This is a genomic window from Pseudomonas sp. HP_01, from assembly GCF_055284355.1.
Genome location: NZ_JBTOPV010000008.1, coordinates 1 through 57,671 on the forward strand (window position 1 = coordinate 1; position 57,671 = coordinate 57,671).

A 57,671-nucleotide genomic window follows, 5' to 3' on the forward strand; every position below is an offset into this window, starting at 1 on the left:
GCTAAAGCCGGTCCTACAAGGGATTGCGTACGCTGCCTGATTGGCGGGATGCACGCGGTCTGTTTTTGTAGGACTGGCTTTAGCCGGGAAGAGGCCAGTGTGAGCACCATCAATTTCGCGGTGTGACGCGTGACGCTTTCCCGGCTGAAGCCGGTCCTACAAGGGATTGCGTACGCTGCCTGATTGGCGGGATGCACGCGGTCTGTTTTTGTAGGACTGGCTTTAGCCGGGAAGAGGCCAGTGTGAGCGCCATCAATTTGCGGTGTGGCGCCTGACGTCTTCCCGGCTAAAGCCGGTCCTACAAGGGATTGCGTACGCTGCCTGATTGGCGGGATGCACGCGGTCTGTTTTTGTAGGACTGGCTTTAGCCGGGAAGAGGCCAGTGTGAGCACCATCGATTTCGCGGCGTGGCGCCTGGCGCTTTCCCTGCTGAAGCCGGTCCTACAAATGGCTGCGGGCCTGGCAACGTTTAGCCAATCGCCTGTGTCACCATTGTGAATTGGACAATGCCATCCAGTGAGTGCGGTGGCTCACCCAGCACCATGCGGGGCGCGCGATCAACGCAGGGCAACCCCATCCCCTCCAGCCAGTCCACCAGCCCGCAATCAGCCAGAATGTCGAAACGGACAAACGCGCCGGGGATCAGGCCCAGCAGGTGCGTGATCATCTGTTTTGCCTGCGCCAGATCCTGCGCAACTACTGGCCCGATAAGATGCCCGCGACCAAAACGACGGAGCAGGGCGCACCCCTTCAGTTGCCCTTGCACCTCGACGCCCACCACACACTCCGCCATCGGCAGCAGATCGTTGAGCACCGCCGTGCGGTCCAGCCCGCTGCCGGCATTGGCCAGTTCGATCACCTGCGGGTACTCGGCCTCGGTCACTTCACGACACAGCGCGTCTCTCGTTGCAGCCAGAACCGGCGGCATGTGAGGCACGCCCTGATGTTGCTGAATCCGCGCGTACTCGACAAAACCCATGCTCACATACAGCGGCGCCCCCGATTCAGTGGCGTTGAGGATCGGCGTGCGCGGCGCGGCGGCATCCAGGCACAGGTTCATTAACTGACGGCCAATGCCTTTGCTCTGGTGCTGATCACTCACGATCACCAGTCCGATGGAGGAATAAGCCCCCTGATGGCAGGCAAACGCCACGCCCACCAATTGCCCTTCATGTTCAGCAACAAAGCCCTCGGACGTGCGCTGCACCATCGCCCAGTCTTCCTCGCGATGGGGCCACTTCAACTGCACGGAGAGGGCGTGGGCGGCGGGCATATCCTCCGCTTTGGCCGTGCGGTAAACGTAGGCGTCGCTCATATGAGTTTTCCTGTGCTGAGAAGGCTGGTCGCCAATTGCGGTACGAGTGATGGCTGAGTAAACCGGCGGATGTCGAAGGGACTGATAGACGTGCTGGTGCTGCCGGTGCTGATCAGTTCGGCCATCACGTCGCCGACGCCAGGGCCGAGCTGAAAGCCATGGCCGCAGAAGCCGAAAGCGTAAAATAGCCCATCGACCATGCCGCTGGGGCCCATCACCGGCAGCGAGTCCGGCGTGTAACTTTCGATGCCGCTCCAGGTGCGGATGATGTTGAGTTTTTCGGCACCGGGGACCAGCCGCTTCATCTGGCGCATCTGATTGATCAGGCTTTCAGGCTTGAAAAACGCCCGACGGTTGACCATGTCCGGCGCGCAGCGAGCGCCGCCACCGATGATGATGTTGCCGCGGGGAATCTGCCGAAAGTAGATCACCTCTTCTTTGATCTTGGTGAACACGCCGATCACCGTCGGCAAGGCGTAAGGCACGGGCTCGGTGACCGACATCTGCGGGCCATTGGGCTCCAGGGGCACGGGTTCATCGAACTGTTGAGACAGCCTGGTCGCCCACGCGCCGGCAGTGATCAACAGCTGCTCGGCGACGAACAATTGCCCGTCGGTGGTGGTGACATGGAACACGCCGCCGACCTTTTGCACGTCGGCGACTTCGGTGCGCTCTTCGATGCGTGCGCCCAGTCGCCGGGCCGCGCGGGCAAAGGCCGGGGCCGCCAAACGCGGGTTGGCGTGACCGTCGTGAGGCGCGTAAGAGCCGCCCTTGACCTCTGCGCCGAGGAAGGGAAACCGCTCGTGCAACTCGGCGCCGCGATAGATTTTCAGGTCCAGTTGCTCGGCCTCTGGCGCAGCGGCGTAGGCCTCCAGCTCGGCGATTTCATCCTCGCGATAACACACGCGCATGTGCCCGCTGGGGATGAATTCCAGGTCATCGTCGATCAACTCCGGCAGGCGTTTCCACAAACCCCACGAGCGGTTCGCCAGTTCGAGCTGACCCAGATAGCGCCCTTGGCGACGGACGTTGCCGAAGTTCACGCCGCTGGCGTACTGACCGATCTGGTCGCGTTCCAGCAGGGTCACCGAGCGGCCGCGCCGTTGCAGAAAAAACGTCGATGAGGCGCCCATGACGCCGCCGCCGATCACCAGCACATCGCTTTTTTGCGGGTTCATGAAGGTTCCTCTTGCAGGTGACGGGGTTGCAGGCCACGGGGCTGCAGATCCCGCGCGATTGCTTCTATTTCGATCAGGTAACCGTGATGCAAAACCGGGACCGGCACCACGGCGCGCGCGGGCCGATGCTCGCCCAAGTACCGCGCATAGAGTCGATCAAACGCCGGCCAGTGTTCAATGCCGACCACATAGACCGTTACTTTCAGCAAGTCGGTTGGGCTTAAACCCGCTTGCCGGAGGATCGCCATGAGGTTGTCGAGGGCAATCGAGGCCTGCACTTCGAACGGTTGATCTGCGCTGTGCTCGCCATTGGCCCGCACCGGCAATTGGCCGGACACGTAGACCACGCCGCCGTAGGCCACTGCCTGGGAATAGTGCCCGCCCGGCGCAGCCGCGTCGGCCGTGTGAATGATGTCGAGATCACCAGCCATGCAGACGACTCCAGGTGTGCACGGCGCCATCGGCGTCGAGGGCCTGATAGTCCGGAAACTGCGCGCCGGTGGCGCAGGCGTGGTTGGGCAGAATGCGCAGGCGGCGGCCGATGGGGAAGCGCGCGGATAGGTCGGTGCTGTCGGTGTTGCCCAACGTGATAATCCCGTGCTCCTGATTGGCGCCGGTGACCAACGCCCCTTCGATCCACTCGCCCGTTTCAGTGCACACCTGGCCGTAACCGAAATCGTGGCGCTGACGCTGGGTGCCGCGATCACGACTCATGGCCATCCAGCCGGCGTCGGTGATGATCCAGCCTTTGTCCTGCTGATGGCCGATCACCGTGGTCAGCACGCTCAGCGCCAACTCGTCGGCCTGGCAGACGCCGATGTTGTGCATGACCAGATCGAAGAACACATAAACGCCGGCGCGCACTTCGGTCACGCCGTCCAGATTCAGGGCTGAGAGGGCGGTGGGCGTGGAACCGATGCTGACCTCCGGGCAGTCCATCCCGGCGTCGCGGATGCGTTGAGCGGCCTGAACGCAGAGGGCGCGCTCCTGTTCAGCGAGGGCTTGCAGGGCTTCGGGGTTGTCGAGTTCGTAGCTGGAACCGGCGTGGGTCATCACGCCGCACAGTTGCACGCCGCCTTCGCTCAGTATGCGCGCGACGTCGATCAGCGCCGGGTCCTCAGCGGCGAGGCCCGAGCGATGGCCGTCGCAGTCAACCTCAATCCAGACGGGGAGTCGTTCATCGTGCTCCTTCGCGAAGGCGACGATGGCATAGGCGCCCTGAACGCTGTCGGTCAGCACGCTCAGGTTGCAGCCAGCGCGCCGCAACGCTAGTGCCTGAACCAATTTGCCGGGGGCGATGGCGACCCCATACAACACGTCGTTGATGCCCTGGTTAAAACAGTGTTCGGCTTCTTTCAGCGTGGACACCGTCACGCCCCTCGCACCGGCCGCGATCTGCGCCTGAATCACCGGCAGGCATTTGCTGGTCTTGACGTGGGGACGCAAACGCACGCCGAGGCTGTCCATGCGTTGCTGCATGCGCTGGATATTGCGCTGCATGCGCGGGACGTCCACCAGCGCGGCGGGCGTGTCGAGAGAGGCAATCGGCATAGACATGATGGAACTCGGGTGGCGAGGGACAGGCTGCACTCTACTCAGCTGTCGTTAAGGTGTGGTTCAATCCAGCCTCATCAATCATTAAGTAAAATTGAATGATTTCCATCGAAGACCTGCGCCTGGCGGTCGCCCTGAGCCGTGCCGAGTCCCTGAGTGCGGCGGCCAGAGCGCTCAATGTCTCGCCGCCAGCGCTGTCCATGCGCCTGCGAAAACTGGAGACGCTGCTGGGCCTGACCCTGGCCAACCGCGACGCGCGCCGCCTGAGCCTGACCGCCGATGGCGAACGCTTCTCCCGGGAAAGCGCGCTGTTGCTGGAACAGCTCGAAGCGCTACCGGAATCCTTCCGGCAGAAGGACGAAAGGCTGGTGGGCACCTTGCGGCTGGCGGCGCCGTTCGGTTTCGGACGACAGCGACTGGCGCCGCTGCTGGCGCGTTTCATCCGGTTGCATCCTCAGCTGTGCCTGCACCTGGACCTGCGCGAAACCCCCTGGCCGGATCGGCACGACAGCGATGCGGTGATCCACATCGGCCACCTCAACGACAGCCTGTGGACCGCGCGGCAGCTCTCGCCCAACGAACGCTGGCTCTGCGCAAGCCCGGCCTATCTGCAGGAACACGGCGAGCCGACGTCGCCAGACCAACTCAGCGCCCACCGCTGCATCTGCATCCGCGAGAACGACGAAGACGTCACTCTTTGGCACCTGCGCAAAGGCCCCGCCCGAAAAACCCTGCGCGTCGAACCGGCCCTGCTCACCAACGACGGCAGCGTCGCCCGCCGCTGGGCCGAACAAGGGCTGGGCCTGGTCCTGCGCTCGCAATGGGACGTCAGCGACGCCATCGCCAGCGGCAACCTCGTGCGCGTCCTCGCCGACTGGAACTTCGACAGCGCCCCCGTCAACCTCCTCGTGCCCTCCCGCAAACTACGGAGTCCGAGGGTGCAGGCGCTGGTGGCGTTTCTGGAAGATGCGCTGAAGGTGTGAATAGTTGCACCGGCATCACGCCGATGATCGTTCCCACGCTCCGCGTGGTGATGCAGCTTGGGACGCTCCGCGTCCTTGACTGCTCTTCCCGGCTGAAGCCGGTCCCACAAAAAAGCACCGCGTGGAGCCAGTGAGACCGGTGACGCGGAGCGTCATGGGATGCATTCCCACGCAGAGCGTGGGAACGATCAAGATCAAAGGCTTCCCGGCTAAAGCCGGTCCCACTAAGCGTAAGCGCGCTTTTGATCTTCATACGCAAAAAGCCCAGACACCGCCAATCGCGACTTGGGTGCAGGCCGAACGCAGACGACGCGCAGTGGGCCGAGCCGCATGGATGCGGCGAGAGCGCCGTCAGGACATGGATGTCCGTTCGGCGCGGGCCCACGGAGCGTCGTCGGAGTGAGGGAATTCCGACGAAGGAGGAACCCAACCAGGAGCAAGCACCCTTGGTTACTTGGGGTGCTTTTCCAAGTAACTCGCCGAAGGCGAAACAGTCTGCCCTTAGGCAGACGCTTTTGATCTTGCAGCTGACGCGTTGAGAACGCCGAACTCACTTCACCGCGTAAACCTTGCGGACGTAAACCGTACTCGTCCACGCACAAAACGCCCCCTTCACCACAAACACCGTATCCCCCGGATTAACCGTCACCTCACCGCCCTCATCATCGGCCAGCGTCACGCTCCCCTCCAACAGATGCATCAACTCATGCAACCGATGCGCACGACCATGGCGCTGATAAGGCGTCGAATCCCAAATCCCCACCTTCAGCTCCGTCAGCTCATCCTCGAACAGACTCAACGCCCGGCATTGCGGCGCAGGCCCGATCAAAATCGGCGGCTCCAGCGTCGCCGACGGATTGAGCCAAAGATTCGCCGGCAACAGCGTCAACCCGGGACGCGCAGGCGCGTTCTCCACATCCACCGCACAAAACGCCCATTCACTGCCACTGCTGGCATGCACCGCCACCCGACTGCCACGGCCAATCACCGCACTGCCGCCGACGCCCAACTCCAGCGTCTGCTCCGCACTGCTCAACACCACATGGCCGGCATGCACCACCAGCGTCTCGCTGTAGGGGAAGTCCTCAATCAACACGTCGCCGGTGAACCGCACCAGTCCGGCCGACACCCCGTCATCGCCGCGCCACGCCACCTGTCGCGCCTCGGCAAAAGGATCGAGCGCGCTCAAAGGCGCAGAGCTGAAAGACGTAGAAACGCCGCTGCCATCAGCGCGCGCCAACAGCAAAATACCGGGAGATGACATGGTGAATGCTCCGTAAGAAAAGTCAGCCGATCGCCTGGGTGATCAGCGCAAAAGGGTGCACGCCCTGGCTGGCCTCGGGCGCAGTGCCCCTCGCCATCTGCACCACGGTGTCGACGTTCTTCAGGCCCGCCGCTTCCAGCCAGTCGCTCAGACCGCAGGTCACAGGAATGTCGATGCGCACAAATGTGTCCGGCACCTGCGCCAGCAAGACGGCGATCAGGTGTTGAGCCTGATGGATGTCTTCTGCCACCACCGGCCCGATGCAGCGCCCGCGGCCAAACGGCCGCAGCAGGGCGAAACCGCGCAGCTGACCGTCACGCTCTATGCCCACGGCGTGCTCCACTTGCAGGTCGCGCAGCACATCGCGACGGTCCAGGCCGCTCGCGGCTTTGGCGAGGGCAAGGAGGGCGGCGTGGTCGTCGGCAGTGAGCGCGCGGCAGGTTTCGCCGTCAGCCAACGCCACCAGCGCCGGCACGATGGCCTGGCCCTGATGCTGCTGCACCCGACCAAACTCAACAAAACCCTGGCTGGCATACAACGGCTTGCCCGCGACGGTGGCGTTGAGAACCGGCGTGCGCGGCTCGCAGGCGGCGAGGGCCGTCTCCATCAAGCGGCGGCCAATGCCCTGGCCCTGGTAATCGTTGCTGACGATCACCAGGCCGATGGTCGCGAAATCACCTTGAGGGCAGACAAACGCGCTACCGATCAGGCGGCTGCCGTCGATGACCACGAAGCCGTCGCTGACCCGATGCAACATCGCCCAGTCGTCCAGGCGGTGGGGCCATTTCAGTTGCACCGACAGGTCATGGGCGGCGGTCAGGTCGGCGACGGTCATTCGGCGGTAGGTATAAGAAGGGTGCGGCAGGGCGGACATGGCGAGGCTCCGTTATGCAGTATTCAAGTAGCACTGGCGCCCTGTATCCCACCTGATTAAAGGGCTGACAAGAGGGCGCGGGATATTCGGCAGATTCGTCGCACGGCGGGGGACGCGACCCTACTTCGTACTTAAATCCGGGGTGAGGGCGGCAGCAAATGCCAGGGACCTATTTTATCGTTTCAGCCCGATGATCGTCCCCGCGCTCTGCGTGGGAACGATCAACATTATCTGCCGCCGCAACCCCCATTCTTAAGCCCTTCCACACCGCAATCCCCGGAAAAGCCCCCTAAAAGCGCACAAACACTGGCCCTGCCCAAGGCTGGCGCGCACCGCAAACTCTGCTGAGGCCAGCCACCAAAACGGTGGTTTGTATTGAGCACGGGTCGTTTTAGACGGCATATGCTGATTTCACAGTGATGTAATGAACCTGTGCTGCAACGAGGCCGACGCGCCGCCAGGGCAGCGAACGCTTGCCACACTCAACTGACTTCAGGACCGCACTCAATGAGCTTTCTTCGTCCCAAATTCATTACGTTCGACTGCTACGGCACGCTCACCAATTTCCATATGGGCACCATGACCCGCGAGCTCTTCGCCGACCGCGTCAAGCCTGAACAGATGGACCAGTTCGTCAAAGACTTTTCGGCCTACCGTCTCGATCAGGTCATGGGCGACTGGCAGCCGTACGACGTCATACTCAAGACCGCCCTGGCCCGAACCTGCAAACGCTGGGGCGTCGAGTACCGCGATGAAGGCCAGCTGTATTACGACGCGGTGCCGACCTGGGGCCCCCATGCGGACGTGCCGGCGGGTCTGTCGAAGATCGCCGACAAGATTCCCCTGGTGATCTTCTCCAACGCCAGCGACAGCCAGATCATGTCCAACGTCGACAAGCTCGGCGCGCCGTTTCACAAGGTCTTCACCGCCGAACAGGCCCAGGCTTATAAGCCACGCCTGGCAGCTTTTGAGTTCATGCTCGACAACCTCGGCTGCGGCCCGGAAGACATCTTGCATGTGTCTTCGAGCTTCCGTTACGACCTGATGTCGGCCCACGACATGAAGATCAAGCACAAGGCCTTCGTGGCCCGTGGTCATGAAGTGCCGGCGAATGCGTACTTCGAGTACCAGCAGATCACCGACATCGGTGGGTTGCCGGCGCTGGTGGGCCTGTAACTCAAACGCCGGCTCCACGCCGTTTCAGCGCCGCCGTTTTAGCAATAAGGGGTTAAAGATGGGCAGTGAATCCTATTGGCTCGACACTTCACCGGCCTTCACCGGTGCTCAACTGGGCGGCTTGCCCGGGCAGGTCGACGTGGCCGTGATCGGCGGTGGATTCACCGGCCTGTCGGCGGCGCGAGCCTTGGCGCTCAAGGGCGCCAGCGTGGTGGTGCTGGACGCCGGTCGCGTGATCGGTGAAGCCTCCGGTCGCAACGGCGGCCAGTGCAACACCGGCGTGGCCCAGGATTACGCCGGGCTGCATGCCAGTCTCGGTGCAGCAAAAGCGCGTGCCTATTACCAGGCCTATGAAAGCGCGGTGCAGACCGTGGTTTCGTTGGTCGAGCAGGAGAGGATCGCCTGCGATCTGCTGCGCAACGGCAAGCTCAAACTGGCCGCCAAACCTTTGCATTACGAGGGCCTGGCCCGCACCTGCGAGCTGATCCGCCAAGAGGTGGACGCCGACGTCGAGCTGCTCAATGCCGAGCAGACCCGAGCCGAAGTCAACTCGGCGCAATTCCATGGTGCGTTGTTGCAGCGCAACGGCGTGCAGATGCACGTTGGCCGCTTCGGTGTCGGTCTGGCGGAAGCGGCTGCCCGACGCGGCGCAATGATTTACGAACACACCCCGGTCAAGGACTGGAAGCCCGAGGCTGGCGGTTATCAGGTCAACACCGCCAAGGGTTCGCTGCACGCCGGACAAGTGCTGCTGGCGACCGGCGCGTGCCAGCACGGCGACCTCGGCTGGTACCGCCGGCGGATCGTGCCGGTGGGCAGTTTTGTCATCGCCACCGAAGTCTTGCCCCAGGCGCTGATCGACGAGTTATTGCCGCAGCACCGGGCCTACGTGACAAGCCGCATGATCGGCAACTACTTTCGCCTGACCCCGGACAACCGCCTGCTGTTTGGCGGGCGTGCGCGGTTTGCCATGTCCGACGGCGTGTCCGACGCCAAGAGCGGCAAGGTGCTGCAGGCGGCGATGCTGAACATGTTCCCGGCGTTGGCCAACGTGAAAATCGATTACTGCTGGGGCGGCCTGGTGGACATGACGTCCGACCGTCTGCCCCGCGCCGGCCAGCACGGCGGCGTGTTCCATTCCATGGGCTACAGCGGCCATGGCGTGCAGATGTCTGTGCACATGGGCCAGGTCATGGCCGAGGTGATGGCCGGCAACGCGGCGGCCAACCCCTGGCGTGAACTGGAGTGGCCGGCGATCCCCGGTCACTTCGGCAAGCCGTGGTTTCTGCCGTTCGTGGGCGCGTATTACCGCTTCCAGGACTATTTGCACTGAGTTCATTAGTCGCCGCTGTAGCGTCACCGTCGTCTGCGTTTCCAGGACGCTCCGGACATCCGTGAGCACTCGAATATTCCGATCATCGACAGGTAGCCTTGATATGACTGACCACAAAGACACCCCCGAGCTTATCTCCGGCCCAGACAGCCTGCGGGTATTCGAAGGCCTCAATCGCGGCATGTCGCGGCGCAACGCCTTGCAGATGCTCGGCCTGGCCGGGGTCGCCGCAGCGGGGGCGGGCAGCCTGTTTGGCAGCGCCGGCAAGCTGTTCGCCGAGGAAGCCACCGCCGGCGGCAAGGGCAAGCCCGGCGGCAAGATTCGTGTGGCCGGCATGTCGAGTTCCACCGCCGACACCCTTGATCCGGCCAAGGGCGCGTTGTCCACCGACTACGCCCGTCACTACATGTTCTACAACGGCCTGACCCGCTTCGATAAGCATCTGGTACCGCAGCTGGAACTGGCCGAGCGCATCGACAACGTTGACGCCACGCTGTGGACCATCACCCTGCGCAAGGACGTGACTTTCCATAACGGCAAGGGCCTCAGCGCCGCCGACGTGGTGTTCTCCCTCAGCCGCCACAAGGACCCGCTCACCGGTTCCAAAGTCATGCCGCTGATGGAGCAGTTCGCCGAGATCAAGGCCACCGGCCCGAATGAAGTGCAGATTCGCCTCAGCGCGCCGAACGCCGAACTGCCGTCGATTCTCGCCGTGTCGCATCTGCTGGTCGTTCCCGAGGGCACCACCGATTTCAACAAAGGCATCGGCACCGGGCCGTTCACCGTCGGCGAGTTCAAGCCGGGTGTGCGTTCGGTGGCGGTGCGCAACAAGAACTACTGGAAGCCGGGCCTGCCGTACCTCGACGAGATCGAATTCATCGCCATCGCCGACGAGCCATCGCGGGTCAACGCGTTGCTGTCCGGCGACGTGCACATGATCAACGAGGTCAACCCGCGCTCCACCACGCGCATCGCCGCCAGCCCGAAACACCGCGTCGTCGATGCACCTTCGGGGAACTACACCGACTTGATCATTCGCCAGGACCAGCTGCCCGGCAAAAGCCCGGAATTCACCCAGGCCATGAAGCTGCTGCTGGACCGCGAACAGGTCAAGTCCGCCGTGTTCCGGGGCTTCGCCGTGGTCGGCAACGATCACCCGATTGCGCCGGGTTCGCGCTACTTCAACACCGACCTGCCGCAGACGGTCTATGACCCGGAAAAAGCCAAATTCCTGCTGAAGAAAGCCGGCATGGAAAGCATCACCATGCCCGTCATGGCGTCGCCTGCCGCGACCGGTTCCGTGGACATCGCCGTGCTGCTGCAGCAATCGGCGAAACAGGCCGGGCTCAAGCTGGACGTTAACCGCCTGCCGAGCGACGGCTACTGGTCCAACCACTGGATGAAGCACCCGTTGAGCTTCGGCAACATCAACCCGCGACCGAACGCCGACGTGATGTTCTCGCAGTTCTTCCAGTCCAAGGCGCCGTGGAACGAGTCCGGCTGGCAGAACGATCAGTTCGACCAGTTGCTGATGCTGGCCCGGGGCGAAACCGACGACGCCAAGCGCGCCAAGATGTACGGCGACATGCAGACCCTGGTCCACGATCACTGCGGCATCGGCGTGCCGGTGTTCATCAGCAACATCGACGGCGTCGACCAGCGCATCAAGGGCTACGACTCCAACCCGTTGGGCGGCTTCATGGGCTACATGTTCGCCGAGCAGGTGTGGCTGGACGCTTGAGGAGGCAGTGCAATGAATAGCCATACGCTGTGGTTGATCTGCCGGCGCTTCGGTGCCGGGGTCGTGACCCTGTTGATCTTGTCCATGGTCGTGTTTGCGATCACGGCCGTGCTGCCGGGCGACGCGGCGCAGCAATCCCTTGGCCAGTTCGCCACCCCGGAACAGGTGGCGGCACTGCGCCTGAAACTGGGGCTGGATCAACCCGGCGTGTTGCGCTATCTGCACTGGTTGATGAATTTGCTGACCGGCGACATGGGGCAGTCGGTGTCCAACGCCATGCCGGTGGGTGAATTGATGGCGGGCCGGGTGCCGAACACGCTGATGCTGGCGGGCGCCACGGCGCTGGTGTCGGTGCCGCTGGCGCTGATCCTCGGCATCGGTTCGGCGATGGGGCGGGGCGGGCGCATCGACAGTTGCCTGAGCTTCATCACCCTGGCGATGGTCGCGGTGCCGGAGTTTCTGGTGGCGACCCTGGCGGTGCTGATTTTCGCGGTCAACCTCGGTTGGCTGTCGGCGCTGTCCTATGCCACCGACATCACCTCGCCGCTGCAGTTTTTGCGCACCTACGCGTTACCGGTGATGACCCTGTGCTGCGTGATCGTGGCGCAGATGGCGCGGATGACCCGCGCCGCCGTCATCGACCAACTCGACAGCCCGTACGTGGAAATGGCCCGCCTCAAAGGTGTCAGCCCGACCCGCATCGTGTTGCGTCACGCCTTGCCCAACGCGATCGGGACGATTGCCAACGCCATTGCCCTGAGCCTGTCGTACCTGCTCGGCGGGGTGGTGATCGTCGAAACCATCTTCAACTACCCCGGCATTGCCAGCCTGATGGTGGATGCCGTGACCAACCGCGACATGGCCCTGGTGCAAGCCTGCACCATGCTGTTCTGCGCGGCCTATCTGGCGTTGGTGTTGCTCGCCGACCTCTGCGCCATCCTCTCCAACCCGAGGCTGAGAAACCAATGAACCCGCTCATTGCGAAATCCAGGCCTGCGTCTTCAGCCCTGGCACTGGCCAAGGTCTCCGGCAACCCGTCCTGGCTGGGACTGGTCGGCGCTGCCGTCTGCGTCATCTGGCTGCTGGTGGCGCTGTTCGGCCCGTGGCTGGCGCCGCACCCGGTCGGCGAAGTGATCTCCGACAACATCTTCGAAGGCTTCAGCCTGGCCCATCCGTTCGGCACCGACTACCTGGGCCGCGACATGCTCAGCCGGGTGCTGGTGGGGGCGCGCTTCACCGTCGGCCTGTCCCTGGTGGCGGCGCTGTTGGCCAGCACCTTTGGCACCGGCTGCGCGCTGCTGTCGGTGGTCTCGCCCAAGTGGCTGGACGAAATCATCAGCCGGATCATGGACGCGTTCATTTCGATCCCCAGCAAAATGCTCGCGCTGATCATGGTCTCGGCCTTTGGCTCGTCGGTCACGCTGCTGATCTGCACAGCGGTCATCAGTTACATCCCCGGCTCGTTCCGGGTGGCCCGCAGCATGGCGGTCAATATCGAAGCCCTGGAATACGTGCAAGTGGCGCGCACCCGGGGCGAAGGCAAACTGTACGTGGCGTGCCGGGAAATCCTGCCGAACATGCTCAACCCGGTGCTGACCGACCTCGGCCTACGTTTTGGTTACATCGTACTGTTGCTCAGCGGCATGAGTTTTCTCGGCCTTGGCGTGCAACCACCCGACGCAGACCTTGGTTCGCTGGTGCGGGAAAACATCGGCGGCCTCAATCAGGGCGCAATGGCGATCATCATTCCGGCGCTGGCCATCGGCACGCTGACCATCGGCGTCAATCTGCTGATCGACTACCTGTCATCGCGACGCGGTCGCCGCTCGGGAGGCCATTGATATGACCCAGTTGATTCGCGTCGAAGACTTGCGCGTGGTGGCCGGTGACGAAGGCCACGAGGTTGAAATCGTCAAAGGGGTGAGCTTTTCCCTGGAGAAAGGCGAAGTGCTGGCGCTGATCGGCGAGTCCGGCTCCGGCAAAACCACCATTGCTCTGGCCTTGCTCGGTTATGCGCGGCGGGGCTGCCGGTTGTCCGGCGGCGTGGTGCAGGTCGGCGAACACGACATGCTCGCCCTGAACGAAAAACAGCTGCAGGGCCTGCGCGGCAACCGTGTTTCGTACATTGCCCAGAGCGCGGCGGCCGCCTTTAATCCGGCGAAAAAACTTCTCGATCAAGTGGTGGAAGGACCGTTGATCCATGGCCTCGGCACCCGCGCAGAGCTGGAAGCCAAGGCCATCGGCCTGTTTCGTGATCTGGCCCTGCCGAATCCCGAACGTATTGGCCGCCGTTACCCGCACCAGGTCTCCGGCGGGCAACTGCAACGGGTAATGGCCGCCATGGCGCTGATCAGCGATCCGCTGCTGGTGGTGCTCGATGAGCCGACCACCGCGCTGGACGTCACCACCCAGATCGACGTGCTGCGGGCGTTCAAACGCGTGGTGCGTGAACGCGGCGCCACGGCGGTTTACGTGTCCCACGACCTGGCCGTGGTCGCGCAGATGGCCGACCAGATCGTCGTGCTCAACGGCGGCCAGATCCTCGAACAAAGCGCCACCGCGCCACTGCTCAAGGCACCGACCCACGAGTACACCCGCAGCCTGCTGGCGGCCGCGCGGCCTGACACGGGCATTCGTCCCCCCTGTGGCATCGCGGAAGAGGGGCCGCTGCTGACCATCACCGGCCTGACCGCCGGCTACGGCAACAAAAACCTGCACGGCATGCCGGCGATCCGCGTGCTGGAAGACATCGACCTGACCGTGCGCCGGGGCCAGGCCATCGGCGTGATCGGCGAGTCCGGCTCGGGCAAATCGACCCTGGCGCGGGTGGTGGCGGGGCTGCTGACCCCGGCCCTCGGTGGCCTGACCTTCGGCGGCCAGCCCTTGGGCGGAAGTCTGTCCGAGCGTACGCCGGAGCAGTTTCGGCGCATTCAGATGGTCTTTCAGAACGCCGACACTGCGCTCAACCCGATGCACAGCGTGGCGAACATCCTCAGCCGTCCGCTGAAAATGTATTTCGGTCTCAAGGGCGCGGCGTTGCAGGCGCGCATCGGCGAGCTGCTAGATCTGGTGCGTCTGCCGCGAGACATGGCCGAGCGCCGCCCCAATGAACTGTCCGGCGGGCAGAAGCAGCGGGTCAACCTGGCCCGGGCGCTGGCGGCCAAGCCCGACCTGATCCTCTGCGATGAAGTCACCTCGGCCCTCGACACCGTGGTTGGTGCGGCGATTCTCGAACTGCTCCGCGACCTGCGTCAGCAACTGGGCGTGTCCTACCTGTTCATCAGCCATGACATTTCCACGGTGCGTGCGCTGTGCGACGACATCGTGGTGATGTACAGCGGCCACAAAGTCCACGCCGGCCGCCGCGAGTCGTTTGCCGAAGCGCCGTACCACCCGTACACCGACCTGCTCATCCATTCAGTGCCGGAACTGCGTCAGGGTTGGCTGGAAACCTGCGGCGCCACCCATGGCGAGCTGCCGCCGATCGGCGAACGGGCCAACCTGCCGGAGCTGTGCACCTTCCTCAATCGCTGCCCGGTGCGCGTCGACGGCCTGTGCAACCGCACTGCGCCGAAGCGCCGAACGCTGGACAACGGCAGCGAAATTCTCTGCCACCGCGACGGCGCCGATCTGCTGGCGACCCAGCGCGGTGTTACCACTACAAGCTTTGGAGCGTATGCATGAAAGGGCGTTTTGTGAGGCTGGCCGAACAGGGCCGGCCGACGGTCAAACTGACTGTTGATGGCGCGCCGATCGAAGCATTACAGGGCGACACGCTGATGGTGGCGTTGCTGACCCAGGGCGGCTCGCTGCGCCAGTCGGAATTCGACAGCGGCCGCCGCGCCGGTTTCTGCCTCATGGGCGCCTGCCAGGATTGCTGGGTCTGGACCCGTGGCGGCGAACGCCTGCGCGCCTGCTCCAATGAAGTCCGCGACGGGTTGGACATCGTCACCACACAGCCGGAGGCGACATGGCCACTGCACAGCTGAGCACTCATCGCGTCGTCATTGTGGGCGCGGGACCGGCCGGCGTGCGTTGCGCCGAAACCTTGCTGGCGGCCGGCATCAAACCGATTCTGGTGGACGAAAACCGGCGTGATGGCGGGCAGATCTACCGCCGCCAGCCGGACGGTTTCACCCGCGATTACTCCACCTTGTATGGCAGCGAAGCCGACAAGGCCAAGCACCTGCACCAGACTTTTGATCGCCTGCGCGGCGCCATCGATTACCGGCCCGACACATTGGTCTGGAACCTCACGCCAGGGCAGTTGTGCTGCGCCAATCAGGGCCGCCACACCACGCTGGACTACGACGCGCTGATCCTTTGCACCGGCGCCACCGACCGCCTGATGCCCATTGAAGGCTGGCAACTGGCAGGCACCTACAGCCTGGGCGGGGCGCAGATCGCGTTGAAGAATCAGGCCGTTTCCATCGGCCATCGCGTAGTGTTCATGGGCAGCGGGCCGTTGCTGTATCTGGTCGCCAGCCAGTACGTCAAAGCCGGCGCCACAGTCGCGGCGGTCCTCGACACCTCGCCCTTCAGCCTGCGCCTCAAAGCGCTGCCTAAATTGCTGGCACGGCCGGGGCTGTTGTGGACCGGGATGAAGTTTCTGGCGCAGTTGTACCAGGCCAAAGTACCCGTGCATCTCGGCGTCAAGCCGTTAGAGGTATTGGGCGATGCCGCCAATGGCGTGGCAGGCGTGCGCTTCACCACCGGCAGCGGCAAGGCCGTGACTGTGCAGGCCGATGCGGTGGCGCTGGGTTATCACTTGCGTCCGGAAACCCAGCTGGGTGATCTGGCCGGTTGCGCCATGGCCTTCGATCAGGCTTCCAGCCAATGGTGGCTGGCGACGGACGAGGCCGGTCGTACCTCGGTAAACGGCGTCTATGCCGCCGGTGACGGTGCAAAGATTCGCGGCGCCGATGCCGCCGAGCACGCCGGACGCCGAGTGGCCTTGGCGCTGCTCGAAGACCTCAAACAACCGTTCAACGCCGGGCTGCGCGACGAAGAACAAAAAGCGCTGGGGGTGATGGACCAGTTTCGTCTGGGCCTTGCCGAAGCGTTTCCCTGGCCCGCTGAACAGGCCAAGGCCTTGCCCGACAGCGCCATCGTCTGCCGCTGCGAGATGATCACCGCCGGTGAGTTGCGCCGCACGGTCAACGAGAAGGGCGCCTGTGAAGTCAACCGCGCCAAGGCTTTCAGTCGGGTCGGCATGGGTCGCTGCCAGGGGCGTTATTGCTCCCAGGCGGGGGCTGAAGTGATCGCCGCCGAAGCCGGTGTGCAGGTGCAGGAAGTCGGTCGCCAGCGCGGGCAGGCGCCGGTCAAACCGTTGTCGATGCTCATCGAGGAGGTGTCGCCATGAGCGTGCAAAAAGCAGATGTGGTGATTGTCGGCGGTGGCTTCATGGGCGCCGCGACGGCGTTTTTCCTGCGTCGGCGCGGGCAGTCGGTGATCCTGCTGGAGCGCGATCAGATCGGCCAGTACGCCAGCGGCGTGAACTTCGGCAACGTCCGCCGGCAAGGGCGTTTCCTCGGGCAGCTGGCACTGGCCAATCGTTCGTGGGCGCTGTGGAAACGCCTGCCGGAACTGATCGACGATGACCTCGAATTCATCCCCAGCGGGCACATGCGCGTGTGTTACCGCGAAGACGAAATCGCCGAACTGGAGGCCTACGCGGCCGCGCCGGAAGCCGAGCAGCTGGACCTGAAAGTCTACCGCGGCGCCGAACTGCATCAGCGTTTTGGCTTTCTCGGTGCGGACGTCAAAGGCGGCTCTTACGCCCCCCATGACGGCCACGCCAACCCGCGTCTCGCCGCGCCGGCCTTTGCCCGGGCCGCCCGGCGTCTGGGTGCGCAGATTGAAGAGCGCACTGAAGTGGCCGAAGTGGAGAAGGTCGGCGGTGATTTTCACGTCACCACCACCGACGGCCGGCAGTTTCACGCCGCGCAGCTGTTAATCACGGCTGGCGCCTGGGGCCAGAAACTCTCGGCGCAGTTTGGCGAACCGGTGCCGCTGGACACCCATGGCCCGCAGATGGCGGTCACCGAGCCGGTGCCCTACGCCTTGCCGACGGTGATCGGCGTGTACACCAAAATTCCCGAAGAGGTGATCTACTTCCGCCAGATCCCTCGGGGCAATATCGTCATCGGCGGCGGCTTTCGCAGCAAACCGGACATGCTCAACCGTCGCGCCGCTGTCGAGCCGCGCAGCATCCTCAATCAGGCCGAACAGATGCGCCGCCTGCTGCCGGGCGTCGGCAATCTGAACATCATCCGCGTGTGGAGCGGCATTGAAGGCTACCTGCCGGATTCGCTGCCGGTGATGGGGCCCAGCGGCACTGTCGACGGCCTGTTCTACGCCTTCGGCTTTTGCGGCCACGGCTTCCAACTCGGCCCTGGCGTCGGTGATGTGATGGCCGAACTGCTCGACACCGGTCGCACCACGACCCCGATCGAGGCATTCTCCATCACACGTTTTGCCCTTCCTGCCGAGCAAAGGAGCCACGCCTCATGAAACCCCGCGTTCTCGAGATTCTGAAACGGCTGATGGCCTTCGAAACGGTGTCGTCGGAGTCCAACATGGCGCTGATCGACTACGTCCGCGACCTGCTGCTGAGCAAGGGCATCGAGTCGCTGATCGTCAAAGACGAGAGTGGCAAGAAGGCCAACCTGTTCGCCAGCACCGGGCCGAAAGACCAGCCCGGCGTGTTGCTCTCCGGCCACACCGACGTGGTGCCGGCGGCGGGGCAGGCGTGGACCTTTCCGGCCTTTGCCGCCACGGTGCAGGACGGGCGCATCTATGGCCGCGGCAGTTGCGACATGAAGGGCTTCATCGCGCTGGCCATCGACGCCATGCTCGACGCAGCAGAGCACTCACTCACACGCCCACTCAACCGCCCCCTGCAACTGGCCCTGTCCCATGACGAGGAGATCGGTTGTGTGGGCGTGCGGCGCTTGCTCGACGTGCTGCACCTGGCGCCGGTGCGGCCGTTCCTCTGCGTGATCGGCGAGCCGACCAACATGCAATTCGTGCTGGGCCACAAGGGCAAGGGCTCCTACCGCACCTATTGCCGGGGCCAGGAGGCGCATTCGTCCCTGGCGCCGCGTTCGGTCAACGCCATTCACGTGGCCTGCGACTTCATCGCCTCCCTGCGGGAGAGCCAGCAGCATTTGCAACACCACGGCGCCCAGGACACCGACTACGACGTGCCCTACAGCACCGTGCATGTCGGCCAGATCAGCGGCGGCAAGGCGCTGAACATTGTGCCGAACCTGTGCACCCTGGATTTCGAGGTGCGCAACCTGCCGGCGGACAATCTGGAGCAGTTCATCGAGCAGATGCGCGAGCGCGCCGAAGTCATCGTTCGCGAGGCGCAGAAGCTCTCCAGTGTCGCGGCCATCGAGATCGAGACCATCAACGTCTACCCCGGCCTCGACACCCACCCGACGGTCGAAGCAGTGAGCTTCCTCAAGCAATTCGCCGCGCCGGACACCGGCATGACCAAGGTCTCCTTCGGCACTGAAGGCGGCCTGTTCAAGCAGCGCCTCGACGTTCCGGTGGTGGTGTGCGGCCCGGGTTCCATTGAGCAGGCGCACAAGCCGGACGAGTTTATCGAGGTCAGCCAGATGGACGCCGGCGAGCGCTTTTTGCAAGGGCTGCTGGGCTCGTTGAAGGCGTAGCAGAGCCTGCCGTCCTGACGTGAATTTCAGCACGGCACGCTGGTTTGAAGACGCTTTCGGCATCCTCGTTCGAGGCAGATCCCTAGACTGGAATCTGTCTCGGATCAGGACTCGACCATGCTCAAGAATCGCTTGCAAGACCCCGGCCTGCTGGCTGAACGCGCCTACGTGAACGGTGAGTGGATCGTCGCCGACAGCGGCGCCACCCTCGACGTCCGCGACCCCGCCACCGGCGAACTGCTTGCGCAGGTCCCGGCTATGGACGCCGTGGACACCCGCCGCGCCATCGAAGCCGCCGAACGTGCCTGGCCTGCCTGGCGTGCGCGCCCGGCGGCAGAACGGGCGGTGCTGCTGGAGCGCTGGTTCCAGGCTATGATTGACCACCTCGACGACCTCGCGCTGATCATGACCTGCGAGCAGGGCAAGCCGCTGAACGAGGCCAAGGGCGAAATCCGCTACGGTGCCGGCTTCGTCAAATGGTTCGCCGAAGAAGCGCGCCGGGTCTACGGCGAAACCATGCCGGCCCCCAGTGGCGACCGACGCCTGCTGACCCTCAAGCAACCCGTGGGCGTCTGCGCCGCGATCACCCCGTGGAATTTCCCCAACGCGATGATCACCCGCAAATGCGCGCCGGCCCTGGCCGCGGGCTGCCCGGTCATCGTCAAGCCATCTGACCTCACGCCGCTGTCGGCCCTCGCCCTGGCGGTGCTGGCCGAGCGCGTCGGTATTCCGGCCGGCGTGTTCAACGTCCTCACCGGAATGCCCGCCGGCATCGGTGAAGAACTCACCGGCAACCCGGCGGTGCGCAAGATCTCCTTCACCGGCTCCACCGCTGTCGGCCGCCTGCTGATGCGCCAGAGCGCCGAACACATCAAGCGCCTGAGTCTGGAACTGGGCGGCAACGCGCCGTTTGTGGTGTTCGACGACGCCGACCTGGAACAGGCCGTGGCCGGGGTGATGATCAGCAAGTTTCGCAACGCCGGGCAGACCTGCGTGTGCGCCAACCGCATCCTCGTGCAGGCGGGCATCTACGACCGATTTGCCGCGCGATTGGTGGAGGAGGTGGCTAAGCTCAAGGTCGGCAACGGCCTGGAAGAGGGCGTGACCATCGGCCCGCTGATCAACCCGGCGGCGGTCGCCAAGGTGGCGCGGCACATCGACGACGCCCTGAGTCAGGGTGCGAAATTGCTCTGCGGGGGGATTCCCACAGGCGACAGCCAGTTCGTGCAACCCACCGTGCTGGCTGACGCCCACGCCGGCATGCTGCTGGCCAACGAAGAAACCTTCGGCCCGGTGGCGCCGTTGATGCGCTTTACTACAGAAGACGAAGCGCTGGCCCTGGCCAATGCCACCCCATTCGGTTTGGGCGCCTACTTTTTCACCCAGAACCTGAAGCGCTCGTGGCGTTTCGGCGAGGCGCTGGAGTTCGGCATGGTCGGCCTCAACACCGGGATCATCTCGATGGAAGTCGCGCCGTTCGGCGGCATCAAACAATCGGGCCTCGGCCGCGAGGGCAGCAAATACGGCCTGGACGAGTACCTTGAAGTCAAAGCCTTTCACATCGGCGGCTTGAACTGATTCATTGCAAGGGGCGCACCATGAGCAAGGCATTCAGAATCGCCGCGATTGCGGGCGACGGCATCGGCAAGGAAGTCCTGCCCGAAGGGTTGCGGGTACTGGAACAGGCGGCAAAAAAATGGGAACTCAACCTGAGCATCGACGTGCTCGACTGGGCCCACTGCGACTACTACCTCGCCCACGGAAAGATGATGCCCGACGACTGGTTCGAGCAGCTCAAGGGCTATGACGCGATCTACTTCGGCGCCGTGGGCTGGCCCGACAAAGTGCCGGACCACATTTCCCTTTGGGGCTCGCTGCTCAAGTTTCGCCGGGACTTCGATCAATACGTGAACATCCGCCCGGTGCGCCTGTTCCCCGGCGTGCCCTGTCCGCTGGCCGGGCGCGAACCGGGCGACATCGACTTTGTGGTGATCCGGGAAAACACCGAGGGCGAATACTCCTCGGTGGGCGGCAAGATGTTCGAAGGCACCGAACACGAGTTCGTGCTGCAAGAATCGGTGTTCACCCGCCGCGGCGTCGACCGCATCCTCAAATTCGCCTTCGAGCTCGCCCAAACCCGCCCGCGCAAACGCCTGACCGCGGCGACCAAATCCAACGGCATCTCCATCAGCATGCCGTACTGGGACGAACGCACCGCATTGATGGCCGCGAATTACCCCGAGGTGACGTGGGACAAGCAGCACATCGACATTCTGTGTGCACGCTTCGTGCTGCAGCCGGACCGGTTTGACGTGGTGGTGGCGTCGAACCTGTTCGGCGACATCCTGTCGGACCTCGGCCCGGCGTGCGCGGGCACCATCGGCATCGCCCCCTCGGCAAACCTCGACCCCGAACGCCGCTTCCCCTCGTTGTTCGAACCGGTGCACGGCTCCGCGCCGGACATCTACGGACAGAACATCGCCAACCCCATCGCGATGATCTGGTCCGGCGCGCTGATGCTCGACTTCCTCGGCAACGGCGACGAACGCTACCGCGCGGCCCATGACGGGATATTGCAGGCTATAGAGGAAGTGATTGCAGAGGGGCCGATTACGCCGGATTTGGGCGGGAAGGGCTCGACGCAAGACGTCGGGACGGCGATTGCCGGAAGATTGGTTTAGGGCCGAGGTTTCTGCAGGACTGGCTTTTGACGTTGGTGGGACCGGCTTTAGCCGGGAAGGCGTCAGTTGCCCAACTGAAAATTGATAGCGATTGCGCGGGCCTCTTCCCGGCTGAAGCCAGTCCCACAGGGACGCGGAGCGTCCGGGGCTGCATTACCACGCAGAGCGTGGGAACGATCTGCATGTGTCTGGCTCACCGATTACAGGTTTTGATCTCAGTGGGACCGGCTTTAGCCGGGAAGGCGTCAGTTGCCCAACTGAAAATTGATAGCGATTGCGCGGGCCTCTTCCCGGCTGAAGCCGGTCCTACCGGGACGCGTAGCGTCCGGGGCTGCATTACCACGCAGAGCGTGGGAACGATCTGCGTGTGTCTGGCTCAACGATTACAGGTTTTGATCTCAGTGGGACCGGCTTTAGCCGGGAAGACGTCGGATGCCACACCGACGGACCGGGGACAGATTAATTTATGGACAAGCGCTGTAAATAAATCCGTCCCCTTTAAACGAGTCCCCTTTAAACGGTCGAGCTTTAAGCGACATTGCATGTAAGTTGGAAGATATGAACCTCATCAAAGAATTTTCTTCCAACCAATGCCTCAATGGCTGAAGCCTGATCGCGGTTCAGGTCGTATCCTTCGTCGCCGCGTTGCGGTTCCGACCACTCCATGATTTCGCTCAATTGAGCGTCGCAACCGTCGGGCAGATTGATTTCAAGCTTGAGCTGTTCGCTCTCTCTGTCGAATACCTCAACGATGTATTTCAAGGTTCAACCTCGCGTGTGCTGTCTGCACTTTTGGTTTGAGTGCCTGTTTCTGCGTCGAACTCTCCCAAGTGTTTTCCTCGCTTGTTGTATTTTTCAATTGCCCCGTGCTGGCTGTCCCATTCGAAAATCTCGCCTGCCTGGGTTTTCCAGCGTTTGCGCAGACCTCCACCGCCCTTGACCGATGTCTTCCGGGGCGCAACCTTTGCGTCGGGAAATGCGGCGAGTTCTTTCGGAGGCTGATGATAGCCATGATCCCCATTAAACGGCCGCGCATACACCACGTACATCGACCTCAGCCCCGAGTCAGCGGGGAAGACCAGAATGCAGTCTTCGGCGGTGATGTCTTCGCCGGGGAGGCCTTCGAGCTGGCTGTCGGTGTTGTCCGGAATCGGGTGGACGAGGAGGGTGCCTAAACGGGCATCGCTGTTTTCAGGGTAGACCAGCGGTTCCAGTGTCCCGTGTCGGCCCCGGCGGGGCGTCATCAGAATGGTAATGCCGTTGAGGTGTGCCTCCATCGCGCTCTTGTCGGCATTCCAGCGGGCTTGCACGGTGCGGACCGAGTCGTCGCCGGAGGCCTTGGAGTGGATGCCGTAAATCTGCAATCCACCTTCGGTATCACGGCGCAGCTGGAAACGCACCCGTGTTGTCGCCTGAGTCAGGTTGCGCAATTCGTCATCGGTGTAGAGCGTGCCGTCGCCCATCTTCGCCGGGAGCATGCCCAGGATGAACAGACTCGCCGGGCCGCCGGCGCCGCGAAGCAGCCAGGTATGGCTGCGCTGCATGATGCCGCCACCGGCCATGCGGCCCAGTCCCATGTCTGCGCCGAGTGCGGCGGCAATGGCGTCGGAGGCAGAGGGCAGCAGCATGGCGCCCGCCATCATGATCGCGCCGAAGTTGGAGGCGGGTTCTACGGTGGTGCCGGCGTCAGTGCTGCACCATTCCCCGGTACAGGATTTGGCGAAGACCTTGTCGGTACGCGCCTTCGGCTCGGGCCAGCGCTCTGGCATCAGTGTGGGCTCCCGCACGGGTTCGGGAGGCGGGTTCCACGGTGTCCATGACGCGCCCCCGTTGGGAAGCCCTTTAAAAATCGAGTTGTCCTCAAAGGGATTTTTTTTGGCGTCCTTGAGCATGACCTTGCTGATGTCCGCCAATTTGAGGCGGCGCAGGATGCGGTCGGGTCGACGAGTGGTCAACGGCGTGGGGGTTACGGGATGTTGCTGGGCGCACAGGCTTTTGATGTCAGTGGGACCGGCTTTAGCCGGGAAGGCGTCAGATGGCACCCCACCTAATTGATGTCGACTGGACTGGCCTCTTCCCGGCTAAAGCCGGTCCCACTAAAAGCATGTGCTGTCTCAGTGGGACCGGCTTTAGCCGGGAAGACGTCAGGTGTCACACTAACGGACCGGGGACAGATTAATTTACGGTGAAGCGTTGTAAATAAATCAGTCCCCTATAAGCGAAAAGCTTCCCGGCTAAAGCCGGTCCCACTAAAAGCATGCGCGGTGTCAGCGGGACCGGCGGCGATCCCCGTAAGACCGGCTTCAGCCGGGAAGCCCTTGATCCGATTTTGATCTGCTTTTGATCTTCATACGCAAATAGCCCAGACAACACCAATCGCGACTTTGGTGCAGGCTGAACGCAGGTTTCGCGGAGTGGGCCGAGCGGCATGGATGCCGCGAGAGCTGCCCCCCGCCATGGATGGCGGATGGCAGCGGGCCCACGGAGCGAGACCGGAGTGAAGGAACCCTGACGAAGGAAGGGCCAAACCGAGAGCAGGCACTTTTGCTTACTTTTGGTGCTTTTCAAAAGTAAGTCGCCGAAGGCGAAACGGTCTGCCCCCAGGCAGACGCCTTTGATCTTGATCTAGATCTCAATAGCCCCGATTACGATCTATCTCACCCACCATCCGCTCCCCCCGCTCAAACCGCCGAATATTCTCCAGCAACACCCCAAACGCACTTGCTGGCTGCGTCATCGCCGCCACATGCGGCGTCAACACCACCTGCGGATGATCCCAAAACGGATGATCAGACCCGGCCGGCTCCACCTGCAACACATCCAGCACAGCGCCCCCCAACTGCCCACTCTCCAGCGCCTCCAGCAAATCCCCCTCCACCAGATGCCCGCCGCGGCCCATATTCACCAGCCCCGCGCCCCGCGGCAGCAACGCAAACAGATTGCGGTCCAGAATCCCCTCCGTCTGCTCCGTCAACGGCAACACACACAGCAAAATGTCGCACTGCGCCAGAAACGCCGCCAACTGCGCCTGACCCGCAAAACACGCCACCCCCTCAATCTCATGAACACTGCGTGCCCAGCCCGACAGCGCAAACCCGAACGGCGCCAGCGTCGCCAGAATCTGCTGCGCCTGGGTACCCAACCCCATCACCCCCACACGCCGATGCTCCGCCGGCTGCAACAGATGCGCCTGCCAACAGCGCGCCGCCTGCTGCTCGCGGTACCGCAGCATGTCCCGATGCAGACTCAACACCGCCCACGTCGCGTACTCGCACATCCCCCGCGTAATGCCCGGATCCAGCAACCGCACCACCGGCAGATCCGCCGGCAAACGCGACAGATCCAGCTGGTCCACTCCGGCGGACAGCGCAAACAGCACCTTCAGATTCGGCAGCAGCTGCGTCAGATCATCCGGGGCCTGCCAGGCGGCCAGGTACTCGACCTCTTCGGGATTACCGATGTCCGGCCAGGCGCGCCATTCGATGTCCGGGGCGTTTTCAGCGAACAGCGTCTGCCAGTGTGGCGCGCGCGCGGGGTCGGCTTTGTAGAGCAAGGCCATGGGCTTCTCCTGCTAAAGGGAGGCTGAAGGGAAGGGGTCGGGAACTCGCCCACATCATCCCCCAAGCCCGGCGCAGGATCTGTTGAAAGGCGGGGCCAAAACAGTCGATCCGAATTTCTCACGGGCCAAGTTCGGCTAAGTGCGTTGCCCGCACGCCGTAACCTGATCAGCATCGCAACCGCCTCCAGGTTGCCGGACTCACGATGGGAAATGCCATGAACAGCAAAGTCGACGAAACCCCTCATTTGCTCCGTCAGCGCGAGCAATTTGTGCCCCGTGGCCTGGTGACCGCGCACCCGCTGGTGATCGACCGCGCCCAAGGCACTGAATTGTGGGACGTGGATGGCAAGCGCTACCTGGATTTCGTTGGTGGCATCGGCGTACTCAACATCGGCCACAACCACCCGAAGGTGGTCGCCGCCGTGCAGGCTCAACTGCAAAAAGTCTCCCACGCCTGCTTTCAGGTGGCGGCCTATACGCCTTATCTCGACCTGGCTCAGCGCCTCTGCGAAATGATCGGGGGGCGGGAAGCCTACAAGGCCGCGTTCTTCACCTCCGGCGCTGAAGCGGTGGAAAACGCCGTGAAGATCGCCCGTGCCCATACCAATCGCTCGGCGGTCATCGCCTTTCGTGGCGGCTTCCATGGACGCACCTTGCTCGGCACCACGCTCACCGGCATGAGCCAACCGTACAAACAGAACTTCGGGCCGTTTGCGCCGGAGGTGTTTCACACGCCTTACCCCAACGCGTATCGCGGTGTCAGCAGCGAGGCGGCACTCAGTGCGCTGATGGAACTGCTGGCGACCCAAGTGGCACCGGACCGCGTGGCCGCGATCCTCATCGAACCCATGCAGGGCGATGGTGGCTTCCTCACCGCGCCGCCTGAGTTTCTCCAGGCCCTGCGCGCGTTGGCCGACAAGCACGGCATCGTGTTGATTCTCGACGAGATCCAGAGCGGTTTCGGTCGCACCGGTACCTGGTTTGGCTACCAGCACTCCGGTATCCAGCCTGATCTGGTGACAGTCGCCAAGAGCCTCGCCGGTGGCTTGCCCTTGTCCGGCGTGGTCGGCAAGGCGCACATCATGGACGCGCCATTGCCCGGCGGCCTGGGCGGGACCTACGGCGGCAACGCCCTGGCCTGCGCGGCGGCACTGGCTGTGATCGACGCGTTCGAGGAAGAACAACTGCTGGCGCGCAGCCAACTTCTGGGGGAACGCCTGCGCCGTGGCCTGATCGGTTTGCAGGCGCGCTACCCACGCATCGGCGACGTGCGCGGCACCGGTTTCATGCTGGCGATCGAGCTGATCAAGGATGACGCCGCGCGGACCCCCGATGCCGACCTCAACCAGCGAGTGATCGACGAAGCCCGCGCCGGTGGTTTGCTGGTGATCAAATGCGGCGTTTACCGCAACGTACTGCGCTTCCTTGCGCCATTGGTCACCACCGAAGCCCAGGTCGACGAAGCGGTACAGATCCTCGACGCGGCCTTGGCACGGGTCTTGAAGTCTTGAACTCTTGAACCGGAGCAGTGCCCGCGCCGGGCTAAATGCATCCAGGAGGTTTGATCCACATGGGGCTGACAGAATTGGGGCTGACCGGAATCGGACTAACAGAGTACCGAGCGTTACTGATCGATTGCGACGAAGTGCTGGTGGATCGCGATTCGGGCGTCTGGGCCGCGCTGCAACCGCTGCTCGACAGCCGCGGCGGGCAACCGGCCAAAGATGAAGTGCTGGCGGAATTCAACGCCGTCGTTGCGACCCTGTATCCGCGCTTCGCCGAGCTGGGCTTCAGCGGCCTGTTGTGCTTCGCCCATCGCCAACTCGCCGAAAAGTGGGGCCTGCACGCCAGTTGGGAGGAGGGCATGAGCTTCGCCCGTTCGGCGGGCAACTGGTCGTTGTTCGAAGACGCACCGGGGGCGATGTTGTACTTGCGCAAATTCTATCGGCTGCTGGTGCGCGGCGACCGCGATGCCGAGGACCGTGGCGTGCTCTGTGAGCGGCTGGGAATTGCACCGGAAGATTTCATTTCCCTGGCCGAAGGTCCGCAATGGCTCACTGATCAGGGCGATCAGGTGCAACCGGTCCTGCACGTCACGGGACCGTCGGTCGATACATTCGCCGGTCTGGACCGCTGCCTGATCGGCCGCCACCGGGCGCGTCAGCCTTCGCCCTGCGCGGCGGAGTACTGCATCAACAGCATGGCTGACTTGGTGGCGCAGCATCAGCTGTCTTTACGGCGCTGATTTTGCTAGAAGATTGTCTTACAACGGCAGTCAAGAGGTACGTGATGGAAGGGCTCGTAAAACTGGATCGGATCGACATCAGTATCCTGGTCGAACTGCAGAAGGACGGCCGGATGACCAATGTCAGCCTCGCCGATGCCGTCGGCCTGTCCGCCAGCCCGTGCCTGCAACGGGTCAAGCGGCTGGAATCGGCCGGTTATATCTCCAGCTACAAAGCGCATCTGAACCTGGCCAAGATCACCGACTCGGTCACCGTCTTCACCGAAATCACCCTCAGCGACCACAAGCGCGAAGACTTCGCCAAGTTCGAATCCAACATCCGTCTGGTCGACGAAGTCCTCGAATGCCACTTGATCAGTGGCGGCTACGACTACCTGGTGCGCTTCATGACCCGCAGCATTCAGCACTATCAGGAAGTGGTGGAAAGCCTGCTGGACAAAAACATCGGGATCTCCAAGTACTTCAGCTACATCGTCATCAAGTCGCCGGTGCTCAAGGATGGAGTGCCGTTGCGCAAGTTGCTGCGTCACTGAATTAAACGCGGTTTAAACCGCAACCTGCGTCCCTCAAGAGATGAGATGTCGGGACGATAAAAGGGCTGTCCGTTTTCGCGGGCGGCCTTTTTTTGTGGCGAGCTTTGGCCAACCGAGGGAGGTCCGCGACCGACGATTCGGGCGAACATGAAACTTCATGCCGGCTTATTGACGTCAGTCTAATGGCTAATTACTATCGCGCCGTTTATTGATATCACTGTGCTATTGCAAGGACGCTCCGTGAATTTCCCCGCACTCAGAGTTGGGCTGTTTTGCCTGCTCGTCGCCATTCCGCTCACCATCCTCGCGGCGCCGAATCCGGGCGATCAGGATTTGTTGCGCGACCGTCAGGAACAGCTGCTCCAGGAGCAGCAGCGCCGCCTCGAAGACCTCAAGAGTCTGCCCGGCAAGCAAGCTGCACCTGTCGCACCGGCTGCCCCAGTCGACACGCGTTGCTTCACCATCACGGGGATCGAGCTCAAAGGTGCTGCGTCGCTGTCCGACGCCGAGCGTCAGCGCCTGACCCAGCCTTATCTGGGCACGTGCATGGGCGTGTCCCAGCTCAACGAATTGCTCAAGACCATCACCAACCTGTACATCGCGAAAGGGCTGGTCACCAGTCGCGCCTACCTGCCACAGCAGGATCTGTCGAAAGGCCAGTTGCAGGTGCTGGTGGTGGAAGGCCAGCTGGAAAAACTGCGCAGCGCTGGCGACAGCGGCTTGAGCGAGCGTGAGCTGGCAATGACATTTCCGGGGCGGGAAGGGCAATTGGTCAATCTGCGCGAGATCGAGCAGATGGTCGACCAGCTCAATCGTCTGCCGTCCAATCAGGCGCAGATGGAGCTGACACCGGGCCAGGAAGTCGGCGGCAGCGACGTGCTGGTCAAGAACGCCCCGCAAAAGCCGTGGCGCGTGAGCCTGTCGCGGAACAACGACGGACAGCGCAGCACTGGCGAGCAACAGTGGACCACCGGGCTTGAGTGGGACAGCCCGCTGGGTCTGGCGGATCAGTTGAGCCTGCGCGGCGGTCACGACGCCATGACCGACCACCTGCACACCTCGCACAACACCGGGCTGGCCTACAACCTGCCGTGGGGCTGGTGGAATTTCAGTTATAGCTACAGCGAAAGTGAATACCGCTCACAGGCCCAGGCCAACGGTTTCGATTTCAAGCAGAACGGCGACAGCCAGACCCATCAGCTGCGCGCCGAGCGAGTCATCTACCGTGACGCCCTGAGCAAAACCTCGCTGAACGTCGGCGTCTCCAACCTGCGCAGCAACAACTACATCGAAGGCAGCCGGCTGGCCGACAGCAGCAACCGCATCAGCGAAGTGCAATATGGCATTAACCACGGCCGGCGCGTGGGCTCGGCGTTTCTCAACCTCGACCTCGGCATGCAGCAAGGCATCAGCGCGTTCGGGGCCCAGGACAACAACCACCCGGGCCCAGGCGAAGCCAATGCGCGCTATCGCAAATACACCGGCACCGTGAGCTACCTGCAGCCGTTCAAGCTGTGGGACGAGAGCTTCACCTTCACCAGCCTCGCCACCGGACAACGCAGCGAAGACGTGCTGTTCAGCCCTCAGCGCATGAGCCTTGGCGGGTCATCGTCGGTGCGCGGCTACAAGGACCAACTGCTGTCCGGCGACAGCGGCGGCTACTGGCGCAACGAGCTGCGCCTGACCCGGCCCGTCACCCTCGACTGGCTGCGCCCGGCCTTCAGCGATTACGGCATTGCGGCGTCTTACGACCAGGGCGTGATTGCCAACGATCGCTACAACGACGAGGCGCACGGGCGCCTGTCCAGCAACGCAGTCGAATGCTTCACCCGCGGTCAGCACGTCGCCGCGACGGTGACCTTTGCCCACTCTCTGGAGCGCCCCGGCGGCCTGATCGAGCGCGAGTCGCCGATCTATTTCCGCATGGACTTTTTTCTCTAACGTTTGACCGAGATACCTGACATGGACGTTCGCCACTTCGATTTTCTCGTGCGCCAGCCTTCTGCTGCGCTGACTGAGCGTCCGCGTTTCTGGGGCATGCCCAAGCGCGGGATCGCCTTGATTCTGGCCAACGCCATGTTCTGGCAACCGCTGCTGGCCCAGGCCGACGGCATCGCGGTGAGCGGCACCACCAACACCACCCTGAGTCAGGCAGGGAACGGCGTGCCCATCGTCAACATCGCGGCGCCCAATGCCAGCGGTCTTTCCCACAACCAGTACCAGCAGTACAACGTCGGCACCCAGGGCGTGATCCTCAACAACGCCACCGCCCGCACCCAGAGCACGCAACTGGGCGGCATCGTGGTCGGCAACCCGAATCTCAACGGTCGGGCCGCGTCGATCATTCTCAACGAAGTCACGGGCGCCAACGCCAGCCAGCTCAACGGCTACACCGAAGTGGCCGGGCAGGCCGCACACGTTATCGTCGCCAACCCCTATGGCATCAGTTGCAACGGCTGCGGCTTCATCAACACACCGCGGGCGACCCTCACCACGGGCACGCCGGTGCTGGACAACGGCCGTCTTGATCATTTCCGCGTCGAAGGCGGCAGTGTGTCCATCGAAGGTGGAGGGCTGGACGCCAGCAACCTCGACCAGTTCGACATCATCACCCGCAGCGCGAAGATCAACGCCGAGCTGCACGCCAACACACTCAACATCATCGCCGGCCGCAACAACGTCGACGCGCAGAGCCTGAACGCAACAGCACTGGCTGACGACGGCAGCGCCAAGCCGCAACTGGCCATCGACAGTTCTGCGCTGGGCGGCATGTATGCCGGCGCCATTCGACTGGTCGGCACCGAAGCCGGGGTCGGCGTGAAAGTGGCCGGCAATCTGGCGGCCAGCGCCAGCGACATTCAGATCGACGCCAATGGTCAGCTGAACATGGCCCAGGCCGCCGCGACCGGCGCCGTCAACGTCAAGGCCCTCAACGCCCAGGTTCAGGGCCCGGTGTACGGCAGCAGCGTCGACCTGCAGGGCCGCGATGCATTGAACATTCAGCAGAACGTCGCCGCCCGCGATCAGATCAGGCTGTCCACCAGTGGCCAGTTGACCAACACCGCCATCGTTGAAGCGGGCGTAAATGCAGACAACAGCCGCAACGGCGCCGGCGATGTGACGATCAGCGCCCAGAACCTTCGCAACGCCGGCAACGTTGTCGCCAGTCGAACGCTGCAGGTCAGCGCTGCTCAATCCGTCAACAACCAGGGCGGCACATTGAGCGGCCAGGCCGTTACGCAACTGACCGCCGCCAGCCTGGATAACCGCCAGGCCGGTCGTGTGCTGAGTCAGGGCGCTCTGACCCTTGTCGCCACTCAGTTATGGAACGCCAGCGGCGGGCTTATCGCGAGCAATGGCAACCTGTCGATCACCGCGCAAAACCTCGACAACAGCCAGCAGGGCAAAATCTCAAGCGCAGCGGCGTTGTCAGCGGACATATCCGGACAACTGCTTAACAGCGCTGGCGTTATCACCGCCAACGATGCGCGTATCAACGCAGCGACACTGGACAACCGCCAAGCCGGGCAGGTGCTGAGTCAGGGCGGTCTGACTGTCACCGCTGGGCAGCTGCTAAACGCCAACGGCGGCCAGATTGCCAGCGACGGCAACCTGTCGATCACCGCGCAAAATCTCGACAACAGCCAGCAGGGCAGGGTCTCCAGTACGGCAGCGTTGACGGCGGACATTTCCGGGCAACTGCTCAACAGCGCTGGCGTTATCACCGCCAACGGCGCACAGATCAAAGCGTCGACACTGGACAACCGCCAGGCCGGTCAGGTGGTGAGTCTGGGCGGTCTGACCCTCAACGCTGGCCAACTGTGGAACGCCAGCGGCGGCCTGATCACCAGTAACGCTAACGTGGCGATCACTGCGCAAAATCTCGATAACAGCACTCAGGGCAAGATCTCGAGTGTTGGGGCCCTGTCGGCGGACATTGCCGGACAGTTGCTCAACAGCGCTGGTTTGATCAAGGCCAATGGCAGCACACGGATCAACGCGGCCAGCTTGGATAACCGCGGGGGTGAACTGTCCAGCGTCAGTGACTTAAGCGTTCGGGTTAATGGGCAGCTCAGCAATGTTCGCGGACTCATCTCCGGCAAGGGCATCGACATTCAAACCGGTACGCTGCTCAACGACGATGGCAGCGTCAGCAGTGATGCGGCGTTGAATGTGGTCGTCGACGCCGCACTGTCGAACCAGAACGGCGAGCTGTCGGCGGCGCAGATCGGCACCGTGACGGCGGCCAGTCTGAACAACGCGGGCGGGCAGATCACCGCCGATGAACGCCTGACCCTGGGCGTCAGCGGCGCGATCAATAGTCAGGGCGGCACACTGGGTGCCGCCGATGGCGTGACCGTTACCGCGAGCAGTCTGGACAACAGTCAGTCGGGCACGGTGGTGTCCGATGGCGATGTCACCCTCACCCTGACCGGCGCGCTGAACAATCAGGCGGGCGGCAGCATTCAGTCCAAAGGTGCGCTGGCGCTGCAAAGCCTGTCCCTGGACAACCGCGGCGGCGTTGTGTCGACGCAGAACGGGTTGACCCTGCGCAGCGCCACCGTCGACAACCGCGGCGGCTCGGTGCGTGCCACCCAGGACATGCAGCTGTTCATCAATGCGCTGGATAACAGTCAAAAGGGTTTGATCAGCGGCAAGGGCGGGATTGCGTTCCTCGGCCAGCAATTGAACAACCAGAGCGGCCTGCTCAGTGCAGCCGGTTTGTTGCAGATCCAGGCCGACAGCGTGCGCAACGCCGCTGGCCGCATCGCCAGTCAGTCTGACCTGGTCGCCAACGTTGGCGACCTCGCGCAGCAGGGCGGCGAGTTCGTCGCTCAGGGCAATCTGACGCTGACCGGCAACACCCTCGATAACAGTGGCGCCGGTTTGGTCGGCGCGACAAAAGCGCTGAAACTCACCGTCGGCAACGTGAATAACCGTGGCGGCGAGCTGTCCAGCCAGCAGGACGTGACGATCACCGCGCAGCAACTGGACAACAGCGATGCAGGCAAAGTCATCGCTGGTACGGCGTTGCAGCTCAACGTCGATCGTCTGATCAACCGCACCAAAGGCATGCTGTTTGGCGACACCCTGCAACTGAGCGGCTCAACGCTGGACAACGGCGCCGGTACCCTGGCGAGCCAGAACGGTCTGGCCGTCGACCTTGGCGGCGCGCTGCTCAACGACGCCGGTTTGCTCAGCAGCGAAGCCGCGCTGAGCCTCAAGGCAGCATCGCTGTCGAACGCCGCAGGCAGCGTGTCCAGCGCGGGCGCGTTGACGATCGCCACCCCCGGCGCGGTCAATAACCAGCACGGCTCGATCACCACCGATGGCGGCCTGACCCTCGCCAGTGCCAGCCTCGACAACCGCAATCAGGGCGTGATCTCCGGCAAAACCAGCGCGGCAATCAACACTGGTGCCTTTGATAACAGCCACGGCGGTCAGCTCACCAGCGCCGACACCCTGACCCTCACCGCGGGCCAGGTCACCAACCAGGATGGCGCGCGCATCGCCGCCACCAAAGCGGTCAACGCGAGCGTGACCGGCCTCGATCAACAGGGCGGTGAACTGTTCAGCAACGGCGCCTTGACCCTCGACCTCAACCACGGCCAGCTCAACAACCAGAACGGCCTGATCAACTCCCCCGGCGCGCTGCTGCTGAAAAACCTGGCAGGCGTGAACAACCAGAACGGCGAAATCTCCAGCACCCAAGGCTTCACCTTCGGCGCGGACAGCCTCGATAACGGCAGCGGTAAATTGCTCAGCGATCAAGCCCTGATCGTGCGCGTTGCCCAAGCGCTCAACAACGTCAAAGGCGTGATTTCCGCCGCTTCCCTTGACGCCCGCAGCGACAGCCTCGACAACACCGACGGCCTGCTCAGCAGCCATGGTGCGTTTGACCTCACCGTCAGCAACGCCCTGAACAACCACAACGCCACGTTGGTGGCCGACGGCAAGCTGACCCTGAATGCCGCCAGCGTTGACAACGGCCTGGGCCAGATCGCCAGCAAACAGGACCTGATCGCCAACATCGGCGGTCTGCAGCAGCAAGGCGGCCAGTTGATCGCCCTGGGCGCGCTGAACCTCACCGGCGCAAGCCTGGATAACCGCGAGGACGGCCTGGTCAGCGCCAACGGCGTCATGACGTTGAGCGTCGGCAGCATCGACAACCGCGGCGGCGAGCTGTCCAGCCAGGACGACATCAGCGTCACCGGCCAGCGTCTGGACAACAGCGATGCAGGTCGCGTCATCGGCCAGAAGTCCATAACCCTCACCGTCGATCAACTGCTCAACCGCACCAACGGCGTGTTGTCCGGCAAGTCATTGCTGACCGTCACGGGCACGCAGCTGGACAACAGCGGCGGCAACCTGGTCAGTCAGCAGAAAATCGACCTGGGCCTCAGCGGCGCGCTGCTCAACGGCCAGGGCCTGATCGACAGCGAAGGCACCCTGAACGTGCGCAGCGCTTCGTTGGCCAACAACGGCGGCAGTCTGTCCAGTGCCGGCGCGTTGACCCTCAACACCAGCGGCGCGATCAGCAATCAGGGCGGCAAACTCGTCACCGACGGCGGGTTGACCCTCAACAGCAGCACCCTCGACAACAGCCAGAGCGGCAGCATCAGCGGCAAAGGCGCGATGTCGTTGCACACCGGCGACTTCAACAACAGCCAGAACGGCCGCGTCAGCAGCGCCTCGACCCTGGAGATGGTGGCGGCTCAGGTCAGCAACCTCGACGGCGGCAGCATCGGCAGTAACGGCGCGCTTTCGGCCAGCGTCACCGGTCTGGATCAACAGGGCGGAATGCTCTTCAGCAACACCGACCTGACCCTCGATCTGAATCACGGCCAGCTGAATAACCAGAACGGTCTGATCAACGCCCCCGGCATTCTGCTGCTGAAAAACCTGGCCAGCGTGAACAACCAGAGCGGTGAAATCTCCAGCGCTCAGGGCTTCACTTTCAGCGCCGACAGCCTCGACAACAGCAACGGCAAACTGCTCAGCAACCAGCCGCTGATCGTCCGCGTCGCCCAGGCGTTGACCAACGTCAAGGGCATGATCGCCGCCGCCAACCTGAACATTGATGCCGGCTCGCTGAACAACAGCGCCGGCACCCTGACCAGCCGCGGCGACTTCGGCCTGAACGTTCAGGGCCTGCTGACTAACCAGAGCAACGGCCTCATCAACGCGACCGGTGCGCTCGACGCCACCGCCGTCAATCTCGACAACCGTGGCGGCCTTGTGCTGGCCGGCACCGACCTGACCCTGCGCACCGGCTCGCTGGACAACCGCACCACCGGGCTGATCAACAGCAAGGGCACGCTGCACCTGAACGCTCAGTCGCTGGATTCCAGCGACGGCGGTGAAGTCTCGGCCAAGGGCGACATGACCCTCACCCTTAACAGCCTGACCCAGAACGGCGGACGGCTGCTGGGTGACGGCGCCGTGACGCTGGACATCAACGGCGCCGACCTGAACAACCAGCGCGGGCTTATCACCGCCAAAGGCGCCTTGACCGTTAACCGGATGCGCGACTTCAACAACCAGGCTGGCGAGATGTCCAGCGCCCAGAGTTTCACGTTGACCGGGCGCACGCTGGACAACAGCAGCGGCCGACTGATCAGCAACCAGAACCTGGTGCTCAACGCCACTACGCTGGTCAACCAGGCCGGGCTCATCTCCGGTTGGGCAGGGCTGAACGTCAGTGGCGCAACCCTGGACAACCGCAACAGCGGCACACTCTCCAGCCGTAGCGGCGACGTCGGCGTCAACCTGACGGGCGCGCTGCTCAATGGGGCCGCCGGGGCGCTGGTGAGCCAGAAAGCCCTCACTGTTCGTGCCGCCAGTGTCGATAACCGTGGCGGGATTCTGTCCAGCGGCGGCGGCCAGACGTTCAACGTCAGCGGCGTGCTGAACAACAGCCAGAACGGCCTGATCGACAGCGGCGCCGCCCTGACCATCAATGCCGCCGGCCTCGGCAACGCGGCAGGCACGGTCAACGCGCAACAGAACATCGGCTTCACCGGCACCGACCTGGACAACAGCGCGGGCACCGTCGCGGGCAACGCCGCCGTCACCCTTGATCTGCTCGGCACCCTGACCAACACCCATGGCAAGCTCGCCAGCGCGGGGGATCTGCTGATCCAGCGCGCCGCCCAGATCAACAACCAGGGCGGTCAACTGGCCAGCCAACGGGCGCTGACCCTCACCACCGGTGGCCTGGACAACAGCAATCGCGGCACCGTGGCCGCCAACGACCAGCTTCAGGTCAACGCCAGCGGCGCCGTGCAGAACGGCAACGACGGCCTGATCTACAGCAAAAACGCCAACCTCAGACTGCAAGCTGCAAGCCTTGCCAACGCCAGCGGCACCCTGCAAAGCCAGGGCGCGCTGGACCTGACCGTCAACGGCGACATCGACGGCCCGAACGGCCGGATCATCGCCCAGGCCGGCAACCTCAACCTGACCGCCAACAACGTCGACAACCGTGGCGGCGTGCTGTCGAGCCTGCAGAACGCTTTCGTCGCGCGCATCACCGGTGTGCTGAGAAACGGTTACGACGCCAATCGCCAGGGCGGCATCACCCAGGCGCAAAGCCTCGATATTCGCGCACTCGCCGGCATCGACAACTACGGCGGACGGGTTTCGGCCCAGGGCGGCGACGCGCTGATCAACACCGGCAGCGGCAACTTCGACAACCGCAACGGCGGCCTGTACGCCAGACAGCGGATCAACGTCACCGGCAACAATTTCGACAACAGCGGCGACAACGACGGCCAGATCGCCGGTCAGCAAATCGACCTCAGCCTCGCCGGCGCGCTGAATAACCGACTCGGCATCATCGAGAGCGACAGCACCCTCAGCATCAGCGCCGCCAGTCTCGACAACCAGACCGGCAAACTGCGTGCGCTCGGCACCAGCGGCCTGACCAACCTGCACATCAGCGGCCTGTTCGACAACCGCAACGGCGCCCTGGAAACCGCCAACACCGACCTCGCTGTGGGCGTCGGCAGCCTGCTCAACGGCGGCGGCAGCATTTTGCACGTCGGCAGCGGCAACTTCGGCGTGTCCACCGACAACGTCATGAACGCCGGCGGCAGCCTGGTGACCCGCGGCGTACTGACCCTCAACGCCGACACCTGGACCAACAGCAGCGTTCTTCAGGCCGGCACGTTGAACGTCAACGTCAATAACTTCACCCAGACCTCGGCGGGGCAGTTGCTGGCGTCGACGGCGTTTGTCGGGACCGGCGGGAACTGGATCAACGACGGGTTGATCGCCAGTGACGGGGCGATGAATGTCTCGTTGTCGAGCGGCTATTCGGGCAATGGCCGACTGACCAGCCTGGGGACGCTGGGGCTGAGCGCGAATCGACTGGATCTGAATGCGCCGACCTTGATTGCGGGGGGAGGGCGGACGGATATCAATGTGGCGGGAGCTGTGGTCAACGCCGGCCGGATTACCTCGAACTCCGATTTGACGCTGACAGCCAACACCCTGCGAAACGACGGGACACTGGGCGCCAGCCAGTCACTGACCATCAATACCCCGTCCCTGACAAACACAGGGCTGCTATCTAGCGGCGGGAAAGCAAATCTGCATGTGGGCTCATTTGCCAATAATGGTGGTGACGTCTACAGCTTGGGCGATCTGGATATTCGGGGGGCTGATGCGGTCAGCAGAGCGGTTCTGCTGGATAACTTCAAGGGCACAATCGAATCAGCCGGAACAATGACGATCAACGCATCGGTGTTAAAAAACCGCGGCGATGATTTCACGTCCGAGCGGCACTTGGTATCCGGTTTCATCGCCGTGGGCTGTTACGACTGCCAAGGCAGCACTTACGACATCTTGTATGGCGTCAAGGAAATTTATAAAGCGTCGATCACCCCTTCTTCAGGAAGCGGCACACTGTCGGCGGGCGGAAACTTTGTCTTCACAGGTGGGGATTTCCTCAACAGCCGAAGTCAGGTCATGGCATCGGGCGACATTACAATCCAGGCTGACAACTTCACCAACGAAGGTGCGGCAGGCGGTACCGTTGAGCGCACTCGGACCTTTAGGACCGGAGGGATCTCCAGCTCTACTCACCTGAATTTTCTGAATGGAGAGCTCTACAACTACAACGCGCATAACGACGACGAGCCGCAAGTGTTTCACTTCATGAACTCGGACACCGCTTTCGAAGTTGCCACTCAATATGGCACCGGCGGTAACGCTGATCTTGTCGACAAGAAGACGGGCAAACATCTCAAGTACTACAGCGGCTTCAATCGCGAATTGGGCGCTTCTCAGTACGATCCCAACAATCTCGTCCAGATGCCTACCTTCCTGAATCAGTTCCGGGTGGTGGCCGACAGCGAAGTGTCGGTGGATGACGGTCAAGTTCAGTCTGCCGTCGTTCAAGCTGGTGGCAAGGTCAACATCACTGCCACGCAGAACCTTACGAACAGCGTTATCCACGAAGATTATGCGTATCTCGGTGGCGCCAATAAGGTTTCCAACACCCAGACTGCAGCCAGCACGACTGTCGTCGCACACATCAACAGTCAGCTCCCGCCCAATCTGGCCCAGCAGCAAGTCGATCCTACCGCGCTGCCGGGATTCAGCCTGCCTACAGGGCAGAACGGCCTGTTCCGCCTGAGCGGGCAGGGCGGCAGCAATGCCGCTGTTGCTGTACCCACCGCCGCACCACAAAGCTGGACCATGACAGGCGCCAGTGTTTCCAGCGCCCAGCGCGATCAGGCCCTTCCCGTCGGGCAGGGCAGCAACCTGCAAATCACCTCCGCGAATCAGGCACTCACCACCGGTCGGCAGCTCGTTGATTCAACTCGAAATCCGTCAGGCATCAACGCCGATGCGTCGGCTTTCAACGTCGCCACACCGGGCGATTCCGGCAGCGGCGGGTTCTCGGTTCCAAGCCACCAGACTGGCGCGGCGGGCACCGCCGGCGTTGATAAGGTCTCGGGCATCGGAGGTGTTGCTGGTGTTACGAACATCAGCGGCCTGAGCGCAAACCAGCCCGCGACCGCGCAGACCGTCGCCCGAGTTCAGGGCCTGCCCTCCACCGCAGCTACGGCCCGCAACGGCAAGTACCTGATCGAAACCAACCCGGTGCTCACCGACCTCAAGCAATTCATGAGCTCGGATTACCTGCTCGCGGGCCTCGGCTACAACCCCGACGAAAGCGCCAAGCGCCTCGGCGACGGCCTCTACGAACAGCGTCTGGTGCAACAAGCCGTCACCTCCCGCACCGGCCAGGCATTCATCGACGGACAGACCTCCAACGAGGATCAGTTCAAGTACCTGATGAACAACGCCATCGCCAGTAAGGACCAGCTCAACCTGTCCGTCGGTGTGTCGCTGACGTCCCAGCAAGTGGCGGCACTGACCCACGACATCGTCTGGCTCGAAGAGCGCGAAGTGAATGGCGAAAACGTGCTGGTGCCGGTGCTGTATCTGGCCCAAGCCGATGGACGTCTTGCCCCGAACGGCGCACTGATCGCCGGTAAGGACGTGACCCTCATCGCCGGCCAGAACCTCGACAACGTCGGCACCCTTAAAGCGACCAACAACCTTTCCGCCACCGCTGGCAATGACCTGGTCAACAGCGGCCTGATCTCAGCCGGCAACCGCCTGGACCTGCTCGCGGGCAACGACGTCACCAACAAAGCGGGCGGCATCATCGCCGGTCGCGACGTCACCGTGACCGCCATCGGCGGCGATGTCACCAACGAGCGCAGCGTCACTTCGCTGGACAGCGACGTGCGCGGCGAACTGCATCAGGACTTCGCCAACAGCGCAGCCCGTATAGAAGCGGCCAATGACCTGAGCGTCTCCGCCGGACGTGACATCAACAACATCGGCAGCACGCTCCAGAGCGGCCGCGACCTGATCCTTAACGCCGGGCGAGACGTCAACATCGCCTCTGCGCAGGTCACCAACAGCCAGATACTCAGCCCCAAACGCACCAGCAGCGACATCACCCAGATCGGCTCTACCGTCAGCGCAGGTCGCGACCTGTCGGTACAAGCGGGACGAGACATTAACGCCATCGCCAGCCAGATCGACGCCAAACGCGACATCGCCATGGCCGCGACCGAAGACGTCACCATCAGCTCGGCGGCGGATGAAGAGCATTCGTACAGCAAGAGCAAAAAGGTCAAAAAGCAGGAAGACCACGTCAGCCAGGTCCAGACCAAGATTACGGCGGGCGGTAGTGTTGCGGTGAGTGCCGGGCAAAACCTGGCCGTCACCTCCAGCCGCATCGCGGCCACCGACGAAGCCTACCTGGCAGCGGGCAACAAACTCGAATTCCTGGCCGCCCAGGACAACGATTACTCGCTGTACGACATGAAGAAAAAAGGCTCCTTCGGCGCCAAGAAAACCAAGCACGACGAAGTGACCGATGTGAAAAACATCGGCAGCGAAATCACCGCTGGCGGCAACTTGGTGTTGGTGAGTGGCGGCGATCAGCAGTATCAGGTCGCGAAGCTCAATAGCGGTAAAGACCTGACGATTAACAGTGGCGGGGCGATCAACTTCGAGGGCGTTAAAGACCTGCATCAGGAGAGTCATGAGAAGAGCAACACCAGCCTTGCGTGGAACTCCATGTCCGGTAAGGGCAAGACCGATGAAACCTTGCGCCAGAGTGAGCTGATCGCCAAAGGCGCTGTGGCAATCAACGCGGTGGATGGCCTGCATATTGAGGTCAAGCAGGTTAATCAGCAGACGGTGAGCCAGGCGATTGATGCGATGGTCAAGGCTGATCCTGAACTGGCTTGGCTGAAGGATGCTGAAAAGCGGGGGGATGTTGATTGGAAGCTGGTGAAGGAGGCGCACGACTCCTTTAAGTACAGCAACTCAGGCTTGGGTGTCGGCGCTCAACTGGCAATCGCCATCTTATTGGCTGCTTTTGTTGGTCCTGCAGCAATGACAGCGCTGGGGGAAGCTGGAGCAAGCGCAGCAGTAGCAGCGGGAGGCGCTGCAGTAGCAACTGGGGCAGCGACCAATGCGTCGATCAGCCTGATCAATAACAGGGGCAATCTAGGTGCCGTCGTCAAGGATGTTACCTCCAGCGATGCGATCAAGGGCTATGCCATCTCCGGTATAACTGCGGGTCTGACCACTGGTTATTTCGATGCTTGGACTGGCACAACCACCGACCCGATCACCGGCAAGATCACGACCAACCTCAGTACCTGGAAAGGAATTGGTCAGTTCGCTGCCAGTCAGGGCTTACAGAGCGGCACTTCGGCGGCACTGAGCAAGATAATGGGTCAGGGCGGTGATCTGGGTGATGCGCTGCAAAGCACGCTGTTCAATACGTTGGCAGCGGCGAGCTTCCATGCGGTGGGAGATTACGTTCCAGCTGCCGACGGAAGCGTTCAAAAGATCATGGTTCACGCCATGGTTGGGGGGCTGTTGGCTAAGGTCAGCGGTGGTGACTTCAAGACTGGTGCTTTGGCAGCCGGGGCTAATGAGGCATTGGTGGCCGACCTTAATGAGCTGGTGAAGGGCAACCCCAATCTGCTCAGCATGAGCTCGCAGTTGGTCGGTTTGCTTGCCGCATCCACGCAGAGTGGCGCCGATGCCGACAGCTTAAAAACCGGTGCCTGGGTGGCGCAGAACGGTACCCAGTACAACTTCGGCGATCATTTGCCGCCAGGTTTAGCCGCGTATGGGCAAGCGGTGACTACCCAAATGGCGGACATGCAAAGCAAGGGGGCGTCACCTGAAAAGATTGCTGATGCCGGACGAGCGTTCGCGCGAGGTGAAGGGTATGACGGTGTCCAGCCAGGGACCGAGTTCGTTAAGGCGTCGGTCGAGTTCACGGCCGGAGAGCTTTTTGGCTTTGGATTAGGGGCTATACTTGGGAAAGCTAGCTCATGGTTTTCAATCGGTGCAAAAGCAATCGATGATTCTACTGCCTATACAAAGTGGTGGGACAATGTTGCTCAACCTAAGACTCTAACTGATAGAGAGGCTAGGGCTTGGTACTTATCCAAAGAGGCAGAAATCCCCAGTCGAATTGATGCAGGATTGTCGCTGGAAGATCAGGCTAAACAGGCGTTTGCCATGAGGAATGATTTAAGGTCTACAGCTAGAGAGTTAATGTCTAACAGAGATTTGGCAGATTCTTTGAATAAGAGCGATCCCAATAGAACGTGGTCGGAGATCGCTAATAAATACTCGTCACAAGGTCTTTCTGGGGATGATTTGTGGCGCAAAATTATCGAAAAATCCCAGTCATCTAGAACAAGCGTGAATAATGGGTTGGGGATGTGAGCATGAATCGTTTTTCTGAGTCTAGTTCCGAGCTTGGTCATTTTGTTTATTTTAATGAGTATGAAGAAGAAAGCTTTGAGGAATTTGTTGGTGTTGTTTTGAAAAAGCTAAATGCAGAAGAAATAAAGCGTGAGCAAGGCCCTTACTCAATTCTGATTACTATTGAGTATGGAGGGCATAGACTTGTTTTGACAAGCGGCTCATTCGAAGGGTGCTACATATCTATAGATAAAAGTGAGGCATGGTTAGCGAAAAAAATTATAGAGTCATTCTGACTTAGCTAGTTGGTGCAAAAGCGACAGTTCAGGGGCCTTTGGTTTCTAAAGGGGCAGATGTAACGCCAGAGATCATTCAAAAAGCATTACAAGGTGATCCTGCTATTAGCGGTCAAAATTTTGTTTCATTACCTGCAGTTCAGAGATATGTTGATCATCTTCTTAAGGGGGATGTCGCTCCTCCAATTAAGATGGAAGGCGATATAATTGTTGATGGGAATCATCGTTATATCGCTGCGAAAATATTAGGGCGAAGTCCAGAGGTGGCTCCAGGAACTTTGTCGCCCAGCAAAGCTGGACAGACCAAACCTGTATCAGATGTAAAAATTGATCCGGTAGATTGGGGGAACAGATGATAACTATCTGCTTTGAGACAGGTGAGACCCTAGATTTGCCTTTGGATGGTCTAGCTAATTCAATATTTAGTGGGCTGGAGCTTCATCGTGCAATTTTTGAAAATTTTGATGTTTCGGGAGCAGATTTTACAAACTCGAATTTGAGAAATGCGTCTTTTAATTACTCTATATTGAATGGGGCGGTAATGCATGGTGCCGCTCTTATGAACGCGACACTAGTTGGCGTGCAGATGAAGAGGGCGGATCTTTCAAATGTTATAGCAATTGGGGCTGACTTTACCGGGGCAGACCTTTCATCGTCTGGTCTGGAAAATGCAGATGTTTGTGGCGCTAGTTTCATAAGAGCTAATTTATGCAATGTTAATTTTGACGTTAAAAGAATAGAAAGTGCTTTTTTTTCTGGTGCTATATATAACGAATGGACAGTTTGGCCTGAAGGTTTCGATCCTGTAATGTTTGGTGCGACAAAAGTATAATTTTAGTCTCTTTACTCGGTGCAAAAGGCATCCAGAAAGTTCCAGGTTTGGGAGAGATGGATGACTTTTTTGAATCACAATCGACTAACCTCAAAAAAAGCTGGGAACAAAAATTGGTGAGGGTCGCTTACCGTATGAAGCAAGTAGGGCCGGTATAGAATAGGCTAAGGCAACGGTTAAAGAAATCCTAAAGAACGCTACATCTGTGAGCCCAGTAATCCCCAGCTCAACTGTTCGAGGTAATTATGATCTCGTTCATGTATACAGCTCCAAGACTAATAGCACCGTGAGCTTAAGGGTGCTGCCGGACGGAAAATACGAGTTTAGTGGATAAAAGGGGACGGACCCCTTTTTATCCAGTGTTCAGTATCCGTTGCAAGGGCAAACTCCCGATTCTTATGCGAATCTTGGAAATGTGCATGTTGTTGTCTACCGTCCCGAGGCGCGCGCACTATACGATGTATCCAGCTCTCGGATTAAGGTGGTCGAATGGAACCAAGCTCCGAATGGAACATATTTCCCAAAGAAGGGAAGTGATACGAAAGTTTTTGAGGGGATGTTCCGCAGTCGGTTCTTGAAAGTTTGGGGTTGAAATGATGAAAGTTTTTCAGGGTAATATTTCTAAAGAGTCGTTGAGTCTGTTTGTTTCGAATATTGGCTCTGGAGAGTTTTTTTCATATGTAGGGAGTTTGGTCTCATTAGAGCAAGCAATTTCTGTTCTGGGTTTGCTCTCTCCTGATTTTATTGAGGTCAATGGTCACATTTTCTGGCTGCCTAAGGCTCAGCAATACGATCCACAAAAATTTCATTTGAACGGGCTGGTTGAGACCGAATCTAGTGTGTTGGAACAAAGTACATCGCGTAGAGACGTTGAACGATACAGAAATATTTTTTCAATAAATCAGTTCTTTTCAAAGTGGGAGGATGCACCGGGTCGACCCGTATTTAAAGTGGGCCTGTCGGAAGAAGATTATCGTCTTTGTCATTTATTTGCTGAACAGATCACTAGATATTGGAGGCGCGCGTTATCCGATGCCTTTCCAGAGAAGGTATTTCAGTTTGAAATTGCTGACGATCTTCTCGATGAATATGGTGTCTGTCTGACATTCTGGCAGTCGTAGTTTAAACATCGCACAGGATGTGTTCGCGCCATTAAAGCCACTGCCAGAGGCTTAATGGATAAAAGGGGACGGACCCCTTTTTAAGAGACTGGCTGATCATGCGTGGTTGCAGGCATTTTGGGGTGAGTCCGGAATCGCTGATGTTGTGCTTGGAGGACGCGTGGGTGTCGCTGCCGCAGAGAGGGCAGCAGCGGGAAAAACCGCTGGAAAGGGGGCACTTGACGCAGGCGCTGATGCAGGAGAAGCTGCTGCGGGTGGTGCAAAAGCAACAGCTACTCCACGCACTCCACTAGCTGGTCCTACTGAAAACTGGAAAACCTTTGTTAATGCTGAAAAACAGATTCAACTGGACGCCGGTGCTGGGCAGCGTGTAGATCAAGTGATCAATGAAACTCTATCTGGTAAGAAAAATTTCACGAGCTCTATGACGCTCACAACCGATGAGGCTCTATCGGCAGGGCAAAAATATCTCGGTCCCGAGTACAGGGAAATCGGTAAGCCCGGTTCTGGGGTGTTTCACAGCGCTGATGGCACTAAGGAGTTCCGTATCGACTCAGGATCTATATCAGGAGCACACGCTCCGGGAGTTCCGCATGTACATTTCGGAGTTAAAGTCCCTGTGACTGGAAAATATATTTCTAACAATCATGTTCCCTATGCGGACTAGGATATGGATATGTCTGTCGTTCGGAAGGGTATTGTTGTCACTGGCGAATATTCTGGCTGGGAAATTGTTGTTGCGGACGACCGTGATGGCGACACTGGCGGGTATTATCTTTACTTGAAGAAAAGTGATGTTGAAGGGTTTGACTACTGGTTCGAGCATGAGGCAGGGCTTCAGGCTCAGCTAGTTGATTTTGAGGTGGAGTGGATAGTTTAGTAAGTTAATTAGCATGGCTTTTATTTGGCCGTCGGTGCAAAAGGTGCCCTCAACACATCTTTGCTTGATGAGTTAGCTGCTAATGGTGTGAAATTTACGCCAGAGAATGTCATTGCAACGACTCGCAACTCTAGCGGCCAGGTTGTATTCCTAGAGACTGGAAACTCGAAAGCCGGTTTGCAGCACATCATGGAGGAGCATGGTAGCCAATTTGCTCAGATGGGCGTGTCTGAGGCTGAGATTCCGGGTGTGGTAATGAAAGCTGTTTCTGAGGGGAAGCTCGTTGGTTATCAAGGTACTGGAATTGGGCGTCCAATTTATGAGCTAACTATAAATGGGCAGCCGCAGCGAATTGCTGTGACCGTTGGTGACAACGGATTTGTCGTCGGTGCAAATCCAAGGGGGAGCCTTAAGTGAAAAATATAAAGTTGATGCCGGATTATCAATGTCATCCTCTTTGGAATATGTCCCCCGATGAGTATGGGGACATAGCTCCTTGCGAGCTTCCTATTTCTGAAGAGCTTCAGCGGCGTTTAACAAAGTGGGCTGCCATGTACGATGAAACACTCGATTCTGATTATCCGCCAAATTCTGGGTTCAAGAGTGAGGATTTAGAGCGCGAATTCAAACAGGAGGGAGTACTGCTAGCTGAATGCTTGAGGGATGAACTGGGGACGGATTTCTCTATTTTTCTTAAAGTTTAATTGGTGCAAAAGAGGAAGCAGATACAGGTACGACGGGCAGGGCTAAAGTTGTTGCAAATGAAGGAACGTTTCCAGACGAGGTATTTACCGGGAAGAAACCGTTTCAGACGACTCCGGGAACAGGGACTGTGACGCAGGAGAGCTACAACCCAGCGACTGGGAAACTGGAAGAGTCTGTGATCGAGTATGACCAGTATGGCCGACAGGTTAAAAGAACGGATTACACTAATCACGGATATGGGAACCAAGGAAAGCCTGCGGAATACCATTCCGACCCGCACACGCATACCTGTGATTATGGTCCAGGGTATGGCTCCAATGGGAAAGCATAAAAAAGCATAAAAGGGGACAGACCCCTTAATCGTGTACCAGCAAATATGGTGCTTGATTTGCGAGTTCAGCCTGGTGGTTCGGCTGCTGCTAAGTCGCTTATCGAATTCGGCCGTGAATATAATGTGAAAGTGATTGTTAAAGAATTCAAGTGAGACCTGAAAAGATGAAAAGATTCAAGTTTGTTTTTGATTTTGAGTCGATCAGTGGTTTGCAGATGCTGGCCTTGGTTGAGCAGCTTTTAAATAAGCTTTCCCCCCCAGCAGTTTTTTTTCTGCAGGGGGTTAAGATTGACGTTAAAGCGCTTGAAAAGAAAATATTGAAAAAAAAATCTTGGCCTAGCGGTTTGATGTCTGGTGGGCTTGAGCTCCGATTCGGGTTGCTTCCAGCGCTGGGTTATTGCTTTTTGGTACTAGAAGAATCAGAGGGTCATAGTATTACCAAGTTGGAAGAGGGTATAGGGCCTATTCTCAGTGTTGAAGGTTTCATTCAGGCATGGGTTTCTGATGTCGAATATGATTTTTGGCAGAGCGCTACAGACCCTCTAGAGTATAAATGCGCGGGGCGCCCTATTTCAGGTCTTCTAATGAAGTCTAATGGCTTGCCTCCCCCGTTGGATCAAATGGAAATTGATACCTCAGGGAATCCCGGCCGTAACGTGCTCAGGCAAGGATATATTGAGGCGATTGGAAGCACTATGTGGCTAGGAAACCTCTTCTGGGAGAGAGCTGGTGTGGATAGGTTTGCCAGCATTTCGTTGTTGGAAAGCCAGGGTTTTAAAGTTTATGATTGTGGAAGATTTTTTAAAGTTGTAACATCTGATAAGGTTTTTTCTGATGGTTCAACCATAGAAAAACAAGGAGCTCTTAGGCGGATTTTATTTGGATTAAATTGACGCTGTAGTTGGTGCGGAGGCGGCAGGGGGGGCAGTGTAAATTCCGAAGATCAAGCTAAGTCGGCAAAATTGAGTTGTTTTTTAACAACAAGCGGTTGAAGCATTCGACAATCAAAAGGGACGGGCCCCTTTGTTCTCTAGGCAGTCTGACGTGTTAAATCAGAATGGTTTAATCGGGTGCTGGGAAGTAGCTACGCAGGCTCAGGCAAATAGTGCTCAGAAAATGTCTGATGAACTGGGTATTAAAGGTATTTCAGGATAAAAGGGGGATAAAAGGGGAGGGGATAAAAGGGGACGGACCCCTTTATCGCTCTGATTGATGGCGATCTTGTGCTGGGGATGCTGGGCGGCGTCGGCGCCAAAGGCATGCTGGCCCTCCTCGCTGAAAAGCGTGCGGCAAACCTAGCGGCGGCCGAGGCGAAAGCAGGATCAAACGGAGCAGCAGATTTAGCGCAGGCTGGTACGAGCACAAAGGGTTCGACCGGTACGCCTGAGTGGACCACCTCCGAAGGTCCTTATAGCGGAAATTTATCTGGAAATTATCCTTCACCAAGTACTACTGTCAGCGGGCGGGCTGTAGATGGCGTTGGTGAGTTGGCAGCGGTCTGGGTGCAAAAGAAATACCTAAGGAATTAGGTAAAGTGTCTTTTGATGCAGCTAATGGTGTGGGAACCATCTACTCTCCAAGAGTCACCATGAGCGGAAGTGAAATAACATTTGATGAGTTTGTGATAGGTACTTCGAAAGGACTCATTGGCGTTGATGCTGATGGGGCCGCTGAATTAGCAGGACCATAAAGTTAAAGGGGACGGATTCCTTTAACTCTTAAGCCTCTCCACACTTGGCAATTCCGGCAACGGCGGGTTCTCGGTTCCGAGCCACCAGGCCGGCGCGGGTGGCATTGCAGCCTTCGACCAGGTGGCAGGTGTCGAAAGCGTCACAGGCGTCACAGGCGTAGCAGGTGTCCGCGGTATAACCGGTGTCACCGGCGCAGCAGGCGTTACTGGCGTCTCGGGAATTCCGGGCGCAACAGGCGTTACCCCCAATCCCGGGACCAGCGGCATCAGTGGCGCAAGCCCCACCGGTAACAGCCCAGGTCAGTCGGCGAGAGGGATAAAAGGGGACGGACCCCTTTTTACAGCGTCTGATGCGTTCGTTAATACCGTGATCAATGGGGGCAGCTACTCAGACAATCTCGGTAATGCGCTGGTAGGTCAGGCTAGCAATATTGGTATGGCCATCGGCTTCAAGATGGTCGGCGACTGGGCGTTGGGGAAATACGCCGAAGGCAGCCCTCAAAAAGTGATGGCGCACGCGCTGGTGGGCGGGTTGCTCGCCGAAGCCACCGGCGGGGACTTCAAAACAGGAGCCGCCGCTGCTGGTGCTAACGAGGCACTGATCAACGTACTAAGCAGCATGGTCGGAGGTAACAAGAACCTCGAAGTGATGGCCTCGCAGCTGACTGGGATTGTGGCTGCGGCGGCGGTGGGTGGCGACGTCGCGAAAGGTGCGCAAATTGCACAGTACGCGACGACGTACAACCGTCAACTGCATGCTGAAGAGCAGAAATGGTTAGAAAATAACGCCAAGACGTTCGCTGATAAGTATGGAATCACCGAGCAGGCGGCGATGGAGCGGCTTAGCCAGCAGGCGCTTAAAGACACCGATATGTTATGGCGCTCGGTGTTAAGCGACGGAACTGACAGCGCTGCCGAGACATTCTTGGCAGGCGCGGGCCAGACATTTACCAACGAACTGGGAAACAAGCAGCAACTGTTCACCACATCGGGGAATCAGCTCTTCCGTCCGGAGATGTTCGCAGACACCGCAGACCCGAGCTTCTATAAAGAGTTCGTACAGAGCGGTATCAGCAGAGACCTGAGTAGCGGATTGCTAAAGGAGTTGAAAGACTCTGGTATTGCCTTGAAAGACGGTGCCGTTAGTCTGTATGACGCTGCCAAGAAAGACCCAGGAGCCGTATTTGGCGGCATTCTGTCCAGCTTGAAAGATGTGCCGGCAGGCGCTCTTGAGAGTTTTCAGGAGAGCGGCAAGGCCATAGGGGAAGGCGCCGCCGTGGCGCTGAGCCCCGAACTCTCAGATAAGCTCAACAGTATTTACGGACAAGATGTCGGCGGTGCCCAAAAAACGTTGCTCGCCATACGTATTTTCACGGCAATCGTTGGTGCTAAGTCGGTGGCTGAGGTCGTCGATGTCGTGGCTACCAAGTCAGCCGCGGCAATTGCGAAGGCCTCTGACAACCCACCGGCTAAAAATCTCAATGCGGACAGCGCGTTCACCGATAATGAAACAGGTTCGCCTGCTCATGCGGACGCCCCTGATCCTGATCTGCCTCCTCCTGCGGACTCACCCGCCGGCGGTGCAAAAGCGACAGGTGGTGCAGTAGAGCTAACGTTTGACAAGGCTACCCGGACTTGGACAACTCCAGCTGGTCTAGACTATGGACAAGGATCGGTTCAAGGAAACAGAGTTTTGCATGTTTTAGAGCATGCTGATCCGAATCCGGCCAAGACAACACATAGCGTCTTTAGTATGGACAGAAAAGAGATTTTAGGCACTATCGATGAGGCATGGCTCAAGAAAGGTAGTCCTGTAGTAAATGATCCGGGTGCATATGTTGTCCCGATGGGCCGAGCGATTGGTACTTCTGGAGAAACGAGTATTAAAATTATTGTTCGGCCTGGGACCAGTCAGGTCATTACCGCTTATCCTGTTAAATAGAGAAGTCTTATATGTTGTGTCCAAGGTGTGAGCAGGGAGATATTGTCAGGGCTAAGATTATAGCTGATGACACTTGCTTGTTCGTATGTCAAGAGTGCGAGGCCTCATGGTTTTTATACGAAGACATTGGGGTTAGGGCCTTTTTCGACTATGGGACTTATATGGAAAGTCTAGGACTGAAACCACTATGGAGTGAGTTGAAAATTATTCCTGAGTAGGTGCAAAAGGTGTATCTCCAGTTGTAACCGCAGAGGGAAAGATTGGCGGAAAAACATTCACCGATTTTAATCAGACTGCACGTCCAGCTTCAGAAGCTAATGCGAGTCAACCAACCTTGATATCTGATCGGGTAACCGCTAAGGCTGACGCATCTGGGAAAGTCCTGCCAAATGGAAACATGGCCGACGCTCACGCAGAAATAGGTGTGATTCAGCAGGCATATACTGCTGGTAAAACTATGGGGGCAAGCATGGAGCTTACCGTCTCTGGTAAAGCAGTGTGTGGGTACTGTCGAGGAGATATTGCGGCAATGGCGGAGAAATCTGGACTTACTTCTCTTGAGGTCAAAGAGGTTGCAACTGGTAAAACTCTATATTGGCAGCCTGGAATGCGGGCTCTGAGAGAGAGGAATTAGTAATGAAATTTTCTCTATCATGGATTGTCGGGTTTGGATCTGAATGTCAGGGGGGTAGAGCTAAAGAACCTCTTTGGAGTGATATTGAACTTCGTCTAAGAGAAGTATGCGGGACGTCTGGCTCTGTTACATTAGAGGCTGTGAATTTTAATGGGTTTGAGCTGTTGAGTTTGCAAGTTATTGCAGATGATGGAAAGTATGCGATGACTTTAGGGGAGGACAATGGCGAGGATTACATTGTTCGTTCTTACATAGGAGGCGAAAATTCAGGGCAGACAGTTTGTATCCTTGGGGATGCTGTAGATGCCTCAGGAGTTTGTACGGATTTTGAAATTGTGGTTGATATTTTTAGGCGGTTTTTTGAAGGGGGTCAGGTTTCTTTTAACCTAATGGCTTAATCCTTTGGGGCAAAAGACACCGCGTCCGGATTGGTTTCTGGAGAGACAAGCGTCGTAGGGGCTGGCAAACCTGCATCCAACGATGCCAGCTTCGCAGGCCCTAAAGGTTATACCCAAGAACTTGATGGCTCTGTGACAGGCCCAGGCGGCGGGGTGTACAAAGCTACTGGGACTCTGGATAGCAGTGGAAATCAGATATATCTGGGAGGTAACGGTAACTACTACACCCTGACTGGTGAGGGTTCTACCAGAATTCCTTCACCTAATCCGTCGACAGACATTGGAGCGACAGGGAAAATTGGAGAGAATGACTTAAAGTCGCTGGGTGGTCAGTCACAGGTGTCATTTCAGACAAGCCTAGGTGCACGTTTTGTCGATCAATTGGCTCCCGGTAACATGGCCCATGAATCAAAGGTTGGTTACACCTCACTTGATGCAAGTACGGCACTTCAAGTGGCTAAGGACGCGGAGTTGCTGAGTAGAGGTATGGTAAATGGGGTAACATGGAATTTTTTCACGAGCCCTGTTACGGGCCGCGTGGGCGCCGCGCCCGCGTTACTCAAGGCACTTTCCGATGCGGGCATTAAAGTAGTGGTGCATGAAATATGAAATTTACAACAGCTTATACCCCGGTCACCACAGCTTTTGCATCAATGACTAAAAAAGAATTAAGTGATTTTTATGAATGTTTTATACTAAATGTGCCCTATTGTTTGGATGAGTTAATTCAAAGTATTTGGCAGACTCCCGGATTTGATAGTTGGAGGGCAGACTTCTCTCCGGAGTCTTTAGGTGCACTCGGTGAGTGGTTTGCCACCAAACTTAAAAAAACAAAATCAAGTTCAGATGCGGTGCAGTTTTCCACAGTCGCTCAAGCGAGCCCTGTCGCTTGGGACTTGACTGATGAGGAAAAGTCTTTGGCTGTAAAAGTCGGTATGTACTACGGGGAGGTCGCAATTAGAAATCATCCATCACTAAGCTGGATGCAATTGAAGGGTAGTAAAAAGCTCGCTGATTACGGGCAGCCTGTCATAGGCGGTCCAGGTATTATTCCAACAAATCCTGTGAGAGTTGCCAATGCATTTGCGTGGGGTATCGCGGATGGCTCAAGAACCGGTAGCCGACTCCAAGAAACTTATGATTCCTGGATGGAAATGATAAATGATAAATGATAAATGATTAGGCGTTATAAACTTGGACCGATAAAATGGGTGGGCCCTTTGTTCTATGTCAAAACTTAATCGAGTCGACAGGGGGGGCGTGTCAAAGAAATTAAAGCCACTGCGCAAGCCTGAATAATGATGATGCGTTTAGATCTGGTTGAGAAATGGCTTCTGGAAAAGCTTAAGTCAGGGAATGAAGTGTAGCGCGGAATTGCTGTAGAAGTTTTCTCCGTGAATAAAAGGGGACGGAATAAAAGGGGACGGACCCCTTTGATCTGCACTCAGGTAAATCAGGCGCGCATATCGTCCCGACAAATCCCACAACAATAGGAGGTGGATCGTGAAAGCAATTCCTGACTGGCTTATTCTATGTGTATGGCGAGCGCTAATAGGCGAGATATATCCGGCTATTCGAGCCGTCGCTATTTCGATCTCAGAAAAAAATAGCTTAGTCATAAGGTACTACTTGGAAAGAGAGCCAGTCGATTTTGATTATGAAAGTCTGGAGGTTGTTGCGACAAATGTTACGGCTCTGATTGGCGCTCATAGCATTCCCCATATAAAGATAGAGTGCGAGTATTCGAGCAAGCCCATAGGGGAGCTGGAGTGTTTGGGAGAATTTGTCTACAGTCGTCGAGAGTATGACATGGAAGATTTTATTGAGTAGCATGACCTGAACTAGAGATAAAAGGGGGCGGACCCTTTTTCATTCCCAGTCCAAGGCTCGGTTTAACACGAGCTCCGTCGGCGAAACACAAGCAATTATTCAGAATAAAAGGGGACGGACCCCTTTGATCTTATCAGCCGCTAACTAATGCTGAGCGAGAGGAGCTCAATAACGACTTTAAATCTTATCTCGATGAAATGGCTGGTCAGGTAGGTATCCCAGCTGCCCAGAATGCCTTATCCGGCCTGCAACAGAATGGTGCGTACAAAATTTACGATTATCCATTTGCAGGCACCGCAGAACAGAAGGCAGCGTGGACGGCCGCCAATTCGCAGACGATTCAGGACTTCTTTCAGACTCAGGTTCGACCGCGCTCCGAGGACGAGCATCTCTATAACAGCATTGGCCACAGCGCTCAGATCGCCGCCGCCCAAGAGGACGACGCCAGGATTGGGCAACTCGCTTTCTTGCTCGAAGAAGAGATGGCGATTAAGATCTCGATCGCCGCAAAGGTTTTTGCTGACGGGGTTGGAGCAGCCGGCGCAGCGGAAGGTGCTTTAATTGGTGGTGCAAAAGGTATTTCTCCGGTTGTCACCGCAGAGGGAAAAATTGGAGATGCGGCATTTACTGATGTAAACCAAACAGCTCGTCCAGTAGCTCAGGCAAATCCAGATGAGCCAACTCTGATAGCTGATCGAGTAACGGCCAAAACTGAAGCAACAGGAAAATCTTTGCCGAATGGAAATATGGCTGACGCTCATGCAGAAATTGGCGTCATACAGCAGGCATATAATGCTGGCAAGACTCAAGGTGCTGATATGGCTATGAGCGTTGCAGGTAAAGATGTATGTGGATTTTGCAAAGGTGATATAGCGGCCGCTGCGGAAAAATCCGGATTGAGTTCTTTGACTATTCAAGCGATAGACGACGTAACTGGATTACCAAAAAAATATAATTGGGTGCCGGGAATGCGGTCGATTAAGGAGGTGCCATGAGTATGGTTTTTGGCGGCTATATTGTTGACGCTGATGGATATCGCCATCAGTTAGAAGCTATCATGGATCCCGAAGAATTGGATGTTCGAGGGGTATTGACTTCCATTGGTAAAGGCTCCGGCGTTATCAAGATGCGGTGCGAGTCTGAATCTGAAGGTCGCCCCTATGAATTGGCGCTATATGTTGAAAGTGAAAGTTTTTTTCTGATGCTTAGCGAGTATGATAAAGATGGTGAGCATGTCGTCAGAACTATGACTGATCTCAACTCAAAAAACGAACTCGTCAGCATTTTAGGGGAGATGTATCCTGCTAGAGCGGTCACACATGATGTGGAAATTGTTTGTTCTATTTTTATCGAGTTTGCTCGTTCAGGAAATGTGTCTGTGGATATCATGGCGTAAGTTTCACTAAATATCGTCTGACTAGTTGGTGCAAAAGGTGTAGAGGCGGCAGCTGGTGACTTGGCCGCTAATCCAGCAACCTCATTAAGACAAAGCAATGGGGTTGCGCTGAATCCAAATCTACCTGATCCTGTTGCTGGCCTCTATTACATCCCAAAAACACTTTCCTCATCCAATCCAAATATCGCAAATTCTCAAATCAACGGTTACGTGGGCGAATTGAAGTTGGCGAACGATATTGCAAACATTCCCAGTGAAACGGTGGTTAGATACGGTGATGCCATCGGTACGCACGGCGCGGATGTGATCTCAGTCAACTCAGCTACCGGCTGGGTTTCTCTGTGGGATAACAAATTTCGTAGCAGCGCTCAAAATGTGCATTCTTCTCCAACGTTTACGCCAGGTTCGAATGCGCTGAATGGTGCAGTCTCCGACGCGCAGACAGCAATCAGAAATTCTAATCTGCCGGATGCAGTAAAGCAGCAAGCCATTCAAAACTTAAGGGATGGTAATTTCAGTGCCAATACAGTTGGCTCTGGTGCTGCAAGAAATTCAACACCTGTAAGATTTTGCGGAAATAATCCATGTTGAGGATAACTTATGCTCTTTGATCCGATCAAAACACGGTTTAATGGTTTTAGTGACGCTATGCTTAAATGGCAATTGGAGGCACAGTATGATCCAGCGCGGCCAATGGGGAATGTTGCCAAGTCTGATTTGTCCGATGTGATTTCAGCTTGGCTTGTAGGCCTCCACGGCGAGATTGCCCCCGTAATCCGCCGCTCACTGCAATGGATAGATAAGGCAATAGAAGTCGATGAGGCGTTCGGGCCAGACATTAATGGTCACAGAACAACCTTGCACTGGGCCAAAGCTTTGGGTGAATGGATGGACACGGGCTGGAATTCTGAAGGTGAGTGGGGGCTGGCACGTGTGTATGAGGAAGCTCGTTGGCGTTACGAAAAACGCCCGTGGTCAACGCATGATATCGTCAAAACTGGCTTAGATGACTACATGGCTTTTGCATATCAGGCCGGGGAGCATGACGAAGGCTTTGAGTCAGGTGTTGAGATGTATCAGCGTTGGAATGGTAAAAAAGAGATTTTGTTATCCGGCGTTTTGAAGCCTCAAGACTTTGGTTATGCTTTGTGTCTTCATCGAACAGCTCTTCAGGATTTTGATGAGGACGAACTTTTTAGGGCCGGCAGAAAAATGCTTCAAGCCAATTTACAAAAAACTTGGTTGGGTGGTGGGCAATATATTCGTGCAGCAACATGGCTTAAAATTGTTTACTGGCACAATGACGAAACCTTGACGCCGTTGCAGACTGTTTTGAAAGCTTACGAAGACATGCCCAAAGTGCCTCGTCCTGATTTTGTTTCAGTGGGATAGGTTTTGATATCTAATTTATTTAGCAGATTGATAATGGGGGGCGGCCCCTTTCTTCAATCGATAAAAGGGGACGGACCCCTTTTTACTCGCAAGGTCAAAAAATAGCTGATGTCCCCGTATTAAAGGGGCGGACCCCTTGATTTTTTCAGAGAACAATCTAATGGTTAGCCGGCTGCGAACAGCTCTAGCTGATGGGATATCAATAGAAGGCGCAGATGCAAGCTTCTATATTCGCGAGTTATCTGAGTCCACTATGATGAGTAGAGGGTTGGATTACAGTACTGCACACCAAGGGGCACAGGGTAATTATGAAGTTTCCCCATATAGCGTTTATCATCCGGACGTCATTAACGCTATCAATGCTGCTGAGCCCGGATCTTTCATTCCTAACTGGTTGTAATTTTGGGGGCAGCAATGATGATAAGTGGTCGTGTTGGGCGATTTGGACGATTCCGTCTTTGGTGTGATGAGCCTCATCCTCATGTTGTTGATTGTAAATGGCGAGGTCCTGATGGATCTGGTTTAGATTCTACAGGTGATAAAAATAAATCACCTGAATTGCGCAATATAGTACTTGAGGTTATGAATCCCAGAGGTGCGCGCTCTTTGTATGCGCTACTTGGTCTACATTACCAATCTTCAGGGGGGAGTCTTAAAATAAATGTCATTAGCGACTCTTCGACTTGTGCGATTTATAAAGGCTCACTTATTGATGGTTTTGAAGTGGCACATGTGGGTTTGCCAGTTGAGTACGCAAAGGCGTCGATCGCTGGTTTGAAGCAGGGGCTCGCCAAAGATGTTAATGCTAATCAAGGTCAGATAGATATTTGTTGTGCTGCATATGGAGATGTTTCTTCAAGTGAACAGTTTTTTGAGAGAGTAGGCTTTGCGCTGGCTCACCTGTTGCGGTTGTCATATCAGGATCTCACAGAAGATATGGTTAATTCTTTTTTTACGAATTAGCTCTATACCAGGCCTTCAGAATATATCCCACAGCGATAAAAGGGGACGGACCCCTTTTTACAGACTGGTGTGTAGGTAACGTATGCAGTGTTGAAGTGAAAAACTACAACATCGCAAAAAATCAAAGCGGATTGATTAGTAATGTTTCCAAGCAAGCCCTCCAGCGAGCTGAAAATTTACCGCAAGGAATGCAGCAGCAAGTCGTTATTGATATTCGAGGGCAAGCTGTTACGCCTGTGCAGCGTGCGCAAATCGTTCGTGGAATAGTTGATAAGTCAAATGGGGCAATATCTCCCTCATCCATCAGGTTTAAAGCAGAATGAAAAATGTAGGTGTTCTTGCCGCAATGACAATATCTGTCTTAGGTCCAGCCTCTGACGTTGACTGTTTTTTTAAGTCAGTTGTGTTTTTTCTTGAGGGCGGCAAAAGAGGAAGCAGGTATCCCTTGGTTACAGAGAAGCTTTATTGCCGCTCTTTAAGCAAAAACGAACTGGCTGAGTTAAAGATAGATTTAGAGAGTGTAAGGGCTGAGTTTAATAGCATTCCTGCGGATAGCTTTGATATAAGCGCTTTCGGGGTGGACGAGGAAAATACTCGTTTGCTTTTGAGTGGTAATACTCTGGCTGATATCTTTGCTCGCTTCTTCAAAATTATTTTTGATGCTGTCGAATGTTCAGATGTTTTTTATAAAGAGTTTAATGAGTACGTCCCTTTAAGAATCGGCTTTACCGACGCGCCTGACTATATTTTTGATGTGAATCGTTCCGAAGACTTGTATAACTCTCTTGCTTCTGACGAGTTACCGTTCTGGCGTCGCTGATCTGTAGAAATTCTATTTTTTATTTAACACCGGCTTAACGCCGGTGTTTTTGCATCCGATT

General features: G+C 58.5%; 49 protein-coding genes and 1 pseudogene. 41 read left to right on the plus strand and 9 right to left on the minus strand.

Annotated elements, in window-relative coordinates; all coding sequences use genetic code 11:
- Positions 1–469: 469 nt before the first annotated feature.
- The 4 genes from ACYAR8_RS06500 to ACYAR8_RS06515 are packed head-to-tail and all read right to left on the minus strand — an operon-like array spanning position 470 to position 4,050.
- Positions 470–1,315 carry a GNAT family N-acetyltransferase gene (locus ACYAR8_RS06500; RefSeq protein WP_108123023.1) on the minus strand — a complete coding sequence of 282 codons (846 nt, stop codon included), beginning with the start codon at positions 1,313–1,315 and terminating at the stop codon, positions 470–472.
- Positions 1,312–2,493: an NAD(P)/FAD-dependent oxidoreductase gene (locus ACYAR8_RS06505; RefSeq protein WP_074888006.1), complete on the minus strand. Its 1,182-nt coding sequence runs from the start codon at positions 2,491–2,493 to the stop codon at positions 1,312–1,314. Before ACYAR8_RS06505 ends, ACYAR8_RS06500 begins: the two co-directional genes overlap by 4 nt.
- A complete protein-coding gene (locus ACYAR8_RS06510; protein WP_463579415.1) occupies positions 2,490–2,924 on the minus strand; it encodes a RidA family protein in 435 nt (144 codons plus the stop codon). Before ACYAR8_RS06510 ends, ACYAR8_RS06505 begins: the two co-directional genes overlap by 4 nt.
- Positions 2,914–4,050 carry a DSD1 family PLP-dependent enzyme gene (locus tag ACYAR8_RS06515; RefSeq protein ID WP_463579416.1) on the minus strand — a complete coding sequence of 379 codons (1,137 nt, stop codon included), beginning with the start codon at positions 4,048–4,050 and terminating at the stop codon, positions 2,914–2,916. Before ACYAR8_RS06515 ends, ACYAR8_RS06510 begins: the two co-directional genes overlap by 11 nt.
- Before the next feature lie 95 nt (positions 4,051–4,145).
- Here ACYAR8_RS06515 and ACYAR8_RS06520 point away from each other — a divergent pair, with 95 nt between their 5' ends.
- Complete coding sequence (locus tag ACYAR8_RS06520; RefSeq protein WP_463579417.1) at positions 4,146–5,030, plus strand: LysR family transcriptional regulator; 885 nt, start codon at positions 4,146–4,148, stop codon at positions 5,028–5,030.
- Between the two features lie 550 nt (positions 5,031–5,580).
- Here the strand turns inward: ACYAR8_RS06520 and ACYAR8_RS06525 are convergent.
- Positions 5,581–6,294, minus strand: coding sequence for a cupin domain-containing protein (locus tag ACYAR8_RS06525; protein ID WP_463579418.1), 714 nt, complete (start codon positions 6,292–6,294; stop codon positions 5,581–5,583).
- Positions 6,295–6,316: 22 nt separating this feature from the next.
- Complete coding sequence (locus tag ACYAR8_RS06530) at positions 6,317–7,168, minus strand: GNAT family N-acetyltransferase (RefSeq protein WP_463579419.1); 852 nt, start codon at positions 7,166–7,168, stop codon at positions 6,317–6,319.
- 507 nt (positions 7,169–7,675) lie between these two features.
- Here ACYAR8_RS06530 and ACYAR8_RS06535 point away from each other — a divergent pair.
- The 12 genes from ACYAR8_RS06535 (at position 7,676) to ACYAR8_RS06590 (ending at position 21,778) form a co-directional block, all read left to right on the plus strand.
- Positions 7,676–8,344 (plus strand): haloacid dehalogenase type II, encoded by a 669-nt coding sequence (locus tag ACYAR8_RS06535; RefSeq protein ID WP_074887989.1) that lies wholly within the window; start codon positions 7,676–7,678, stop codon positions 8,342–8,344.
- A gap of 58 nt (positions 8,345–8,402) precedes the next feature.
- Positions 8,403–9,677 carry an NAD(P)/FAD-dependent oxidoreductase gene (locus ACYAR8_RS06540; protein WP_074887986.1) on the plus strand — a complete coding sequence of 425 codons (1,275 nt, stop codon included), beginning with the start codon at positions 8,403–8,405 and terminating at the stop codon, positions 9,675–9,677.
- Positions 9,678–9,780: 103 nt separating this feature from the next.
- Complete coding sequence (locus ACYAR8_RS06545) at positions 9,781–11,418, plus strand: ABC transporter substrate-binding protein (RefSeq protein WP_463579420.1); 1,638 nt, start codon at positions 9,781–9,783, stop codon at positions 11,416–11,418.
- A gap of 12 nt (positions 11,419–11,430) precedes the next feature.
- Positions 11,431–12,387, plus strand: coding sequence for an ABC transporter permease (locus ACYAR8_RS06550; protein ID WP_463579421.1), 957 nt, complete (start codon positions 11,431–11,433; stop codon positions 12,385–12,387).
- Positions 12,384–13,259 carry an ABC transporter permease gene (locus ACYAR8_RS06555; RefSeq protein WP_122624288.1) on the plus strand — a complete coding sequence of 292 codons (876 nt, stop codon included), beginning with the start codon at positions 12,384–12,386 and terminating at the stop codon, positions 13,257–13,259. Before ACYAR8_RS06550 ends, ACYAR8_RS06555 begins: the two co-directional genes overlap by 4 nt.
- Before the next feature lies 1 nt (position 13,260).
- Positions 13,261–15,102 carry an ABC transporter ATP-binding protein gene (locus ACYAR8_RS06560; RefSeq protein ID WP_463579422.1) on the plus strand — a complete coding sequence of 614 codons (1,842 nt, stop codon included), beginning with the start codon at positions 13,261–13,263 and terminating at the stop codon, positions 15,100–15,102.
- Positions 15,099–15,407 carry a (2Fe-2S)-binding protein gene (locus tag ACYAR8_RS06565; protein WP_463579423.1) on the plus strand — a complete coding sequence of 103 codons (309 nt, stop codon included), beginning with the start codon at positions 15,099–15,101 and terminating at the stop codon, positions 15,405–15,407. The genes ACYAR8_RS06560 and ACYAR8_RS06565 overlap by 4 nt, the downstream gene beginning before the upstream one ends.
- The gene (locus tag ACYAR8_RS06570; protein WP_463579424.1) at positions 15,389–16,780 is read left to right on the plus strand and encodes an FAD/NAD(P)-dependent oxidoreductase; all 1,392 of its coding nucleotides are present in this window, start codon (positions 15,389–15,391) and stop codon (positions 16,778–16,780) included. The genes ACYAR8_RS06565 and ACYAR8_RS06570 overlap by 19 nt, the downstream gene beginning before the upstream one ends.
- On the plus strand, positions 16,777–17,931 hold the full coding sequence (locus ACYAR8_RS06575; protein ID WP_463579425.1) for an NAD(P)/FAD-dependent oxidoreductase: 1,155 nt from the start codon (positions 16,777–16,779) through the stop codon (positions 17,929–17,931). Before ACYAR8_RS06570 ends, ACYAR8_RS06575 begins: the two co-directional genes overlap by 4 nt.
- Positions 17,928–19,097 (plus strand): acetylornithine deacetylase, encoded by a 1,170-nt coding sequence (gene argE / locus ACYAR8_RS06580; protein WP_108123049.1) that lies wholly within the window; start codon positions 17,928–17,930, stop codon positions 19,095–19,097. Before ACYAR8_RS06575 ends, argE begins: the two co-directional genes overlap by 4 nt.
- A 117-nt stretch (positions 19,098–19,214) precedes the next feature.
- Positions 19,215–20,675 carry an NAD-dependent succinate-semialdehyde dehydrogenase gene (locus tag ACYAR8_RS06585; protein ID WP_074887962.1) on the plus strand — a complete coding sequence of 487 codons (1,461 nt, stop codon included), beginning with the start codon at positions 19,215–19,217 and terminating at the stop codon, positions 20,673–20,675.
- A gap of 20 nt (positions 20,676–20,695) precedes the next feature.
- A complete protein-coding gene (locus tag ACYAR8_RS06590; protein ID WP_463579426.1) occupies positions 20,696–21,778 on the plus strand; it encodes a tartrate dehydrogenase in 1,083 nt (360 codons plus the stop codon).
- A 528-nt stretch (positions 21,779–22,306) separates the two neighbouring features.
- Here ACYAR8_RS06590 and ACYAR8_RS06595 read toward each other — a convergent pair.
- The 3 genes from ACYAR8_RS06595 to ACYAR8_RS06605 form a co-directional block, all read right to left on the minus strand.
- A complete protein-coding gene (locus ACYAR8_RS06595; RefSeq protein ID WP_074887955.1) occupies positions 22,307–22,540 on the minus strand; it encodes a DUF7683 domain-containing protein in 234 nt (77 codons plus the stop codon).
- On the minus strand, positions 22,537–23,820 hold the full coding sequence (locus ACYAR8_RS06600) for a colicin E3/pyocin S6 family cytotoxin (RefSeq protein ID WP_463579427.1): 1,284 nt from the start codon (positions 23,818–23,820) through the stop codon (positions 22,537–22,539). Before ACYAR8_RS06600 ends, ACYAR8_RS06595 begins: the two co-directional genes overlap by 4 nt.
- 590 nt (positions 23,821–24,410) lie before the next feature.
- A complete protein-coding gene (locus tag ACYAR8_RS06605; protein ID WP_108122630.1) occupies positions 24,411–25,337 on the minus strand; it encodes a 2-hydroxyacid dehydrogenase in 927 nt (308 codons plus the stop codon).
- 215 nt (positions 25,338–25,552) lie between these two features.
- Here ACYAR8_RS06605 and gabT point away from each other — a divergent pair, with 215 nt between their 5' ends.
- From gabT to ACYAR8_RS06745, 28 genes and pseudogenes are all read left to right on the plus strand, one after another.
- Positions 25,553–26,848, plus strand: a complete 1,296-nt coding sequence (gene gabT / locus ACYAR8_RS06610) for a 4-aminobutyrate--2-oxoglutarate transaminase (RefSeq protein ID WP_463579428.1) — start codon at positions 25,553–25,555, stop codon at positions 26,846–26,848.
- An 89-nt stretch (positions 26,849–26,937) separates the two neighbouring features.
- A complete protein-coding gene (locus ACYAR8_RS06615) occupies positions 26,938–27,582 on the plus strand; it encodes a tautomerase family protein (RefSeq protein WP_074888306.1) in 645 nt (214 codons plus the stop codon).
- A 44-nt stretch (positions 27,583–27,626) separates the two neighbouring features.
- The gene (locus tag ACYAR8_RS06620) at positions 27,627–28,115 is read left to right on the plus strand and encodes an Lrp/AsnC family transcriptional regulator (protein WP_003174918.1); all 489 of its coding nucleotides are present in this window, start codon (positions 27,627–27,629) and stop codon (positions 28,113–28,115) included.
- Between the two features lie 240 nt (positions 28,116–28,355).
- Positions 28,356–30,056 carry a ShlB/FhaC/HecB family hemolysin secretion/activation protein gene (locus ACYAR8_RS06625; RefSeq protein WP_463579429.1) on the plus strand — a complete coding sequence of 567 codons (1,701 nt, stop codon included), beginning with the start codon at positions 28,356–28,358 and terminating at the stop codon, positions 30,054–30,056.
- Positions 30,057–30,077: 21 nt separating this feature from the next.
- Positions 30,078–42,401: a two-partner secretion domain-containing protein gene (locus ACYAR8_RS06630; protein WP_463579430.1), complete on the plus strand. Its 12,324-nt coding sequence runs from the start codon at positions 30,078–30,080 to the stop codon at positions 42,399–42,401.
- Between the two features lie 2 nt (positions 42,402–42,403).
- Entirely contained in the window at positions 42,404–42,676 is a 273-nt protein-coding gene (locus ACYAR8_RS06635; RefSeq protein ID WP_163032168.1) for a hypothetical protein, read from the plus strand.
- Positions 42,677–42,714: 38 nt separating this feature from the next.
- Positions 42,715–43,032, plus strand: coding sequence for a hypothetical protein (locus ACYAR8_RS06640; RefSeq protein ID WP_463579431.1), 318 nt, complete (start codon positions 42,715–42,717; stop codon positions 43,030–43,032).
- Positions 43,029–43,508, plus strand: coding sequence for a pentapeptide repeat-containing protein (locus tag ACYAR8_RS06645; protein ID WP_122864584.1), 480 nt, complete (start codon positions 43,029–43,031; stop codon positions 43,506–43,508). The genes ACYAR8_RS06640 and ACYAR8_RS06645 overlap by 4 nt, the downstream gene beginning before the upstream one ends.
- Before the next feature lie 593 nt (positions 43,509–44,101).
- Entirely contained in the window at positions 44,102–44,629 is a 528-nt protein-coding gene (locus tag ACYAR8_RS06650) for a hypothetical protein (protein WP_463579432.1), read from the plus strand.
- A gap of 160 nt (positions 44,630–44,789) precedes the next feature.
- On the plus strand, positions 44,790–45,296 hold the full coding sequence (locus ACYAR8_RS06655) for a hypothetical protein (RefSeq protein ID WP_463579433.1): 507 nt from the start codon (positions 44,790–44,792) through the stop codon (positions 45,294–45,296).
- Between the two features lie 3 nt (positions 45,297–45,299).
- On the plus strand, positions 45,300–45,509 hold the full coding sequence (locus tag ACYAR8_RS06660; protein ID WP_463579434.1) for a hypothetical protein: 210 nt from the start codon (positions 45,300–45,302) through the stop codon (positions 45,507–45,509).
- A 24-nt stretch (positions 45,510–45,533) separates the two neighbouring features.
- Entirely contained in the window at positions 45,534–45,926 is a 393-nt protein-coding gene (locus ACYAR8_RS06665) for a hypothetical protein (RefSeq protein ID WP_463579435.1), read from the plus strand.
- On the plus strand, positions 45,923–46,213 hold the full coding sequence (locus ACYAR8_RS06670; protein ID WP_463579436.1) for a hypothetical protein: 291 nt from the start codon (positions 45,923–45,925) through the stop codon (positions 46,211–46,213). The genes ACYAR8_RS06665 and ACYAR8_RS06670 overlap by 4 nt, the downstream gene beginning before the upstream one ends.
- Before the next feature lie 481 nt (positions 46,214–46,694).
- On the plus strand, positions 46,695–47,438 hold the full coding sequence (locus ACYAR8_RS06675) for a hypothetical protein (RefSeq protein ID WP_463579437.1): 744 nt from the start codon (positions 46,695–46,697) through the stop codon (positions 47,436–47,438).
- 641 nt (positions 47,439–48,079) lie between these two features.
- Entirely contained in the window at positions 48,080–48,235 is a 156-nt protein-coding gene (locus ACYAR8_RS06680; protein WP_463579438.1) for a hypothetical protein, read from the plus strand.
- Positions 48,236–48,356: 121 nt separating this feature from the next.
- Positions 48,357–50,177, plus strand: coding sequence for a DUF637 domain-containing protein (locus ACYAR8_RS06685; RefSeq protein ID WP_463579439.1), 1,821 nt, complete (start codon positions 48,357–48,359; stop codon positions 50,175–50,177).
- Between the two features lie 244 nt (positions 50,178–50,421).
- Positions 50,422–50,811, plus strand: a pseudogene (locus ACYAR8_RS06690) (cytidine deaminase-like fold-containing protein); the annotation flags it as partial.
- Positions 50,812–50,813: 2 nt separating this feature from the next.
- Positions 50,814–51,209 (plus strand): DUF6911 family protein, encoded by a 396-nt coding sequence (locus tag ACYAR8_RS06695; protein WP_069665395.1) that lies wholly within the window; start codon positions 50,814–50,816, stop codon positions 51,207–51,209.
- 153 nt (positions 51,210–51,362) lie between these two features.
- On the plus strand, positions 51,363–51,818 hold the full coding sequence (locus ACYAR8_RS06700) for a hypothetical protein (RefSeq protein ID WP_463579440.1): 456 nt from the start codon (positions 51,363–51,365) through the stop codon (positions 51,816–51,818).
- Positions 51,815–52,381: a hypothetical protein gene (locus ACYAR8_RS06705; protein ID WP_139214597.1), complete on the plus strand. Its 567-nt coding sequence runs from the start codon at positions 51,815–51,817 to the stop codon at positions 52,379–52,381. Before ACYAR8_RS06700 ends, ACYAR8_RS06705 begins: the two co-directional genes overlap by 4 nt.
- Positions 52,382–52,712: 331 nt before the next feature.
- The gene (locus ACYAR8_RS06710) at positions 52,713–53,039 is read left to right on the plus strand and encodes a colicin (protein ID WP_463579441.1); all 327 of its coding nucleotides are present in this window, start codon (positions 52,713–52,715) and stop codon (positions 53,037–53,039) included.
- 197 nt (positions 53,040–53,236) lie between these two features.
- Complete coding sequence (locus ACYAR8_RS06715; protein WP_463579442.1) at positions 53,237–54,034, plus strand: cytidine deaminase-like fold-containing protein; 798 nt, start codon at positions 53,237–53,239, stop codon at positions 54,032–54,034.
- Complete coding sequence (locus tag ACYAR8_RS06720) at positions 54,031–54,435, plus strand: DUF6911 family protein (protein WP_463579443.1); 405 nt, start codon at positions 54,031–54,033, stop codon at positions 54,433–54,435. Before ACYAR8_RS06715 ends, ACYAR8_RS06720 begins: the two co-directional genes overlap by 4 nt.
- A gap of 60 nt (positions 54,436–54,495) precedes the next feature.
- Positions 54,496–55,026 carry a lipase chaperone gene (locus tag ACYAR8_RS06725; protein WP_139214587.1) on the plus strand — a complete coding sequence of 177 codons (531 nt, stop codon included), beginning with the start codon at positions 54,496–54,498 and terminating at the stop codon, positions 55,024–55,026.
- Between the two features lie 9 nt (positions 55,027–55,035).
- The gene (locus ACYAR8_RS06730) at positions 55,036–55,827 is read left to right on the plus strand and encodes a hypothetical protein (protein ID WP_463579444.1); all 792 of its coding nucleotides are present in this window, start codon (positions 55,036–55,038) and stop codon (positions 55,825–55,827) included.
- A gap of 414 nt (positions 55,828–56,241) precedes the next feature.
- Positions 56,242–56,790, plus strand: a complete 549-nt coding sequence (locus ACYAR8_RS06735) for a hypothetical protein (RefSeq protein ID WP_139214588.1) — start codon at positions 56,242–56,244, stop codon at positions 56,788–56,790.
- 95 nt (positions 56,791–56,885) lie between these two features.
- Entirely contained in the window at positions 56,886–57,113 is a 228-nt protein-coding gene (locus ACYAR8_RS06740) for a hypothetical protein (RefSeq protein ID WP_141537443.1), read from the plus strand.
- Complete coding sequence (locus tag ACYAR8_RS06745; protein ID WP_090406889.1) at positions 57,110–57,610, plus strand: Imm70 family immunity protein; 501 nt, start codon at positions 57,110–57,112, stop codon at positions 57,608–57,610. Before ACYAR8_RS06740 ends, ACYAR8_RS06745 begins: the two co-directional genes overlap by 4 nt.
- The last annotated feature ends 61 nt before the right edge of the window (positions 57,611–57,671 follow it).

Bases quoted from the DNA above. Each gene is read 5' to 3' on its own strand.
- ACYAR8_RS06500 (WP_108123023.1), bottom strand. From the start codon at position 1,315: ATGAGCGACGCCTACGTTTACCGCACGGCCAAAGCGGAGGATATGCCC.
- ACYAR8_RS06505 (WP_074888006.1), bottom strand. From the start codon at position 2,493: ATGAACCCGCAAAAAAGCGATGTGCTGGTGATCGGCGGCGGCGTCATG.
- ACYAR8_RS06510 (WP_463579415.1), bottom strand. From the start codon at position 2,924: ATGGCTGGTGATCTCGACATCATTCACACGGCCGACGCGGCTGCGCCG.
- ACYAR8_RS06515 (WP_463579416.1), bottom strand. From the start codon at position 4,050: ATGTCTATGCCGATTGCCTCTCTCGACACGCCCGCCGCGCTGGTGGAC.
- ACYAR8_RS06520 (WP_463579417.1), top strand. From the start codon at position 4,146: ATGATTTCCATCGAAGACCTGCGCCTGGCGGTCGCCCTGAGCCGTGCC.
- ACYAR8_RS06525 (WP_463579418.1), bottom strand. From the start codon at position 6,294: ATGTCATCTCCCGGTATTTTGCTGTTGGCGCGCGCTGATGGCAGCGGC.
- ACYAR8_RS06530 (WP_463579419.1), bottom strand. From the start codon at position 7,168: ATGTCCGCCCTGCCGCACCCTTCTTATACCTACCGCCGAATGACCGTC.
- ACYAR8_RS06535 (WP_074887989.1), top strand. From the start codon at position 7,676: ATGAGCTTTCTTCGTCCCAAATTCATTACGTTCGACTGCTACGGCACG.
- ACYAR8_RS06540 (WP_074887986.1), top strand. From the start codon at position 8,403: ATGGGCAGTGAATCCTATTGGCTCGACACTTCACCGGCCTTCACCGGT.
- ACYAR8_RS06545 (WP_463579420.1), top strand. From the start codon at position 9,781: ATGACTGACCACAAAGACACCCCCGAGCTTATCTCCGGCCCAGACAGC.
- ACYAR8_RS06550 (WP_463579421.1), top strand. From the start codon at position 11,431: ATGAATAGCCATACGCTGTGGTTGATCTGCCGGCGCTTCGGTGCCGGG.
- ACYAR8_RS06555 (WP_122624288.1), top strand. From the start codon at position 12,384: ATGAACCCGCTCATTGCGAAATCCAGGCCTGCGTCTTCAGCCCTGGCA.
- ACYAR8_RS06560 (WP_463579422.1), top strand. From the start codon at position 13,261: ATGACCCAGTTGATTCGCGTCGAAGACTTGCGCGTGGTGGCCGGTGAC.
- ACYAR8_RS06565 (WP_463579423.1), top strand. From the start codon at position 15,099: ATGAAAGGGCGTTTTGTGAGGCTGGCCGAACAGGGCCGGCCGACGGTC.
- ACYAR8_RS06570 (WP_463579424.1), top strand. From the start codon at position 15,389: ATGGCCACTGCACAGCTGAGCACTCATCGCGTCGTCATTGTGGGCGCG.
- ACYAR8_RS06575 (WP_463579425.1), top strand. From the start codon at position 16,777: ATGAGCGTGCAAAAAGCAGATGTGGTGATTGTCGGCGGTGGCTTCATG.
- argE (WP_108123049.1), top strand. From the start codon at position 17,928: ATGAAACCCCGCGTTCTCGAGATTCTGAAACGGCTGATGGCCTTCGAA.
- ACYAR8_RS06585 (WP_074887962.1), top strand. From the start codon at position 19,215: ATGCTCAAGAATCGCTTGCAAGACCCCGGCCTGCTGGCTGAACGCGCC.
- ACYAR8_RS06590 (WP_463579426.1), top strand. From the start codon at position 20,696: ATGAGCAAGGCATTCAGAATCGCCGCGATTGCGGGCGACGGCATCGGC.
- ACYAR8_RS06605 (WP_108122630.1), bottom strand. From the start codon at position 25,337: ATGGCCTTGCTCTACAAAGCCGACCCCGCGCGCGCGCCACACTGGCAG.
- gabT (WP_463579428.1), top strand. From the start codon at position 25,553: ATGAACAGCAAAGTCGACGAAACCCCTCATTTGCTCCGTCAGCGCGAG.
- ACYAR8_RS06620 (WP_003174918.1), top strand. From the start codon at position 27,627: ATGGAAGGGCTCGTAAAACTGGATCGGATCGACATCAGTATCCTGGTC.
- ACYAR8_RS06630 (WP_463579430.1), top strand. From the start codon at position 30,078: ATGGACGTTCGCCACTTCGATTTTCTCGTGCGCCAGCCTTCTGCTGCG.
- ACYAR8_RS06635 (WP_163032168.1), top strand. From the start codon at position 42,404: ATGAATCGTTTTTCTGAGTCTAGTTCCGAGCTTGGTCATTTTGTTTAT.
- ACYAR8_RS06645 (WP_122864584.1), top strand. From the start codon at position 43,029: ATGATAACTATCTGCTTTGAGACAGGTGAGACCCTAGATTTGCCTTTG.
- ACYAR8_RS06650 (WP_463579432.1), top strand. From the start codon at position 44,102: ATGATGAAAGTTTTTCAGGGTAATATTTCTAAAGAGTCGTTGAGTCTG.
- ACYAR8_RS06660 (WP_463579434.1), top strand. From the start codon at position 45,300: ATGGATATGTCTGTCGTTCGGAAGGGTATTGTTGTCACTGGCGAATAT.
- ACYAR8_RS06695 (WP_069665395.1), top strand. From the start codon at position 50,814: ATGAAATTTTCTCTATCATGGATTGTCGGGTTTGGATCTGAATGTCAG.
- ACYAR8_RS06705 (WP_139214597.1), top strand. From the start codon at position 51,815: ATGAAATTTACAACAGCTTATACCCCGGTCACCACAGCTTTTGCATCA.
- ACYAR8_RS06715 (WP_463579442.1), top strand. From the start codon at position 53,237: ATGGCTGGTCAGGTAGGTATCCCAGCTGCCCAGAATGCCTTATCCGGC.
- ACYAR8_RS06720 (WP_463579443.1), top strand. From the start codon at position 54,031: ATGAGTATGGTTTTTGGCGGCTATATTGTTGACGCTGATGGATATCGC.
- ACYAR8_RS06730 (WP_463579444.1), top strand. From the start codon at position 55,036: ATGCTCTTTGATCCGATCAAAACACGGTTTAATGGTTTTAGTGACGCT.
- ACYAR8_RS06735 (WP_139214588.1), top strand. From the start codon at position 56,242: ATGATGATAAGTGGTCGTGTTGGGCGATTTGGACGATTCCGTCTTTGG.
- ACYAR8_RS06745 (WP_090406889.1), top strand. From the start codon at position 57,110: ATGAAAAATGTAGGTGTTCTTGCCGCAATGACAATATCTGTCTTAGGT.